The organism is Neochlamydia sp. AcF84 (assembly GCF_011087585.1).
Taxonomy (GTDB): domain Bacteria; phylum Chlamydiota; class Chlamydiia; order Chlamydiales; family Parachlamydiaceae; genus Neochlamydia.
On record NZ_VJOT01000043.1, the window covers coordinates 57,672 to 107,561 of the forward strand.

36 protein-coding genes and 1 tRNA gene (1 of these 37 cut by a window edge) are annotated in these 49,890 nt (G+C 36.5%); 17 read left to right on the top strand and 20 right to left on the bottom strand.

The genetic code is table 11. From position 1 onward, the window contains the following. Window positions 1-354, top strand: partial view of a hypothetical protein gene (locus NEOC84_RS04385; RefSeq protein WP_166155721.1) — the 3' portion only. Its footprint begins 201 nt before the window's first position; the window shows 354 of its 555 coding nt (coding positions 202-555); its start codon lies beyond the left edge, outside the window; the stop codon is at window positions 352-354. A gap of 72 nt (window positions 355-426) precedes the next feature. After that, window positions 427-933 (top strand): hypothetical protein, encoded by a 507-nt coding sequence (locus tag NEOC84_RS04390; protein ID WP_166155724.1) that lies wholly within the window; start codon window positions 427-429, stop codon window positions 931-933. Window positions 934-1,243: 310 nt separating this feature from the next. Here NEOC84_RS04390 and queC read toward each other — a convergent pair whose 3' ends face one another. The 6 genes from queC to tyrS all read right to left on the bottom strand — a co-directional run bounded on the left by queC (window position 1,244) and on the right by tyrS (window position 8,285). After that, the gene (gene queC / locus NEOC84_RS04395) at window positions 1,244-1,933 is read right to left on the bottom strand and encodes a 7-cyano-7-deazaguanine synthase QueC (RefSeq protein WP_166155726.1); all 690 of its coding nucleotides are present in this window, start codon (window positions 1,931-1,933) and stop codon (window positions 1,244-1,246) included. A 7-nt stretch (window positions 1,934-1,940) separates the two neighbouring features. After that, complete coding sequence (locus NEOC84_RS04400) at window positions 1,941-3,860, bottom strand: ABC transporter transmembrane domain-containing protein (protein ID WP_166155729.1); 1,920 nt, start codon at window positions 3,858-3,860, stop codon at window positions 1,941-1,943. Between the two features lie 189 nt (window positions 3,861-4,049). Next, window positions 4,050-5,009, bottom strand: a complete 960-nt coding sequence (locus NEOC84_RS04405) for an acetyl-CoA carboxylase carboxyltransferase subunit alpha (protein ID WP_166155732.1) — start codon at window positions 5,007-5,009, stop codon at window positions 4,050-4,052. Between the two features lie 76 nt (window positions 5,010-5,085). After that, a complete protein-coding gene (locus NEOC84_RS04410; protein WP_166155735.1) occupies window positions 5,086-6,171 on the bottom strand; it encodes a L,D-transpeptidase in 1,086 nt (361 codons plus the stop codon). A 289-nt stretch (window positions 6,172-6,460) separates the two neighbouring features. Further along, window positions 6,461-6,778, bottom strand: coding sequence for an HU family DNA-binding protein (locus NEOC84_RS04415; protein WP_197725083.1), 318 nt, complete (start codon window positions 6,776-6,778; stop codon window positions 6,461-6,463). 232 nt (window positions 6,779-7,010) lie between these two features. Then, the gene (gene tyrS, locus NEOC84_RS04420) at window positions 7,011-8,285 is read right to left on the bottom strand and encodes a tyrosine--tRNA ligase (RefSeq protein ID WP_166155738.1); all 1,275 of its coding nucleotides are present in this window, start codon (window positions 8,283-8,285) and stop codon (window positions 7,011-7,013) included. A 105-nt stretch (window positions 8,286-8,390) separates the two neighbouring features. Here tyrS and NEOC84_RS04425 point away from each other — a divergent pair, with 105 nt between their 5' ends. After that, window positions 8,391-8,603 carry a hypothetical protein gene (locus tag NEOC84_RS04425; protein ID WP_166155741.1) on the top strand — a complete coding sequence of 71 codons (213 nt, stop codon included), beginning with the start codon at window positions 8,391-8,393 and terminating at the stop codon, window positions 8,601-8,603. Between the two features lie 271 nt (window positions 8,604-8,874). On the opposite strand, the gene NEOC84_RS04430 is transcribed toward NEOC84_RS04425, so the two are convergent. Continuing rightward, window positions 8,875-9,630, bottom strand: coding sequence for a Nif3-like dinuclear metal center hexameric protein (locus NEOC84_RS04430; RefSeq protein WP_166155744.1), 756 nt, complete (start codon window positions 9,628-9,630; stop codon window positions 8,875-8,877). 41 nt (window positions 9,631-9,671) lie between these two features. On the opposite strand from NEOC84_RS04430, the gene rpiA reads away from it, so the two are divergent. Continuing rightward, on the top strand, window positions 9,672-10,379 hold the full coding sequence (rpiA, locus tag NEOC84_RS04435; RefSeq protein ID WP_166155747.1) for a ribose 5-phosphate isomerase A: 708 nt from the start codon (window positions 9,672-9,674) through the stop codon (window positions 10,377-10,379). Between the two features lie 224 nt (window positions 10,380-10,603). Further along, the gene (locus tag NEOC84_RS04440; protein WP_166155750.1) at window positions 10,604-11,020 is read left to right on the top strand and encodes a bifunctional nuclease domain-containing protein; all 417 of its coding nucleotides are present in this window, start codon (window positions 10,604-10,606) and stop codon (window positions 11,018-11,020) included. Window positions 11,021-11,032: 12 nt separating this feature from the next. Here NEOC84_RS04440 and NEOC84_RS04445 read toward each other — a convergent pair whose 3' ends face one another. Next, entirely contained in the window at window positions 11,033-11,326 is a 294-nt protein-coding gene (locus NEOC84_RS04445; protein ID WP_166155753.1) for an HPr family phosphocarrier protein, read from the bottom strand. Between the two features lie 410 nt (window positions 11,327-11,736). Here NEOC84_RS04445 and NEOC84_RS04450 point away from each other — a divergent pair, with 410 nt between their 5' ends. The 7 genes from NEOC84_RS04450 to NEOC84_RS04480 all read left to right on the top strand — a co-directional run bounded on the left by NEOC84_RS04450 (window position 11,737) and on the right by NEOC84_RS04480 (window position 21,088). Next, window positions 11,737-11,979, top strand: coding sequence for a hypothetical protein (locus NEOC84_RS04450; protein WP_166155756.1), 243 nt, complete (start codon window positions 11,737-11,739; stop codon window positions 11,977-11,979). Between the two features lie 112 nt (window positions 11,980-12,091). After that, entirely contained in the window at window positions 12,092-13,696 is a 1,605-nt protein-coding gene (locus NEOC84_RS04455) for a hypothetical protein (protein WP_166155759.1), read from the top strand. Window positions 13,697-14,269: 573 nt separating this feature from the next. Next, window positions 14,270-15,919, top strand: coding sequence for a hypothetical protein (locus tag NEOC84_RS04460; protein WP_166155762.1), 1,650 nt, complete (start codon window positions 14,270-14,272; stop codon window positions 15,917-15,919). 1,074 nt (window positions 15,920-16,993) lie between these two features. Beyond that, window positions 16,994-18,838, top strand: a complete 1,845-nt coding sequence (gene pepF, locus NEOC84_RS04465; RefSeq protein WP_166155765.1) for an oligoendopeptidase F — start codon at window positions 16,994-16,996, stop codon at window positions 18,836-18,838. 124 nt (window positions 18,839-18,962) lie between these two features. Then, window positions 18,963-19,289 (top strand): co-chaperone GroES, encoded by a 327-nt coding sequence (locus NEOC84_RS04470; RefSeq protein ID WP_166155768.1) that lies wholly within the window; start codon window positions 18,963-18,965, stop codon window positions 19,287-19,289. A 24-nt stretch (window positions 19,290-19,313) separates the two neighbouring features. Continuing rightward, window positions 19,314-20,939, top strand: coding sequence for a chaperonin GroEL (gene groL, locus NEOC84_RS04475; protein ID WP_166155771.1), 1,626 nt, complete (start codon window positions 19,314-19,316; stop codon window positions 20,937-20,939). Between the two features lie 77 nt (window positions 20,940-21,016). Beyond that, a tRNA-Asn gene (locus tag NEOC84_RS04480) sits at window positions 21,017-21,088 on the top strand. Window positions 21,089-21,575: 487 nt separating this feature from the next. On the opposite strand, the gene NEOC84_RS04485 is transcribed toward NEOC84_RS04480, so the two are convergent. The 4 genes from NEOC84_RS04485 to NEOC84_RS04500 form a co-directional block, all read right to left on the bottom strand. Continuing rightward, window positions 21,576-21,932, bottom strand: coding sequence for a hypothetical protein (locus NEOC84_RS04485; protein WP_166155774.1), 357 nt, complete (start codon window positions 21,930-21,932; stop codon window positions 21,576-21,578). Between the two features lie 431 nt (window positions 21,933-22,363). Continuing rightward, on the bottom strand, window positions 22,364-22,558 hold the full coding sequence (locus tag NEOC84_RS04490) for a hypothetical protein (protein ID WP_242678193.1): 195 nt from the start codon (window positions 22,556-22,558) through the stop codon (window positions 22,364-22,366). Window positions 22,559-22,569: 11 nt separating this feature from the next. Beyond that, complete coding sequence (locus NEOC84_RS04495) at window positions 22,570-22,836, bottom strand: transcriptional regulator (protein WP_166155777.1); 267 nt, start codon at window positions 22,834-22,836, stop codon at window positions 22,570-22,572. Then, entirely contained in the window at window positions 22,829-23,131 is a 303-nt protein-coding gene (locus NEOC84_RS04500; RefSeq protein WP_166155780.1) for a type II toxin-antitoxin system RelE/ParE family toxin, read from the bottom strand. The genes NEOC84_RS04495 and NEOC84_RS04500 overlap by 8 nt, the downstream gene beginning before the upstream one ends. Before the next feature lie 1,680 nt (window positions 23,132-24,811). Between NEOC84_RS04500 and NEOC84_RS04505 the strand changes: the two genes are divergently transcribed. Both NEOC84_RS04505 and NEOC84_RS04510 read left to right on the top strand, forming a co-directional pair. Beyond that, window positions 24,812-25,552 carry a hypothetical protein gene (locus tag NEOC84_RS04505; RefSeq protein WP_166155783.1) on the top strand — a complete coding sequence of 247 codons (741 nt, stop codon included), beginning with the start codon at window positions 24,812-24,814 and terminating at the stop codon, window positions 25,550-25,552. A gap of 458 nt (window positions 25,553-26,010) precedes the next feature. Continuing rightward, window positions 26,011-27,597 (top strand): gamma-glutamyl-gamma-aminobutyrate hydrolase family protein, encoded by a 1,587-nt coding sequence (locus tag NEOC84_RS04510; RefSeq protein ID WP_166155786.1) that lies wholly within the window; start codon window positions 26,011-26,013, stop codon window positions 27,595-27,597. Window positions 27,598-27,784: 187 nt separating this feature from the next. On the opposite strand, the gene NEOC84_RS04515 is transcribed toward NEOC84_RS04510, so the two are convergent. Continuing rightward, the gene (locus NEOC84_RS04515) at window positions 27,785-28,312 is read right to left on the bottom strand and encodes an NADH-quinone oxidoreductase subunit C (protein ID WP_166155789.1); all 528 of its coding nucleotides are present in this window, start codon (window positions 28,310-28,312) and stop codon (window positions 27,785-27,787) included. Between the two features lie 1,371 nt (window positions 28,313-29,683). Between NEOC84_RS04515 and NEOC84_RS04520 the strand changes: the two genes are divergently transcribed. After that, the gene (locus tag NEOC84_RS04520; protein WP_166155792.1) at window positions 29,684-30,160 is read left to right on the top strand and encodes a hypothetical protein; all 477 of its coding nucleotides are present in this window, start codon (window positions 29,684-29,686) and stop codon (window positions 30,158-30,160) included. 62 nt (window positions 30,161-30,222) lie between these two features. Here the strand turns inward: NEOC84_RS04520 and NEOC84_RS04525 are convergent, their stop codons facing one another. The 5 genes from NEOC84_RS04525 to rnr form a co-directional block, all read right to left on the bottom strand. Beyond that, on the bottom strand, window positions 30,223-30,651 hold the full coding sequence (locus tag NEOC84_RS04525) for a DNA polymerase III subunit chi (protein ID WP_166155795.1): 429 nt from the start codon (window positions 30,649-30,651) through the stop codon (window positions 30,223-30,225). Beyond that, a complete protein-coding gene (locus NEOC84_RS04530; RefSeq protein WP_166155798.1) occupies window positions 30,638-31,297 on the bottom strand; it encodes a DUF502 domain-containing protein in 660 nt (219 codons plus the stop codon). The genes NEOC84_RS04525 and NEOC84_RS04530 overlap by 14 nt, the downstream gene beginning before the upstream one ends. Then, entirely contained in the window at window positions 31,294-31,965 is a 672-nt protein-coding gene (locus tag NEOC84_RS04535) for a DUF502 domain-containing protein (RefSeq protein WP_166155801.1), read from the bottom strand. The genes NEOC84_RS04530 and NEOC84_RS04535 overlap by 4 nt, the downstream gene beginning before the upstream one ends. Before the next feature lie 110 nt (window positions 31,966-32,075). Continuing rightward, the gene (locus NEOC84_RS04540) at window positions 32,076-32,660 is read right to left on the bottom strand and encodes a DNA-3-methyladenine glycosylase (protein ID WP_166155804.1); all 585 of its coding nucleotides are present in this window, start codon (window positions 32,658-32,660) and stop codon (window positions 32,076-32,078) included. Continuing rightward, a complete protein-coding gene (gene rnr / locus NEOC84_RS04545; RefSeq protein WP_166155807.1) occupies window positions 32,660-34,972 on the bottom strand; it encodes a ribonuclease R in 2,313 nt (770 codons plus the stop codon). The genes NEOC84_RS04540 and rnr overlap by 1 nt, the downstream gene beginning before the upstream one ends. Window positions 34,973-35,028: 56 nt before the next feature. Here rnr and leuS point away from each other — a divergent pair, with 56 nt between their 5' ends. Continuing rightward, window positions 35,029-37,545 carry a leucine--tRNA ligase gene (gene leuS / locus NEOC84_RS04550; protein WP_166155810.1) on the top strand — a complete coding sequence of 839 codons (2,517 nt, stop codon included), beginning with the start codon at window positions 35,029-35,031 and terminating at the stop codon, window positions 37,543-37,545. Between the two features lie 652 nt (window positions 37,546-38,197). Here leuS and NEOC84_RS04555 read toward each other — a convergent pair. Further along, window positions 38,198-40,960, bottom strand: a complete 2,763-nt coding sequence (locus tag NEOC84_RS04555) for a hypothetical protein (RefSeq protein WP_166155813.1) — start codon at window positions 40,958-40,960, stop codon at window positions 38,198-38,200. Between the two features lie 745 nt (window positions 40,961-41,705). Here NEOC84_RS04555 and NEOC84_RS04560 point away from each other — a divergent pair. After that, window positions 41,706-47,420 (top strand): hypothetical protein, encoded by a 5,715-nt coding sequence (locus tag NEOC84_RS04560; RefSeq protein WP_166155816.1) that lies wholly within the window; start codon window positions 41,706-41,708, stop codon window positions 47,418-47,420. 1,201 nt (window positions 47,421-48,621) lie between these two features. Here NEOC84_RS04560 and NEOC84_RS04570 read toward each other — a convergent pair. Further along, window positions 48,622-49,890, bottom strand: a 1,269-nt coding sequence (locus tag NEOC84_RS04570; RefSeq protein WP_207391799.1) for a leucine-rich repeat domain-containing protein, incomplete at its 5' end; no start/stop codon positions are given.

Sequence of the window (49,890 nt, forward strand, 5' to 3'; positions counted from 1 at the left end):
GCAGGTACTTATGCTCATCAAATTTTTATTCGCTTACTTATCGATTTTTCCTATAACTCCTCCAGGTTGGAAGGTAACACCTATTCCTTGCTGGATACTCAACGCCTAGTCCTGGAAGGGACGAGCGTGGAAGGCAAGCTGGATGAAGAAAAAATTATGATCCTTAATCATAAAGAAGCTATCCGTTATATGGTAGACAATGCTCCCAGGTTAGAGGCGACGGAGCAGACTATCTGTACTTTGCATTACCTTCTTTCAGACGGATTAGTAGAGGCCCGGTATGCCGGAAAAATCAGAGATCATGGAGTTCGCCTAGGTGGGTCCACCTATATTCCTTTTGAAGATAAAAAGTAGCTGCACGTACGCCTTAATCGCCTTATTGAAAAAGCAGCGGTAATTATAAATCCTTTTGAGCAAAGCCTATTTTTGCTGGTTCATCTAACCTATTTGCAAGGATTTTCTGATGTAAATAAACGCACGGCGCGGCTTAGCGCAAATATTCCGTTAATCAAAAGTAATTTTGTTCCTTTATCCTTTAATGATGTAGGAAGAGAGGATTATCCCTCCGCGGTAATTGCGATCTACGAACTACAAGATATTCGTCCGCTCCTGGATTTATATATGTTCTCATATATGCGAACCTGCTCCATGTATGATTCAACGGTGAAAGCCTTAGGATTTGATGAAATACGGGTACGTTATCGACAGCAAAGACGTGCTCTTATCCGCGCTGTTATCCTTAATCAACTCACCAACGAAGAGTTGCAAAAATACATTTTTTCTCAATCTTTAAAATTGCTCAATAAAGAAGAGCAAGCTTTTTTCATAGAAGATGTGATGGAAGATCTTAAAGAAATAGATCAAAGCCGGCTTGCAGGGCTTGGAATCACACCAGAGCAGCTAAAGGCTTGGCAGAATTTATCTAAATCTTGAAAATTACGCCAATGTTATAAAGATAAAAGCTCATATCTTCTCAACGGATATGAATCTTATTAAGTGTAAGCCTAGCCCTTGGAAGATCTCTTTAGCGCTAATCTTGCTGATCTATATAGTCCTCATAAGAAAATGCTCATTCAATTGATAAAGGTTATGCTGTTTAAAGGAAAAAATTTCACGCTTTGGAGGAGGAAAGAATAAAGCGTTAACTTAAAGGAGCCTACTTAGTGAAGCTGAAGTAAAGCACAAAGTCCCTGATTGAGGTTAAGCAGCCTCCTCCCATTAAAATTTTTTAATTGGCTGTGATTTAAGATTTAACATTTAATAAAACACTCGGATTAGCTTCTTTAAACTCTTGCAGGCCTTGATTACGGAGCCTACAAGCAGGGCATTGTTGGCAGCCTGCTTTGGAAATCCCTTCATAGCAGGTAATCGTGGTATTTAAGAGGTATTCAAGGATACCTAATCGATAAGCTATTTCCAAGGTTTCCTTTTTAGTCATAGATACTAAAGGAGTTAAAATTTTAAAGTGCGGATTGGCTAGGTCTATACGCAAAATTTTCTGCTTAAGGTCAAAATATTCTCGAGAACAATCTCGATAGCCTGAATAGTTACCTTCCACGCCGATCACCCCTAAATAGATAGAGGAAGCTCCAAGATAATCCGCATAAATGGCTCCCAGGCGTGCCATTAATCCATTTCGGCCTACTACTAACGTATTGGGAGTAGTTGGCGGATCTTTTTCGATGGCTATCGCTTGGTTAATTAGCGCATTGGCGGTAATTTGACTTAAGCAGCTTAAGTTAAGAGTGGCATGCTCGACATTCCAATCTTTGCAAATTTTTTCGGCTTGTATAATTTCAGAAGCATGCCGTTGGCCGTAGCAAAAAGAGAGGCTAGTCACTGCGTCTTTTCCAAGCTCTTGTATGGCAAGCGCTAAACAGATAGAAGAATCCATACCCCCTGAATGAATAACAACTGCCTTCTTTTTTCTCATTTCCCCCTTAGGATGTTTGGTTGGCATGATACATATGCTCCCACATTTTTTTAAAGCCAGGGCAATTTTGTAGCAATTCCTCTTTAGTACCTTCGGCTAGTTTTTCTCCTTTTTCTAGATAGATAATCTTATCAGCGTCTTCAATGGTAGAGAGACGATGAGCAATAATGATTTGAGTGACTTGCCCTCGTAGTTGATGAATTGCATTTTTAATATGTATTTCACTAATAGCATCTAAAGCGGAGGTGGCCTCGTCCATAATAAGGATAGGAGCATTTTTAGCTAAAGCCCGCGCTATAGCTAGGCGTTGTTGCTGGCCGCCTGATAAATTTTTTCCTGTTTCAGCTAATTCTGTGTCATACCCATTAGGTAATTGAAGGATAAATTCTTCAGCGTAAGCTTTTTTAGCGGCATTTTCAATTTGCTGGATAGATAAGTTTTTTCCATAAGAAATATTTTCAGCTACTGTATCAAGGAAAAGAAAGGGTTTTTGAGGAACGAAAGCAATCTGTTCTCTTAGGGATTTCTGAGTAAAAGTTGTGATTGGCTTATTGTTAATACGTATTGTTCCTTGCTGAATGTTATACAAACGAGGAAGAAGATGAACAATAGTAGATTTACCTGCTCCGGTAGGCCCTACAATGGCTACTGTGGTGCCTTTTTCTACTTTGAAACTTAATCCTTTTAAAACCCAATCCTGATCATAGCGAAACCACACATTGTCAAATTCAATAGAATCTTCAAATGTAGCCATCGTTTCTGCCCCATCGACATCCCGGATGCAGGGAACTAGCTCTAGCACTTCGCACATCCGTTCAGCAGCGGCGATTCCGCGTTGAATATGGCTGTTTTCTTCAGCAAATTTTTTAATGGGCTCATAAAATATATATAACAAGCCACAATAAAATAGCACTTCAGGTATGCTCATATGGAGCACATACAAACCATACATAAGAGCAGTCGCTAAGAAAAACATTCCGATGGTATGGATAATTGGGCGAGAAGCAAGATCATAACATGCACTTTTTTTTTCAAGTGCAGCCATTTTTTGATTTTGATCTTTGTATTTTTTTAAGGAAAATTCCTCCATTCCAAACAGCTTTACAGTTTGAATACCAGCTAGAAAATCAATTATAACGGAAGCAAAGCGTTCTTGATTTTGTTGGATTTGCCTTGAAATGCGTTTAACACGTTTGGCTAGAAAAATAATAGGAAATACAATCAGAGGAAAGCCAATGAATATAATCAAAGATAGTTTCCAGGAGGTGAGAAAGCACATAAAGAGGGTAGTTAATACAGTAAAAGGCGTTTGAAGGTAGTTAACAAGGCAAGCATTGATAGCTTCAGCGATGGTTGAGGAATCACTCACTACACGTGCGGACAAGCTGCCAATATGATGATCATGGTAAAATTTTAATGGTAGAGTTTGAATATGTTCAAAATATTGCTGGCGCAATTTACTACTAACCCGAATAGCTAAGACTCGTGTCGAGAAGCGATGAGCAAACAGTGTAAGGGCTTTAAAAAAAGCAACAAATACTAAAAATAAAGCAAGGCTAGATAGATTTTCTTTAATAGGCAATATACGATTGATGCGGCGGGTAGCTTCTTCCAGAAGATTTTTATTTTTAAGCTTAGCCATAAAATGGTCGATCTCAGCAGAGGTAATATAGCCTTTATGATTGCTATCTAGCTGAGCGAAGCGTTGATGCAGCTCTACCGCGCTTATTTTATCAACTTTTTGCAAAGAACCCTCTTTTAAGGGAGCAAAAAGCTCAAATACGTCTGGCCCTTTCTTAGTGATTATTCCTAAAGCTAATATTTCTAATTGCGAGGCCACCGTGAGTAATAACATAGCTAATATAATAAATACTATGAGGGTAGCATGCACATATTTATCAAAAGAAATTTTAAAAATTTTTATCATGTTAATATTAAACCTAAAATCCAAGTTGTTATATTAGGGCTACATGCGATATAAAGTGAAAAACGAGAAGAGATTAAAGGTTATAAATTAAGGAGTCTTTTCTTATTGTTAAATAATGAGCCCATAAAAATAATTCTCTTTCTTTCCTATGATTCTATCTTTTTATCAGAGGTGTAGGTTGAGGCTAGTTTAGCTGTTAGCATGGCTAGTGAACTGGCCCATTTTGCGAAATTTAAGATAACGCTGTTCAAGCAAAATGTCTTTGGGAATGTGACGAAGTGTTTGCCATTGCTCTAGAATGAATTGCTGCATATTCATATAAGCTTTTTGCGGATCGTGATGCGCTCCTCCTAAAGGCTCATTGATGATGGCATCAATAATATTTAAAGGCAGCATATCTTCAGCATTCAATTTAAGAATGCTAGCAGCTTCTGTATTTTTCTTGGCATCTTTCCATAAAATGGAAGCACACGCTTCTGGAGAAATTACCGAATAATAAGCATGTTCCATCATGCCTACTACGTCGCCTACTCCCATGCCTAATGCGCCTCCTGAACAACCTTCGCCTATGATAGTGACAATGATAGGCGTATTTATACGTGCCATGGTGCGTATATTTAAAGCGATTGCCCATCCTTGTCCTCTTTCCTCCGCTTCTAAGCCAGCATAAGCGCCAGGTGTGTCTAAAAATGTTACGATAGGAAGGTTAAATTTTTCAGCTAGTTGCATAAGCCTTAAAGCTTTTCTAAAGCCCTCGGGGTTTAACATCCCAAAATTCCTGCGGACTCTACTTTCCGTATCGCAGCCTTTTTCCTGGCCCATCACCATACATTTCATCGGGCCGATTTTAGCTAATCCCCCTATAATCGAGGGATCATCTCCGTAGGTGCGGTCTCCACAAAGTTCATAAAAATTCTGACAAATATTTTTAATATAGTCGCTAGATTGAGGGCGGGAAGGGTGGCGGCAGATCTGAACGCGCTGCCAGGGAGTTAGCTCGGAATATATTTTTTCTTTAAGCTTTTCTAGTTTCTGCTCAAGTTTTTTAATTTCTGTATTAAAGATTGGATTATCATTATTTTGCTTTTTAAGATGCTCTATAGTTTTAACATATTCTTGAATTTGTCTTTCGTGGGGTAAAATGTCCAAACAGTCGCTCCCTAGTTAAAGGATTTTTTTCAAATTTATTCGAACAAAGTATAGAAAAAAGAAACTTAATTTGACACTACTTGTTGGCAATCTCAATGATCGTTTCAATGCTATTTTCGGCCTTAAAAAAATCCTTTGTAAGTTCAAGAGTGGTAGGACGAGAAATAATGATAGAATAAAGTTCTTCTATATCTTCAGCAGCCATACGGATACAGCCATCGCTTTCATATTTACTTAGACTATTTGTATCTTCCATCAGTGTGCCATTTTTTACTAGCCATGGCATGCCATGGATGCCCAAGCCTTTAGCTGGTGCTGTTGTTCCGTGAAGTTCTTTTTCAAAAGGAATCCAGCGTGTCCCAAATATGCGTATCATTTCTACTTTGGCGCCTTGATGGATTCCCATTATCTTAGGGCTATAGACTGCTACTCGCGAACCTAAAGAATATATTCCGAGAGGAGTCAATAAACCGGAACGTGTGGAAGGATCCAAACGTCCTAATCCTACTTTATAGGTTTTCACTAATACTTTTTCCTTAGCATTTATATCATAATAGTAGAACCACATCTGGCAGCGCGATAAGTCAATCAAAAGATGGAAATGAATCATTTTGTGAGGGTGTAAAATGTTGAAGCGTGCACCTTCATTTACATCTTGCTTAAGATAATCAGGCTTTCCATTGAGACTACGAGCGATAAAATGACGCGAGGTTTTATAGTGATTTGCATAATCTGATAGCCAAGCAGGTCTGCCTTTTTGCCAATTGACGCGGCTCTTATAAGTGATGGTCTCTACAATAGGAAATTTTGGACTAGTGGTATTAAAAAATTCCATCACCCTGTTTTCTTCAGGAAGCTGGGCTTTAAATTCTAATACCTTTTCAGGAGAGTTAAACGGGTCATTAGAATCTTTATCAGAAAATTCTCCATCCTTAGCTTTTAGAGAGGGGGCTGGAAGAGGAGAGGATGATGTTTGAGAAAGAGAGGAAAGGGCAGAGCTGGAAAAAGAATCACTATTTATCTCAATTTCAATGGGAGGAGGAGAAGAGACGGGCTCACTAATAAAGTCTGAGTGAGGAGGCTTATTTTTGAATAAAGCTGCCACACCAATGATGCTAAATAAAATAATTGCCGAAATGATTAATAATTTGGGTAAGGTCATGATAATGACTGCCTTTGCTTAATTGTAGGTAGATTATAATATAGCAAAGCGCAATTTGGCCACTAAAACTTCTTAAGGTAGCTAAAAAGATAAACTCTATATTCCAAAAGATTATTTCATCTGCTAGATAAAGCAATGAAAGTCTTAGGATTTTTATACACTGACAAAGAAGCTGGAAAACAGATGCTTAGCTATTTATATTCTAAAAGCTTACAATAAGTGGATAAGGATGGAATTAAGGATGTACAATCCTCTATTCCTTATCCTATATCCTTAAACGATTGGATGATTAGATAGAACGAGGCCGTTCAATTAGCTTACGCATTTTCTTACCGGGAGTAAACTTAACGGCATTGCGTGCAGGAATAACGATAGGTTCCTCAGCTTTTTTAGGATTACGACCAATTTTTTGTTTCCGTTCGACCACTTCAAAGACACCAAAATCACGGAATTCAAGGCGATCCCCATCCGAGAGGCATTCAGTCATTTTATCTAGAAAAGATTGTATGACATGGCGTACATCATTAGGATGAATCCCTTTGTCTTGCGAAATCGAATTGATCAATTTCTTTTTTGTCATAGTACTTTTCTTGGTCATAGTTGTCATAATTTTAGAACTCCTTAATTGAATATGCGATGAGTTTATGGGCTAATTTTTTGTATTTACTTTATTACTAGCAAGCTTTTTTATTTTTTCTAGCCTTGCTTTCTTGGAAAAATTGTAGAACGCAGCTAAAAATATTTAAACCTTATGATAATCAATCAACTTTTCGTTTCAAGAAGATTCTTTACTTTAGGCATTATATTTTTGGGAATAGGGCTATTCGTCTAGAAAAATGTTAATTTTCAATACTTATTAATATCTTATTCTTTTTACCAACGGCTAACAACAGCAGGCGATTTGCTATTAAATCATCAGGTCGTATAATGTAGTGCTCATCTTCCACTTTATTGTTATTTAAATATATTCCTCCATTTCGAGCCAAGCGTCTTGCTTCACTTTTACTAGGCAGGAGTCCTACTTGGCATATCAGTTCAAGCAATTTAGCATTGACGACCGTATTATTTTTAAGGATACGGGACGGCATATTTTGCGCCATTAATTCAAGTGCTGGAGCATCCAAATTAGCTTTGGCTCCCGGAGCTGCTGCTTCGGTAACTCCTAAAGCTATTTTAAAGTTTTCCTCTCCATGCACGATACGCGTTACTTCTTTAGCTAGGCGTTTTTGAGCCGTATTGGGTACGTAATCGGGTTGCTGCATTTGCTCTTGATATTTTCTGATTTCATCCATATCCATAAAGGTCAGCATGCGCATCATTTTAATGACATCGGCATCAGAAACACGTACTAAATATTGATAAAACTCATAAGGAGAAAGCTTATCCGCTGAAAGCCATATAGCTCCCTTTTCAGATTTTCCAAATTTTTGTCCATCACTGCGGGTTAATAGAGGAAAGGTTAAACCATAAGAGGATTGACCAACTGCCTTTCGAATGAGCTCTGTTCCTGCTGTAATATTGCCCCATTGGTCACTTCCACCTATTTGAACTTTTACCCCATAATTCTGAAATAAATGAAGAAAATCATAGCCTTGCAAGACTTGATAGGCAAATTCTGTAAAGCTCATGCCTTCTTCGGAAGTCATACGTCCTTTAACAGAATCTTTAGAAAGCATAGGACCCATTCTAAAATACTTGCCAACCTGGCGCAAGAAACTTACAAGCGAAAAATTTTTGAACCAATCATAATTGTTTAAAAAAACCGTTGCATTAGGACGACCATGCGCCTCAAGGATTTTTTCAAAATTTTTATGAATGCCAATAAGGTTTTTTAGTAATGTCTCTTCATCTAAGATTTGCCGCTCAGAAATTTTACCTGAAGGATCGCCAATCATGCCTGTTGCCCCTCCTAATATAACGAAAGGAGTGTGCCCAAAACGTTGAAACCAGGCAAGCCCCATCATGCAGATCAGGTGGCCCAAATGCAAGCTATCGGCAGTAGGATCAAATCCACAATAAACTTTTGTAGGCTGTGCTAATATATCTTTCAGCTCATCACTTGTGCAAGCTTCAATAAAGCCACGTTCGGCTAGAGTTTCTATTAAGCTGGGCATGTAAGTCCTTAAAAAGGGTAAGAATGGATGCTATTTTGAATTTTAAGTATTTTTCTGTCAATGAACTAGATGAGTGTATGAAAAAATTTATTCTTGCATGGCAAGATGATTTATAATGAGCGCTATTTTTCTTACATCGCTACTCCCCATTATGTAAAGCTAAATAAATCAGGGGAAGGTGGGTTATTTAGCTTAAAAAGAGGATGGATAGCGAGCAAAGAGCTAGCCACTATTGATGAAAGGGTAGAGGAGAGATACCTACAAAGCAGATTAAGAAGAAAAGAGAGCAAGCTTAATAGAAATGATAAAAAAGCTTGAAATTCCCTATCATGCGCTTAAATAGCTGTAAAAAGAAATAAGTGATAAGAGAAAATAATTTCATTAGCTAGAAGCAAATTCAGGATCTCTTCCTCCTCTCATAACGGTGGTGGTAGCTACCTTAAACTCCATAAAAGGAGGCCTAATCTCAAAAAGCCATTAAAAAATTTAAAGAATAAAGATGAAAACAAATAGGATCTTTAAAGCAGGAAAAGGACGCTTGTAAATCTCACTAAGCAAAGACAAAATAATTTTATATAACCCGGTTTCCTTAAAATGGATTATATATGTCTAGAAACTTGCAATCAATCTGAAACTTTTCGTGTAAATGGGTAGCTAAAGCTCTAGGTCCAATTTTTTCAGTCGCAGAATGTCCCATAGCAAAGAAATTAATCTTTTCCTCATAGGCTTGGCTCCAGGCAGGTTCATCAAAATTGCCTGAGATAAAGCAATCTAATTTTTCATCCGCAGCGTAGGATAGGAATTTATAACCGCCTCCTGCTATTAGGCCTACAGTTTCAATTTCTTCTTTCCCTCCTAGAGCTAGATGAGCAACATGGTCATAATAATCTTCTAGCTTTTTTCGAAAATCTAGACGGCTCATTTTTTTCAAACGGCCCTTAACTCCTAAACATAGACCGTTAGCTAAACCAAAGGGTTGAAGATTATCCCATCCCATTTCTGTGGCAGCTCTCCAATTATTGCCCCATTTACAATGGATGTCTAAGGGAAGGTGATAGGCGATTAGAGAAAGATTATGCTGGCATAGCAAAGCTATTTTATTTTTTTTTATTCCTCGGATTTGATAGCTATCCTGATTCCAAAATAGGCCATGGTGGACTAATAAAGCATCTGCTTTCCAGTGAACAGCAGCTTGAAGGGTTTCCAAATTTGCCGATACAGCGGTAGCTAATTTTAAAATTTCTTTTTTTCCTTCGACCTGTAAGCCATTTAAACCATAATCCTTGATGGAGCTAGGCTCTAAAAGTTTATCTAAGTAAACACAAAGTTCTTGTAATGTAATCATAGGCCTACTAATAATGCGAATAAACTTTAAAAGAGATTATAATGTCAGATAATAATTTTATCGGCCAGCAAATTGCGAAAAAATCGGCCGGCTTTGCGGCGGCAAATTTGGTAGAAAACGGAATGACAGTAGGATTAGGTACTGGTTCTACCACAGCTTTTTTCATTGAAAAGCTTGCTCAGCGATGTGAGGAGGGCCTTAAAATTCAAGCGGTGGCTACTTCCTCTCAATCTCAAAAGTTAGCATTAGAAAAAGGCATTCCTTTAATTGATATCAATACTCTTTTTTCTATCGATCTAACGGTGGATGGAGCTGATGAAATTGATGCTAACAAAACAATGATTAAAGGTGGGGGTGGCGCGCTACTAAGAGAAAAAATTGTGGCTAGCATGAGTAAGGAAATGGTCATTATTGTGGATCAAGCTAAACTTGTTAAAAAGCTTGGACAAGTTCCTTTGCCCGTTGAAATTGTTCCCTTCGCTTATCCGGCAACTATTTATCGCCTTGAACAGCTAGGTTATCAAGGTAAAATAAGGACGCATGATGAAAAAAAGCTGTATTGCACCGATAATGGAAATTATATTTACGATATTTATTTCAAAGAAAAGTTAGAAAAAGCTGAGCAAGTGCACCAACGACTGAGCGAAATTGTAGGTGTGGTAGAATCTGGCCTTTTCATTGGTCTAGCGGGAAGAATTATTGTGGGCTATAATGATGGAAAAGTGAAAATTTTTACGGAATTAAAATAATCGATATTTTAGGATTTTACCCTCTTTAGTGAAGATGAAGGCTTTTTGCATCGGTTAGCCATATGGGAGGAAGGGATAGCAAGCCTTTTTCCAGAAGAAAAGAAAGACAGATAAAAGAGAAAATCTTTAGAATACCAACTTAATAGATTTACAGCTTAAGGTTAATAACGGTTAGTTTTTAGATCAACGAGGGAATCTCCTCTTTTACTCAGGATTTATTATTTATGCTTTCTGAACTTATTCAACTTTCCTTTGATAAAATCATGCAAACTCGCTCTTATACGGTAGTAATCTTGAAAGGGCAGGGAAAAAAATTTGCTATCTATACTGATCCTGCTATTGGCCGTAATCTTCAAATTTTTTTAACAGGCGCGGAGAAAGCTAGACCCCTTACTCATGATCTTATTAGTTATATTTTCCGAGGGTATGAAATTAGAATTAAACAAGTCGTTATCAATGACATCCAGGATACCACATATTTTGCACGCCTATTTTTAGAACAAGATGCAGGGGTAAGACGCCATATTGTAGAAATTGATGCTAGGCCTAGCGATTGCATAACTCTTGCATTAATGAATAATGCTCCTGTTTTTTGCACACGCGAAGTTTTGGAAAAGACCTTGGCAATTGAGGAAGAATGAACGTTTAATCAATCAATATTTAATATTAAAATTGTTTTTAGCTAAAGCAATTAGGCTAGCAACAGCCTCTTGGGCATCTTCACCCTCGGCTTCTATTTGAATTTTAGAGCCTTTAGTAGCGGCCAGCATCAGAATACCTAGTAAAGACTTAGCATTCACATAACTTTTTTGGTAAATGAGATGGACTTCCGATCTAAAACTTGTAGCGCATTTGACAATTTCTGTTGAAGGCCGTGTATGCAAGCCTCGATCATTTTGCACGACAAAAATTCCTGTATATCTCTTATTATTCGTAAGTTTGGCCATATTCATTAACCTTGTTTTACAATTAGCTTGATTGTCATGCCATCACCTTAAGCTTTTCAAGCTGCCCTTAATTTAATTAAAAATATTCCTGCCTCCCAAAAATGGATACGCCCTAATTAAATATTCTGCAAATAAAATTTTTTTCTCAAGGGCTTGCTTTAATATAAGCGTTTATTGATTAATAACTTAGAGGGAAAAAAATATCGTCTTTTTTTTGTCATCACATTCTAAAGAGAAAGACAATTAAAAGTTTTAAGAACCTTCATAAAAAAATTAAAAAATATTTTAGTATATTCGTTTAGCCATGAATATTTTATGTTTAAAAAGAATTTTTAAATAAATTTTTAATAGTATTTTTAGTTGTTAGCCATTAAAAAAGAGATTGAGAACAAGTTTAAAGGAGTAAGGTTATGCTAAAGCCTATATGTTTTTTTCTCGGAGTAGCTTGCTTAAGTCTAACGCCCATGTTGGGTGCAGGATTAAAGATTAGCCATCGCTTACATGCCATCCATTTTGGCCCTGGGCCCACAGGCGATCAAGGGCAAGAGGTAGAGGAGGAGAAGCGGCAAAATCTTTATGCCATTAATTTTGGCCCGGGGCCTGATGGAGACCAAGAGGTAGAGGAGGATAAAAATGCGGATGAGATTATTTAAGGAATAGCTTTATTATTTTTCTACAGATCAATACTAGAATTGAGAAGATAAGAACTTTACTTTGCATCCATTAAAAATAATTATAACAAATAAAAATTAGGTTGATAGATTGATGGGCATTATTTCACGGATGGGCAATTATTGTAGTGAGCGATCTTTCGCACGTATAAATGATGATCTTTCATTCGAAGAGGGTAGCGACGAGGATAGTGCCCAACCGTACAGAAGGATAGAGGCTGGAAGCTTAAATCAGGCTCTTGGCAATCCCTACTATCCAATTTCTAATGAAGAAAATGAGAGTGAATCTGAAAGGGCAAATAATGGTATTGCTCCTTTAAGAGAGAATGATTATGCAAACAGCTGTAAATCGGCCTGGACAACAGTTTTACCTTTACTGTATGGATTGTCTGCCGGCATTATAGGTGCAAATGCAGCAAAATGGGATAATCGGCAAGTTGAAATGCTGAGTGCTGCCGGATTAGGAGCTACTTTACGTATTTATTCACACTATTGCTCTTCTGGAAAGATTGCACGATGGGCCCCTCCTTTTTTCGCCAGTGTAGCGGCAGAAGGCTTATTTGCGCTGACCAATTTCTATCTTAATTTGGATGATATAAGCCAAGAGGGAAGATTATTGTCCGGCTATGAAGAGGCTCTTAAAACTCTTGTTCGATCGATCACCTATGCTTCCACTGCTTTTTTTGTCACTCATAATATTTTAGCAAAACCTAAAGAATTACCTTCCCCGGATTCTGATCTACGTACTAGGCTTCTTATTTTAGGAAGATCAGCTAATAAAGTGGCTTTGGCTGTTCATTATTTAGCTTTGTTTTCCTTGGGGGCAGCTCTCATAGTGACTAGCCAACAAATGCCAGAAAATTCTAGAAAAATTCTTCATTTAGATTTTGATGCAGGCATTTTAACTTTAAGTTATACGGCAGCTAATTTCATTTTCAGGTGTGGCTTAAAGGCTCATGATTGGTCGTTAGAAAATAATAGTTCCTACCGAGGATATTTTCAAGGCCTTGACAGAGAACCCACAGCACTTAAGAATAGGATTTTGATCCTTGCCAGAAGAACTCTTGAAACTTTTAGCGGAGTTTTGCCAGGATTTTTATTTCCCTTGAATGCCTCTCTTTCTTATGGTGCTCTTGGATGTCTAGGAGCTGCTACACGTGTTCTTCAAGAGAGAAGCTATGAAAGGTTGCATAGCTACACGAGAGTTACACCTTTAGAAATCACAGCTAGAAAGGCTGAATATGTTAAGACGGGCGTTTTGTCTATCGCGCTTTTAGCTTTTACAATCGCATGCATGATGACCAATGATTGGCATACGGGTTCAGCAATGCTTACGCTTGGTTTAACTTCTGTAGGAGGATACTTATCAAGTAAGGCTGTGGAACTTTTGATTAGCCAGCGAAATTTAGACAATCGAGTGATCAATCAACTTGATTTTGAATTAAACGTCAATAGCTACGGGATCTTGTTCTTATATCTTTTTCTCCATACCAAGTTTATGCTTCTAAATTCTGATGTGGATGTATCTAGTGGTTTTAAATATGCTCTATTACTTTCTATGTATGGATTGCTAGGATTCAACCTAGGAAATAATCGTGCAAGATTTGGTAGTGTGCACAATTTAAATCCCGAAAATGCTTCAAGCTTTGCGCTAGCGCAGGCCGCTAATAATTGCATGGAATATAGAAATTCTCATTGAGAAAATGTTTTTTCGTCAGAGCTTACAAAAGTTTGCCACTCTTTTTCTTCGTTTAACCCTAAATAAAAAACAAAATCTTTTACTTATCTAATCAATAAATAGATAAGTAAAAGATTTTTTTTTACATATTGGTTTAAATCTGAGCTTTTTATATTTAACTATAGGATAACATAACTTTTTTTACTTGTAATTTTTATTTTAAAGCTTTAAGAATACCTGGAGGAATAAGCTTTAGAGCGAGATGGTCGGATGGTATTTTAAGTTTGTAAGTTTTTTTGCCTGATCTATTTAAAGTTTTTAAGAAGTTTAAACATCTATACCTCGCTTCCGGCGATGTGTTGTTTGTTTCTATGCTTTGCAAAGAGGGAAATAGGAATCAAAGCATGTAATAGAGCCAAATTTTTCTCTCTTTCCTGAAGTTCATAAAAAGGGGTGAGAGCAAAAAGCTAGATGTTATAACAAACTTGACTAAAGGTTTTTTAAGGTTAAAAGGTAAAGACATTCTGCTAATTATAATCTCTTCTGACAACAGGGATAATTTCAATAATATTTAAAAATTAGGTTTTTATATTTATGAGCATCAGTTCATTTATTAATCGTTATAGGCAAAGGCCCCTTGAAAATCATTTTGATTCTGACTTGGAGAGCAGTGATGCCGAAAGGGCTGCTTTTCCTTATACTTCATTGGAAGGAGGGAGTGAGACAGAAGATTTTTTGTCTCCCCATCCTCCTGCCATCAATAGTGACATAGAACGTTTTTCTTCTTCGGATGAAGAAATTTCTGTAGGGCGTGCTGCTTCTCGTTCGATAAAGAAAAAAGCCATTAAGCGGTCTAAAGTGACTAAGCTATCTAGTATGTGTAAATTAACATGGCAGACGACTCTCCCTTTTCTGCTTATCAGTTCCACCACATTGACTGCATTAAATGCTACAACCTGGGGCAACTCCCCTGTAGAAGTCTTAAGTGCTGCTGGATTGGGAGCTACCGTACGTCTTTATTCACATTATTGTACGCCCAAGAAAGTCGCTCAATGGGTAAATCCTTTTTTTGCCAGTCTTGCAGCGGAAGGCTTATTTGCCTTTACCAATCTCTACCTTAATTTGGACGACATTTGTGAAGCTTTAAATATTTCTTCCAAGGATGCCTACCACATGAAAACGAGTATACGTGTGATCACCTACGCTTCCATGGCTTTCTTTGTGGCTCATAATATTTTAAACAAACCCAGAAAGCTTCCTAAAAATGAATACCCTTGGGCAAGAGAAAATCGTAAAAGGCAGCTTATGTTGGGAGGAAAAGCCAATAAATGGGCTTTAACCGTCCACTATTTAGCTCTAGCTTCTTTTGGATCGGCACTTATCATTGCTAGCCAACAAATGCCAGAAAATTCTAAAAAGATTCTTCACGTGGATTTTCATGCAGGAATTTTAACTTTAAGCTATACAGTAGCTAATTTCATTTGTAGATATGGCTTAAAGGCTCACGATTGGATGATGGAAAACCGCTATAAATATAAAGAGTATTTACGCGAAATAGAGGATCATCCCAAGACACTCAAAAATAGACTTCTGAGTGTTGGAAGAAGGACGCTTGATACAGTAGGTAAAGTTTTACCAGGTATTCTATTTCCCTTTAACGCTACTCTTTCCTATAGTACTTTAGGTTGTTTAGGAGCTGTTACCCGCGTTTTGCAAGAAAGAGATTATGAAAGATTAGATAGCCAAACAGGTGCAAGTCGTTTAGAAATTACTGCTCGAAAAACAGAGTATGTTAAAACAGGTGTTTTATCGCTGGCACTTTTAGCTTTTACAATTGCTTGCATCATGACAAATGATTGGCATACAGGTTCAGCCATGCTTACACTTGGTTTAACTTCTGCAGGTGGATATGTAACAAGCAAAGCTGTCGAGCTCTTAATTAGCCAGCTAAAGTGGGATAATCGACTAATCAATCAACTTGATTTTGAATTAAACGTCAATAGTTATGGAATTTTATTCTTGTATCTCTTTCTTCATACAAAATTTATGCTTTTGAATTCTGATGTTGCTGTTTCAAGTGGGTTTGAATATATGCTATTGCTTTCTATGTATGGGCTACTAGGATTTAATCTAGGAAATAATCGTGCTAGATTTGACAGCATACGGAATCTTAATCCAGAAAATGCTTCACCTTTTGCCTTAACGCAATTAGCTAATAATAGCATGGAATATGCTCTTAAATAAAGCGTTTAAGCTGAGAAGTGAAAGAAATGCTTTTTAAAGTCTTATTCCCTTTGAAAGCATAAGGGTTGAGGAACACTTTGCCATTTAAATAGATATCTTTTTAAGTGGCAAAGTGACTGATAATTTTTTTAATAACACCTTTTAAAGCAACTACGTCTGTTTAGCCAAAAAAAATTAACCTTTTTCTAAGCTGACTCTTCCCGTAAAAACAAGTTTTTTATCAAGTGTATGACTACATAAAAAGTTGCTCAGAAGCGTATAAACAAAGTTTTGCTTGAATAGCAGGTGGAATGCTCTCTAATATTTTCATTCCTATGCACTTGCAGATTTTATCTAAGTAGCTTCACATCCGAGATAAATATCTATAAAGTTTAACGGTGATAACTTTTTCTGGGGAAAAAAGGATCTGAGGATAGGGGTGGTTAAAATTGGGAGAGCTTAGCAGCAAGCTTAAATATAGATAAAGTGCAACGTAAAGCGTTAGTATGGCGCCAAAATTTCAACAGCCGTTTTTTTAATTTATAAAATATATTTTAGAACATTAAACAATCATGCCTTATCGAAAAATTAATGGTTTTTGAGGGAAGGTATCTTTTAAATAAGGATTTTCAAAGAGTTGGAAAAAGCCAATTTTCAATCGGTAAATTGCATTTTGCTAGCCTCCCTCAAATTATAGAGGCCTAAAAATTTTTCCTTCTATCGTTAATAAATAGCATCGAAAATTTAAATTGCTTGGACTCTTAAGAGAATGCAAGAATTAGCGCCTTCTTACCAAAATAGGAATAGACTTTGATCAATTTATTTAGCTAATAATGATGGCCGATGAATACTTTCAGCCAGCATTTTGAAAAAAAACCCCACAGTTTTTTTTTCTAAAAAGATTGACTTAATCCTCAAAGTTATCAACAAATGATAAGAGTAGCTTTAAACCCAATTAAGTTAGTTAAAGCTGAGGCCGATTTCGTTATTTCATTCTTATGTCTACTTTCATCCTATTTATAATCGCTTCCCATCATGCTGTACATACAATTCGCGAATATGTATATTCAAACCTTTCATTACAAAAGGTACAATATGCTAAAAAAACGTTCACAAGTAGCTAAGAAGGACTGTTGGAATGTAGAATCTCTTTATTATTCTTTAGCCGATTGGCAAAAAGATTTCAGCTCAGTAGCTGAAATAGATAAATCTCCGCATTGGCCTCAATTGGCTCGCTTTAAAGGTAAGCTAGGAAAAGGTGCGCAAACTCTTAAAAAAGCTTTGGAAGTGCTTTTTGATATTTCTAGAAAGCTTTCTAAGCTATATACCTATGCACACTTGCGTCATGATGAAGATATTACTAATGATGAATATAAAGCAGCTTTGGCTAAAATCATTCACTTACACCATGCTTTTAACCAGGAAAGCGCCTGGTTTGAGCCAGAACTTCTTGCTTTGCCGGGTATAGAGTTAAAAAAGTTAATGACAGCCGAGTTTTTGAAAAGCTATCGTTTTTACCTAGAGAAAATAGTTCGGCTAAAAAAATATACCTTATCGGCAGAAAAAGAAGAGCTTGTCGCTTTATCGGGGGAGGCAATGTCTACAGGAGTTAAAGCTTTTTCTGCGATCAATGATGCGGATTTTAAATTCGAAAAAGTGAGCGATAGTAAAAGAAAAAAGCATGAATTGACGCAATCTTCCTACGGAGTATTCATACGAAATTCAGATCGCACTTTGCGGAAAAATGCTTTTGAGCAGATGCATAATAAATATATGCAGCATGAAAATACCATGTGTGAATTATTAAATGGAAATGTGCAAGCTCATATTTTTAATGCTCGGGCCCATAATTTCCAATCATGCTTAGAGGCTTCACTTTTGCCAAAAAACATCGACGTAAAGGTTTATCATTCCTTGATCGCTGCCGTAAATGCAAATATAGGTGTTCTCCATCAATATATTCGTTTGCGAGAAGAAGTTTTAAATTTAGGACCTCTTCATTTGTATGATATGTATGTTCCTTTAGCTAGTCACCTAGATATAAAAATGAGTTATGAAGAAGCAGAAGAGGCTGTAATAGAATCGGTTGCACCTTTAGGTACAGAGTATCAGAATATTTTAAAAAGGGGGCTTTTAGAAGAACGATGGGTAGATCGATATGAAAATATAAATAAGCGCTCTGGAGCCTACTCAAGTGGTTGCTACGATAGTATGCCTTATATTTTGATGAATTATAAAGGACTTATAAGGGATGTTTTCACGCTTGCTCATGAAGCAGGTCATAGTATGCATAGCTACCTAAGTCGTAAAAATCAACCTTATCAATATGCCGATTATCCTATTTTTTTAGCAGAGGTAGCTTCTACATTTAATGAGGACTTATTAATGCGTTATCTGCTCAAAAAAGCTCAATCTAAGGAAGAGAAAATATTTTTGCTTAATCAGCAAATTGAAGATATTCGTGCTACTTTATTCCGTCAAACCATGTTTGCGGAATTTGAGCTTTTTATTCATGAAAAAGCCGAAAAGAACATTCCCCTTACCCCACAAATGCTTAAAGAGCAATTCTTCAAACTTAATGCTCATTATTTTGGCCCTGCAGTAATCGATCGTTTAATAGAGTACGAGTGGGCAAGGATTCCCCATTTTTACTACAATTTTTATGTCTATCAATATGCTACAGGCATCAGTGCCGCTCTGGCCCTTTCAGAAAAAGTATCCCACGGGGGTAAAAAAGAACGAGAGGCTTATCTATCTTTTTTGAAAAGCGGCTCTAGTCAGTATCCGATCGAGTTGTTAATAAAAGCTGGAGTGGATATGCGCTCGTCTGCACCTGTTGAAGCAGCCATTCATAAATTTCAAGAGCTGGTACAAGAATTAGCTTTTTTACTAGGCAAAAAAAAGAGCGTAGCCAAAAAAACTGCCAGAAATAAAAATTAGAGATTTTTAGCACTTTCTATTGATGATTGCTAAATTTAGCTTGCGAAAATTTAATCTCTTAAAATATAGTGAGGCTTCTATCCTCTGGAACATGTATTTAAATCTTGCAAAGTAGGGAGTTTTTATGGAACAGACACAAACAAAAGAACAACAAAACTTGAACGTCAAATTTAAGCCTCTAGGTAACAGAGTGCTTGTTCGTCGTCTTGAGCAGGAAGAAAAGTTGAAAGGTGGCATCATTTTGCCGGACAGCGCAAAGAAAAAGCAGGAGCAAGCCAAAGTTGTAGCGATTGGTACTGGTAGAAAAGACAAAAAGGGACAGTTGATCCCTATCCCTGTAAATATAGGCGATATCATTATTATGGAGAAATATTCAGGCCAAGATATCAAACTAGAAGATGAAGAGTATGTCATCTTAAAAGCAGATGATATTATTGGTATTGTAGAATAACATAGGTTCAAGGAGAAACAGATTATGACTGCGAAAGATATTAAATTTAAAGAAGATGCTCGTCAAAAAATTCTTAAAGGTGTACGCATTCTTGCTGATGCCGTAAAAGTCACACTAGGTCCCAAAGGACGCAATGTGATTATTGATAAAGCCTATGGAACACCTCACATTACCAAAGATGGTGTGACTGTAGCTAAAGAAATTGAGTTGGAAGACAAGCATGAGAATATGGGCGCTCAAATGGTGAAAGAAGTAGCTAGTAAGACAGCTGATAAAGCTGGAGATGGTACAACTACAGCTACAGTGCTCGCTGAATTCATTTATGCCGAAGGTCTTCGTAATGTGGCCGCTGGAGCAAATCCGCTTAGTTTACGCCGTGGTATTGAAAAAGCTGTCAAAGCAGTCGTTAAAGAATTACAATCCCGCAGCAAAAAAGTTCAAGATTCTAAAGAGATTGTTCAAATAGCCACTATATCTGCCAATAATGATCAACAGATTGGAGAAATCATAGCTAAAGCCATGGAAAGGGTGGGGAAAGATGGAACCATCACGGTCGAAGAAGCTAAAGGTTTTGAGATGACGCTTGATGTAGTCGAAGGAATGAATTTTGATCGAGGCTATCTTTCTGCTTATTTTATGACCAATCCGGAAACCCAAGAGTGTATATTAGAAGATGCTTTTGTGTTAGTCTATGAAAAAAAGATTTCCGTTTTAAAAGAATTCATTCCTATCCTGCAAGCTTGCGCTGAAAGTGGAAAGCCATTGCTTGTTATTGCTGAGGATGTGGAAGGAGAGGCATTGGCTACCTTAGTAGTAAATCGTCTGCGCACGGGCCTAAAGTTTTGTGCAGTAAAAGCTCCAGGATTTGGCGATCGCCGTAAGGCTATGTTAGAAGATATTGCGATTTTAACAGGGGCTCAAGTGATCAGCGAAGAACTTGGAATGAAGCTCGAAAGTACAACACTAGAGATGCTAGGACGTGCTAAGAAAATTATTGTTAATAAAGACGAAACAACGATCGTTGAAGGCATGGGTGATAAGAAAAAGATAGAGGAACGTGCATCGCTTATTAAACGTCAAATTGAAGAAACGGATTCTGATTACGATCGTGAAAAGCTACAAGAACGATTAGCTAAGATATCTGGTGGCGTTGCTGTCATCCGTGTGGGTGCGGCTACTGAAGTGGAAATGAAAGAAATGAAAGATCGTGTCGATGATGCTCATCATGCCACTGCAGCTGCAGTAGCGGAAGGTTACTTGCCTGGTGGAGGTGTAGCTTACATACGCTGCGTACCTTCAGTGCTAAGCTTAGCAGAAAGTTTAGAGGGTGACGAAAAAACTGGCGCTAAAATTATTGCCAAAGCATTAAGTGCGCCACTTCGCCAGCTAGCAGAGAATGCAGGCCAAGAGGGTCCTATCATTCTTCAACAAGTAGAAAAATTATCGGATACCCAAGGATATAACGCTTTAACGGGCGAATTTACCGATATGATCAAAGCGGGAATTTTAGATCCTACCAAAGTTGCTCGATGCGCATTAGAGAATGCAGCCTCAGTAGCTGGCTTGTTAATTACTACAGAAGCTCTCATTGCCGATGTTGTAGATGAAAAAGCTGCTCCTGCCATGCCTCCTGGAGGGATGGACTACTAAAAAATAAAAGCGGCAAAATAAATTGCCGCTTTTTCTTGCCAAATATTAAGCTTATTATGTAATATACCGCTTTCTGATCCGGAATAGCTCAGCGGTAGAGCAGTGGACTGTTAATCCATTGGTCGTAGGTTCGAATCCTACTTCCGGAGATTCTTTGGTTGAAGTGATGTTGCCAGGAGCAGCAAAAACGGCTCACGCAGCGTCACAAGCAATCTTTTTTCTTTCAATTTCAAGTTCGAAAAAACTAAATTTAACAATTGTTGTTTTTGTTCATCTTCCACCTCCTGAAGAGGTTCTTTGCTCGTTTTGCCAAATCCAACTCTATTCTCGCCGTGATTAGACATCTTCTATGGGTATTGGCATGTACTTTCATCTTTGAAATTATCTCGCACTTTTGTCTCTTATATTCTTCGAGCTTGGAATGATAGGTGTCAGAATCAAGCGCTCTATCCAGATGCATATCAATGAGCTTAGACGGCTTTGAATATGATCTAGCTCTTTGCAAAGTGTGTCTTAGAAATGCTTAAAAAATTCTTGTTCATGCGCATAAGATTTTTTAAGATAGGTTACAATCTCTTCAATTGCTACATCGGGTAGCTGAAGCTGGTCAAGATATTCCATTAGAGGAGTTAAAGCTTACTCCTCTCTAACCCAAATCTTTTGGCATGTTCGCTTGGAGTTATTGCAGCTATAGTAAATATATTTTTGCTTTTTAATATCTCCAGTGGCAGCGCATCCACTAGGCTCGCACGTAATCAATTCCCTAAAAAGAATGGGATGACCTGCATAGTGAATAGGAGCTTTATTGTGACCTGCCATAATATCCTGTACTTGGCCAAGTAGGCCTTCAGATATTAAAAGCGGGTATCGATGCGGATATAGCTCTCCTTTTATGCGCATAACACCAAAGTAAAAAGGATTCTTAAGAGTGATTTTAATTCGGCTAGATCCTAACAGATTTCCTTGAGCGTTTGGCAATCCTAGCTTATTCATTTCATCAGCAATTGTTTAAAACGAGTGAATGTGAGTGGCATAAAGTTCAAAAATTTTAATAACGAAAGTAGTATTCTGAGGATCAACCTCGATCATCTTCTTGCCGGTAGGTAGAGTAACGTTCTTGTACCCAAAAGTTGCCTTTGTGATCCATTCACCCTTTCGTACGCTTTGAACCTCTATGTCTAGAATGGATAAGTAAAAAAGGAATATTCAAAAAAGAATATAAAGTTACTGAGAAAAAGAGGATTAAAGAAATAGGAAATGCTTTCTCAAAGTGGTATACTTGCTTGATGAGCAAAATCTAACTGAAGTTTCAGCTATCCAAAAAAAGATCTTATCTATTGAAAGCATGCTCGAAGCCGCCTTACTATGCCATTGAGTGGTTACTTGTGCTTGAAAGGGTTTTATAAAAACTTTCGCGCCCTACTTTAAGCCTTTTTAGCGAGAGCACCAATACCACCTTGAGCTTCTGCGACATTGCGGAGAGCAATAAGAAAGAGTTGCTGGGACTCTTCATCGCCTTTAAGGCTCTCTTCCAAAGCATTGTTTAGATACGCAACGGCTTCCTCATGATCTTTGAGCTTTTCAAGAAGCCAATCTTGATATTTCGTATTTCTTCTCATAAAATGCTCTTTTAAAGGGTTGCATTTACCAGTTTAGCCAGTGTGTGAAGGGTAGGATTTTTGCTTTTAAAGGCATGATAGAGGGTCGTTCTAGGTAAACCATGCTCTTTAGCAAGCTGGCTTTTATTCTTGGCACTGATATGAGCTTCCAGAATTTCAATCACACCATCAGGATCATTTTCTTTTAAGCACTCCCAAACAGCTTTTGCAATAAGCTCTTCATCTAAAAGATCTTTCATTGGATTGTATTCCCGAGGCGTTTTCTTAAATTTAGTCATAAACCCACTCTTTGTAAATTTTTTCTGCCTGTTTGATGTCTTTAGTTTGGCCATTTTTATTTCCTCCTAACAGTAGTAATACCTGGCTTACTGGGATCAAACAGTAATAGATTCTTCGTCCATTATCCCATCGAAGTTCCCAAACATGGTCTCTTACTTGTTTGTGATCTCCAAAATGCCCTTCTTCTTTGATATTATCGATTCGTTTAGCAATTTGAACTCGAGATTTTGCGGGTTCACCCTTAAGCCATTCTTCAAACTCATCTGTTACGAGTATTTTGTATTTTCTCTTCATTGTACCATATATTGAACAATTAATCTACCAAGAAAAGTTACTTCCAACTCTCTCCATTTTCTGAATAAAAAAATATCCTTTAAGATACCTTTGTTTTCAAGCAAATCCTAAGCTTCTACAAATGAATAAGAGATAAGGTTTTTTAAGAGCAATCCAGTCAAAAGTTCGAAGTGTACCCACTACCTGGAGATTTGTTAATGTATATAAACTGCAAGTGACTTAAAAAAACGGCTCAAGCAGTCTTACAAGCATCTTGCTTTCATCCAATTTTAAATTCAAAAAGTCAAAATTTAAGGTCTACCTTTTTTAGGTAATGCCAAGCAAGAAAGTCATTAAATAATTAAGAATGACTTGGCAAGATTGTATTTTTTGCTTGAAATGCGAAGCCTACTTAAAAATCTAGCTTATCATTACGTCTTCTTTTCTGTTAAAATTTTGCAAGGAGTAATATTTGTCATGTTGCCTCGCTGCGAAATAGTCTACAATAGATTGAAGATCCTGCATCGCCAATTTCTCAAACGAGCTACTAACGAGAGAGCGAAGAAATTTGGAGAAATTAAGGTATTCAACCTATCTTGCATTAAGCTCAACTTTCATGAACAATCTGTAGGGCTGAGAGCTTTACGTTCCTTATTTCATTTTCAATTTTTTAAAAATTAAATTATCCGCACTAAGCAAAGCTTTTGATGGAATGAGGGTGTCTTACACAGCGCCGTATGAGAGTGCTCAGTCTTAACAGAATAGTCTTAAAGTAGGTTGCTTACTGAAGAAAGAGAATTGAAATAGGTATGAATCAAGGGCTCGGTAACCTTTCACCATTGTATATTTAGTTTCCCCTAAATGATAAAAAGTTGATTCGGAGATATGGAATGGTTTTAAAAAGGAGGGAGAGATATTTATACTATGAAAATTTTTCTATGTTATCCATAGAATGAGGGCAACTATTCAAAGACTTTCGCTTGGCTGACTAAAGACCTCCAGATATCAGTATTAAAGCCTTTTGCCGGTGTTATCTTGGCAAATATTCATAGATTAAGAATTTAAAAAGAAATTTCTTAAAAACGAATTAAATTATAAAGTACCCATGGAATAAGAAACGCCAGCCTATTCCTTAAGGTCGATGCCAACCTTAAGGAAATGACTTAAAACAGCTATATTTCTTCATTTCAAAGTTTTAATGATTGAAATCAATTTACTGAAGGAGGATGTATCTTAAATTATCAGGAGGGAGAGTCTGTTAAAAAAGCGAAAGATAGGGCACTGAGGATTTGAAATATCGGCATTCAAATTAGGCTAGAATACTTGGGAAGGACATAATTTTTTGATAATGCTAAGTCATTCTGAGTAAATCCGATAAGCCGGCTTACATTTACAAACCGCGAGAAGTAAAACTAGTGAAATTCTAAAAAAAGTTGTTGGTTTCTTTTTTTCCTCTGTAAGGAGGGGCTATTGAGGAGTAAATATGCCTATTAATAGAGATTTAAGCTTTTGTTTTGAACTAGCGCAGACTATACTAGGTAAGCTGTCTATTTGCTAAATAGGCTTTCTTTTAAGGCCTGCTGGTAAGATTCTCGCTTACACCTTAAGCGTTTTACTTCCCAAATAGCAAATAATCTTATGAGTAATTATCTTGTTTAGATAAGAAATATCCAAATAAACACCCCCTTTAAGGAGGATAAAATGTCGCCTTTTCAAAAAGTGTTGCGTTTTAGATTTTCTAATTTTATTAAACTTTCTCTATCTTCTCTTTTTACTATAGGAGGAGTATGGTGTCTTTTTATCGCGCTCGCTTATACCGGCTTTCCTTTTGCCGACATAAAAGTAGAGAAGTTTTTTGATCTTGGCTTTTTTTCAGTCTCGATTTTCGGCCTTATCATATTTTTAACCATGATTCCCTTTCAAGCAGTACAGGAAAGACTATCACCTGGTTTTTTCTCACGCATCTCCAGTAATCCGAGAGCCCATTTTGGCTTATATATCTTGATCACTTCAGCTATTATTTGTTTTCTTGTAATAGCTCTTCAGCAAATACCCGTTATAGAAAAGTATTTAAGTGAATTGTTTTTGGCGCTGACCGTGTCCATTATTTTTGCTATTATATTTCACCATTGTTGGGTAATTCGACATCTTTACCAACCTTACGTCGTTTATAATCATATTAAGGAGCTTAAAGGAGAGGAATCGACAGAAGAAACCTGGCTAGAGCTCTTTGAATGTGTATATAAGGCAATCAAACAAGGGCGAGTCAGTGATGCGAGAAATATTATCAATGTAATTACTCATAATTTTACTCAAGATGTTACTAAAAAAGAAAATAGGATGCTTTATGAGGATCTGACCAACTTGTATACCATAGCTCGTGATTGTCGGCCGATTGCACGTTTAATGGAAAAGAAATGGCCTTTTCTACTTAATAAATAAAGGTCTCGGGGAAAGGGGTGTGGAAAAAGCCCTCTATAAAAGGAAGAAATTTTAAAGAATGAATGTCTTTTGAACCTGTTATAAAGTAGAATTTATAATGAATATTTTTATTTAATCCTTACGATATTAAATAATTTTTATTTAATTAATCATCAAGATTAACTCTATAGATTGTTAACTGGCTTGCTATCCTAAAAATTTTGAGAGGGAGGAGAAAATCTCCTAAAAGTAAGCGTGCATGGTTGATTAAATTGCTGAGGCTGAGGGGATGATAGGGATCTAAAAGCACAGCAAATAGAAATAAAAGCTATTTACACCTGCTTTTGGCTTTGCAGATGCCCACATAATTGCACTTAAATTTCGGTATCTTTCGTGAACGCTTAAGCTTTAAGAAGGCTAAAGAGTACTCATTAATAATATTTTTAGATATTACAGCTTAACTAATGTAGGGAGATAGAATGAGTAATATCAATAGAGAGGATATTAATAAAAATCAGTATTTACAGCTCTTAAGAGAAATAAAAGATAGAAGAAAAAATGATCCGGCCTGCTCAATCAATTTTACGGATTATTTAAAGAAAGGAAATTTTTCTTTAGAAGTGGCCTCTCTTGACTTAAAAGAAATTGGAATAACTGTAAATCCTATAGAAGGAATGGGATTAAAACCTTATTGGGGCACTGATATTTTAACACACGTAGATTTTAACAGGATTACCTTCAAAAATTGTAACTTTGAATACATAAATTTAACAGGTTCTTTATTTAAAGATTGTTGCTTCATAAATTGCAATCTCCATCATGCAGGGGGACTTAAAATTAAAATGATAAACACATCTTTCGAGGACTGTACAATGAGGGAGATGTGTTTGGATGGTAGTAGCTTAAACAACATAAAATTTAGTAATTGTGATTTAAAATATGCAGATTTTTATGAAAGCAATCTCAAATCGGTGGATTTTAATTCTTCTATCTTGATCGGTAGCAATTTCCTAGAAGTTGAAATTGACGAGAGTCGCAGCTGTAATTTTATAAATTGCGAGCTAACGGACTGCTTACTATTTGATGCTAAACACAAATTTAATAGGATAGGAGGAAAAAAATATGAGGTTACTAAACCTATCATTCTCCTGCCGTGGAATTTTTATCAGCCTGGGTTGACCGCTACTAAAGTAAACTTAGCTATAAAAAAGGTAGATGGTATCCCTATAAAGTATAATTATTTGATGAATAATGTTAATCTTCTCCTCTTAGATCGGCAGGTAAAAAATCAAATTAGATTAATTCAGAAAAATGCCTCTCTCTGCACAAGCATCCCAGAACAAATTTTGAATGAGATAAGAGATGATCAACTAAAGCAAATAGAAAATTCGGAAATTTACAAGATCTACTTGATGGCTGTTAAGCTTTCTTCTTATGTCGATGCTATCATTTTACCTGGAGGAGCTGATCTAGAACCAGAATTTTATGGAGATAAAAAAGGCCCTCACACCCATACGGACTCTGATTATAGACGAAGCTTATTAGAGTTTGCATTGGTCCAACAAGCCATAATAAAAGATATTCCATTAATGGGCATTTGTAGAGGCGCGCATGTAGGCAATGTTTTTTATGGAGGCACCCTAAAACAGCATATTGAAGGGCAAGTAAGCCGCCAAATATACCACACGGAAGAACTTTCTGTGGATCAATCTCACAGCCTATTAAGAAAAGTGGTCAATTGCAAATTTAGTAGTATTTCTGCCCATCATCAAGCTTTAGATAGGATCGGTGATAACTTAAAAGAAATCATTGTTTATCCAAACGAAAAAGAGGAAATTCCTAAAGCTTTAGAGAATGATGGGGGAGGAAGTCCTAAAATTTTTCTTCAATTTCATCCTGAATATTTTGTGGATGCTGAAAGAAAAGTAGAGGCTGCTGCTAAAGTAAAAATATCCAAAGAAAACAAAAAAATATTTAAATCCTTCCTAGAAACTGTAAAACTAATCAAGAAGAGAAAAAAGAGGGTGGAATGTATTAAGGAAATTGTAAAGGAGCAGTTGATATAAAATAGAATTATATCAAGGTTAGCATTATCTTTTAAGGCTTGCATAGATAAATATAAAAATCAAAAACTTAATAAAAATATTTTTATCGATAACCTCGCCTAGATCATGTAAGAGAAGCTGCTCGTCAATAAGCCGTTACCTCTACCCACTTAAAGTTTATAAATCTTATCCTATTATTTAAAATTCTTCAATTTACAGGAGGATTAGCATGGACACAAGGGATGATTACAGAAGGATTCTGGTTGCTAAGGAGAGTTTTAAATTCCATAAACTCTTCAGGTTGTACATATCCTTGCGATGAAGGAGGCTTTTCCCGTTCCTTGGCTACCAAAATTCTGTTAGGCGTGTAATGCTCCGTAAATCGAACTTTAAATAAATTAAAAAGCTGGCACTCATACCCCTTTGCCTCTTCCCATATATCGGTTACTGAAGGAAGTAGCATGTCACCTTCGGTATAGCTGATTATTCGCATACGCTCACAATGAATAGGGTTATATAGCCAGTAAGCAATTTTTATTCTTTTTGTGGGCACTAGATAGTGGGCTGCTGTGAGATCTATCAAGACCTCGTAACCTACCTGCTTTAAGAATGAAAGAGTTTTTTTTATATCTTCTTTGCTTACTTCTATGATTGCTTCTCCAAGGAAATAAGTTTTATTAATAATTCCCTTTCCTAGCTGAACTTTTAAATTTTCCAATGTTTCAGAAATATTCATAGGGCTACTCTCCTGTTAAAATGGACTTTTTGGCTAATGGGTGCGCCTATCTTTCCTATCACGCCAAGCTTATCTTAAATAAGGCAATTAGATTTGTTGGGTAAAAACTATCTTAAAGAAAAAAAAGCTTTTTGTCTTAAGCACAGGCCGGGTAAAACTCTTAAATTGCTCAACATTATTCTCATAGGCTGCTATTCTACTTAAGGTTTGTAAATTGACCCATTACTGCTTGATCAGCTTTTTTTTTAAGATCTTGCCAGGTGAAGCAAGACTTACTGAAGGGAAAACTAAAAAGCCAGCCACCATATGAAAAGCTACGCAGTCCTGCGGTTTTGCAATACATAATTGATTTAGTTAAAAATTTGATCAATGACCAAGATTATTGCTAGGACACGTTACTTGATAAAAAAGCATCCATTAAAAAAATGGCCTTTACCTTTAGGCCTTTTCGGTCAAATATTTAAGTTGAAAAATTTTTTATAGAAATCCTTCAACCTTTAGATGCTGTTTTGCAGCCAACGAAAAGAGCATGACTCTAAAAAGCCTAGAAACCTCATAAACGCTTTAACCTCACCTGAAAATTTTCATATCAACACTCCCGGCATTTTGTCAATGTTTTCGATTGTGGAGGAGTGCTAGGCATTATTCGAGAGCTAAAATAAGGATCTAAATAATTTAATTATTAAATAACAATTTTTAATATCCAAGGAAACTCGAATATTTATTGAAAAAAAATCCCGTGCTAATAATTATGATAAGAAAAAGGGAGAAATTATAAAAAATTTTTATATATTAAATAAAATTTTAAGCTAAGATGAAGAAGTGTGAAAATTATTTTGAAAAACTTTAAAAAGAAACAGTGTGAAAAATAAGATAAAAATGCAAATTATTAGTGACATGATAAAGCAAGCAATTTTTTAATTTAAAGCAATAAACTTTTTAAACAATATTAGCTTCATCCTAATGGATAAAAGTTTAAAACGGAAACAAGCTAAAGTTTTAAGTTTGCTTATTTGTATAAACTAGAAAATTTTAGACCTTATTTTTTTATCGCTTAGCTGTCGCCCTATGTTAGCTCTTTATGCTCTAGGTTTTTTCTTCATAAAAGATGCTTTATAAACGTTTAAAGATCATGGTATCTTGAAAGGAATAGAGTATGGAAACTTAAGAGAATATAGGCATAGGCTATTTTAGTTAATATGCAAAGCTGCTAGATAAGATCTATACGAGAGCTTTTCCATCTTAATTTTTAAATTTCCCCCTCTTCATTGATAAAAGAAAGCATCTATTAATTTTTGCTTTGATTAATGCATGATTAATTCTTTGATATATTTGCTCTTGATGACTTGATAATTTATTCTGAGGTTTTTTATGCAATATGCATATGTGTATAGCCAATCCAGGGCTAATTTTGAAATATTTGGGTATAAATTTCGTTTAAATCTGATAGATACCCTTCAAGAGAAGCTTAAAATTGTGGTAGATCGACCGGTAACGAAATCTCTTGCAGTAAGAACATTAAAGAATATTGAAAGAGAGTCAAATATCAAAGCTTTTCTTACTAAACGAGTAGTAGTAATCACCACAACGAGTGTTATAGTGGCAAGTGGTCTTTTTCTACCTAATGCTGCCGCTTCCCTCACTTTGCTTACTTCTACCTATCTTAGGAGCGTGATAGTTGCTGTAGGTACTATTTTCATCGCTTATGTTATGGCTAATAATAATCTTCCTAAATTATCACAGGCTTATCAAGACCAAGCTAGGCAAGCGCGCTATTTAATGGAAGAAATTAGAAACAAAGAAGATAATGTGGCTTTCATTTTCCCTAATAGTGAAAGAATTTCTTAATAAAACTGTTTGACTCACTTCTTAGCAAAAACACTCTTTAATTTCTTCTTTTTATCTACCCTTTACTCCAAAGCTGCCGATTGGGCGATAGTAAACTGCTTGGAAGTGTAAATCTGCTGACGGCGTTGCGATTGCGCTAGCTTTTCAGGGTGAGTTTGATCATACAGCTCATAAACAACATTAAATTGATCTGCAATAGGGCTTACTTCGGCGCATAGATTTATCAAAACAAGCGCCTGATTTAAATTTTGAGCAGCAGAAGTGATAACCACTTTCTCTGCTGAAGGAGTATTCGAAGCTATATGAGGAAGAAAGCTCTCTGGGAAAAATTTCCACAGCAATTCATCGAGATAACGTGTAGCTTGTTCATTGGGAGCGACGATTAAAATGTTATCTCCTAATTCAAAATGATGCTGGATATAATGACAAATAGCTCTTAGTTTTTGCTGGTTAGAGCCTACAGGAATGAAAATGATATTAGGTTTTTGCATGATCAGAAACCCCTGGCATGGAAGGAAGCATAATACCGCAAGACACTAAAAGCTTGAAAGCGTCCTCAACTTTCATGTCAATTAACCTGACTTTATCGGGAGGAAACATCAGAATGAACCCGAAAGTAGGATTAGGGGTCCCTGGTACAAAAATTGCTATTTTACCTTTTAATTTGCTCTCAGAGGTCTCCTTAAGGGTATTTGAAGTTAAAAAGCCAATAGACAAAGAGTTTTCATGAGGATAAGGGACAAGCACAACTTGCTTAAAAGATGAGCTGGTAGAAGAAAAAAGAGGATGAATAACATCTTGGAGAGACTTATACACTTTATTGATAATTGGAATATGACGAATCAAATTATCAGTAAAGCTAAGGAGAGAATACATAAAAAATGTACGAGTTAAAAATCCTATAAAAATAATAAATATAACGACCATGATCAAAATAAATAGACGAATAATGATGAGCAGTCCTAGCGTTTTGTCTAAATTCCACAGATAATCATCCGCAGGTTGATAGTAATGAAAAACTTCTTTAAGGAGATGAATAAAGGGATCGGTCAATAGATTTACTATAAAAGCTACGATAGCTAATGTAAAGATAACAGGCAAAAGGAGTGCCAATCCCGTTAAAAAATATTTTTTCATAAGGGTACGCTCGGGGATGTAGATAAAATATCTGCAGGGGGTAATAAAGGATGAAATGGGACAGAAATTACTCCGCAAGAAATGATATATTTAAAAGCTTCTTCCACACTCATATCCAAATAAATAAGTTCATTTTTTTTAAACATCATTAAAAAACCAGAAGTCGGATTGGGAGTGCAGGGAACAAAAATAGCCATTAGCTCTTCATCTGAATGGCTGCCTAAACCTACCATATTCTCTCGGGTAATCAGACCTATACAATAAGTGGTCGCATTTGGATAGGGCACCATGACAACTTGCTTAAAAGATTTGCCTTCTGAAATAAATAATGTTTTGATTACATCTTTACAAGTATTGTAAACGGAGCGAATAAAAGGAATGCGTCGTAAAATTTTTTCTGTAAATCGGAGAATATATCTCACTATAAGCCAACGTCCAATCATTCCCACGAAGACAGTAGAGAAAAAGATAAAGACCAAAATAATAACTTGGCTGATTAAATGTTGCAGTTGAGGTGGAGTTTTTTCAAGAAAATGATTTTGCCGAAGGATTTCTTTAGTGATGCCTGCAAAAGGGTCAGTGAGCTTATTAAAAACAAAAACTACGATAACGATAGTCAAAGTTAAAGGCAAAAGAACGGCAAGACCTGTAATGAAATGTTTTTTCATAAAGCCACTATAACAGAAGAGAATTAATTATTCAAAAGATGTGATGATAAAGCGCTCTTGTAAATAGAGAAAGAGGGTTTAAAGCTCAAATATTAAAATTTTTAATTCAGTTACATTTCTAATGCATAGATGAAACGCCAAGGGAGGTGAGCATGTTCACCTGCATAGTCGATGCCTACACGTGGTCCTATTATTAAATTCTTTTTTTCGCAACAAATATGATGATCCTCTAGCCAGATAAGAGGCCCTGTCAATAGTAAACCATTATGGATAGTATCGATGCCTAAAGCTTGCGTTAATGTTCCTGGCCCGCCCGCAAGGCTAGCTTTATTTTTAGTTTTATAGCGCCGTTTAATCATTTGCTCAACGCCAATAGTAGGTTTAATAGCGCGAATCAAAATAGCATGGGGAATTTCAATACTGTTAGTAACAATATTAAACATGGCATGAATTCCATAGATGCGATACACATAAGCATGCCCACCAGCATGATACATCACTTCATTACGTTTGGTACGGCGGCCGCCATATGCGTGAGAAGCTCGATCTTCGGGACCTCTGTAAGCTTCCGTTTCAGTGATAATTCCTCCCGTATAAACACCATTGATACAGGTCATCAATACTTTGCCTAATAGCTCTTGGCTAATCTGCAAAACATCGTCTCTTAAATAAAAATCTAAAGGAAGTTTTTCCATTATTTTTTTGATTTTTTCTTGCGTGGGAATTTTTTTGAGCTTTTTCTTTTTGCGGCAGTATATAGAAAATCTTTTAACCTGGGTTTAGAAACAGGACGAGAGGGTAAAGGTTTCCTCATTTTATTTGACTTTAGCAGCGTAGATTTTACTTCAGGTATAAGTGTCCAGGAGCATTCCAAGGTAATAAAATCAACTTTTTTTAGCATGATAGTAATTTTGTCTCCTGCTACAAAAGTTTTATGAGTATGGCGTCCTTTTAAAGCCAAATTGCCTTCATCATATATATAGTAATCCCCATCTAGCTCCGATACATGTAAATAGCTTTCAAGCATTACATCTAAAACCTCAAAGATTATTCCAAAATTTTTTATACGGGTGACCACAGCTTCATACTGTTGGTAGGGCTCTATTTGCTGGCGGGAATATAGCAAGCGCAATTTCTTGAGAGTTTTTACACTAGCTTCTGCTCGAGCACTTTGTCTTTCTTTTTCTGAGCAATTATTAGCTACAATTTCTAAAGCTTCATAAGCTTCTTCTTCATGGAAAAGCGAGCGATGAATCACTAAGTCAATATAACGGCGTATAGGGCTTGTAAAATGACAATAATGAGTTAAGCCTAAACCAAAGTGACCTATATTGTTCGGTGAATAAATAGCTAAACGCATGCGGCGTATATAACTTGTAGCTAGATACTGTCCATAGGAAGAATTCATAGCTTCTTCAAAAAGCTTTTGAATTTCTGCATTACTAGGCGTATCAGATAAATTATAGCCAAAAGCTCTAGCTAACGCGGCAAATTCTTTCATACTTTCTTCAGCAGGCTCATCGTGAACGCGGTAGGTCAAATTTTTACCTATCGCTGTCAAATGCCTGGCGACTGTTTCATTGGCTTTCAGCATAAATTCTTCCACCAATTGATGGGTTATATCATAGGTAATATAATCTGTACCCTGAGGCATACCTTTTTCATCCACTAAAATGACCAGCTCTGGCAAAGCAAATTCAATACTTCCTCTCTCAAAGCGTTTTTTCTTCAATAAGCTGCATAACTCCACCATAAGATGGAGAGTAGGAGCGTGGGGAGAAAGCTTTTTACCTTCTAAAATTTGCTTAGCTTCTTTGTAGGTAAAACGTTTCTTGCTTTTGATTACACTGCGGGTAATGCGATAGTCAATTTCGTTCCCATTACGATCAAAAGTAATTAAAACAGAAACGGTCAGTCTATTTACTTGAGGTTTAAGGCTGCATAAATTATCAGATAAGATGGAAGGAAGCATGGGAAGACAGGTTCCGGGAAAATAAGTAGAGTTGCACCGCATAGCAGCCTCTCTATCTAAAGCTGTCCCAGGCGTCACGTAATAAGATACATCTGCAATATGAACTCCTAGATGATAATGCCCCTGCTGATCTTTGGAAAGGTGGATGGCATCATCAAAATCTTTAGCCGTATCGGGGTCAATAGTAAAGCATTCAATCTTACGAAAATCCTCTCTTCCTTGAAGATCTTTGGCAGAAACTCGCGTCCCTATTTTTTTCGCCTCATCTATAGTCTGTGCAGAAAAATCAGAGCGTAAGCCGAACTCTTCGATTGCTGCTTTAACATCACAAGAAGGATCAGAGATATGTCCAAGGTAGTGAGAATATTTACAATATGTTTCCGTATCTTTGCTGCCCCAGTCTGTGACTTGCATAACTATTCTATCGCCTTCCTGAAGGCTCCTTTCTTTTGAAGGCTCAACAATCACTCTTTGAGAGAGGCCTAGTAGAGGAACATAAGCTAGAATTTCACCATACCGATCTACTTTTCTTATTATTCCGGCTACATGAGTGCGTGCTCGTTCTAGAATGGCTATAACTTTACCTTCAGGTCCTTTTTCTTTAAAAGGGGGATCTTCCACACGTACTTCAACTATATCTCCATCTACCGCATTCTGAATTAAATGCTTGGGAATAAAGATGTCCTCCGAATAAATGGATGGATTTTCAACTTTTAGAAATCCAAATCCTCTTGGATGGACGCTTAAAGTGCCTTTAACAATTTCGGTTGTCGAGCTTTTCAGGGCGTAACGTTTATGCTCTAGGCTAGCTAAGCCTGATTGATGCAAATGGGTGAGGACTCTGCCGAAAATTTCGCGATACTGCTCGGGCAGATGCAACCGTTCAAAAAGCTCGGATTCATTCATAGCTAAGTACCCTTTACCAGCCATAAATTCTTGAGTAATTTTTAGCAAGTTTTCATACAGACGATCTTCTTTACTTCTTTGGATGGAGCCGAGCTCCTTTTTTTTTGACTTTTTGTTGTTCTTTCGCATAAAGTTCTAACGGTTCTTTCTCATAAATTTATACGTATACTACTTTGGATAAAAGAATGAAATATGATCATAAAAAAATTGAAGCAAAATGGCAAAAATTTTGGTCTGATAATAAAACTTTTAAAGCAGAAATTGATCCCTCTAAGCCTAAGTATTATATTTTAGACATGTTTCCTTATCCTTCGGGAGCAGGTTTACATGTAGGACATCTTATAGGATACACAGCTACAGATATTTTGGCACGCTATAAAAGGCAAAAGGGCTATAATGTACTACACCCTATGGGGTGGGACAGTTTTGGATTGCCTGCAGAGCAATATGCTATACGTACTGGCACACATCCAGCCGAAACCACAAAATATAATGTGCTTAATTTTAAGCGCCAGCTTTCGCGTGTAGGTTATTCCTACGATTGGGATCGGGAAATTTCTACTAGCGATCCATCTTATTTTAAATGGACGCAATGGATTTTCACCCTTTTATATGAAAGAGGATTAGCTTACGAAGCAGAGATGATGGTGAACTATTGCCCTGCCTTAGGAACAGTGCTAGCAAATGAAGAGATTGAAAATGGCTTTAGTAAAGAAGGAGGTCATCCTGTTGAGCGCAGGCCCTTACGCCAATGGATACTAAAAATCACTGCCTATGCTGAACGCTTAATTAAAGACTTAGAATTAGTGGATTGGCCAGAAAGCTTAAAAAAATTACAAATTAATTGGATCGGAAAAAGTGAGGGGGCTTCTATACGCTTTCCGATAAAAAATAGCGATTGTTGCCTAGAAGTTTATACTACACGTCCTGAGACACTTTTTGGCGTAACTTATCTGGTTTTAGCTCCTGAGCATCCTTTGGTTTCAAAGATTACTTCAAAAACTCAGCAAGCTTGCACAGCAGAGTATCAAAAAACAGCAGCTTCTAAAACAGATTTGGAAAGAACAGATCTAAATAAGAATAAAAGTGGCGTTTTTACAGGTGCTTATGCCATTAACCCTGCCAATGGCAAAGACATTCCGGTATGGATTTCGGATTATGTTATCCCGGGGTATGGTACCGGCGCTATTATGTCTGTTCCTGCCCATGACGAGCGCGATTTTGAATTTGCTAAAAAATTTGATCTTCCACTGGTATATGTCTACAACGTTCATCCAGAAGATTCGATGGCCTATCAAGCTGTAACGGAGGAGAGCGTATGTATTCATAGTGAAAATGAGGAAATTTCCTTAAATGGCTTGAAGCAAGCTGAGGCCACAAAAAAGATCATGGAGTGGCTAGAAAGAAAAGGGATAGGTAAAAGTACGGTTACTTATAAATTGCGCGACTGGCTATTTTCGCGCCAAAGGTATTGGGGCGAACCTTTTCCTATTTTGCATTTTGAAGATGGGACAAAGCGTGTCCTGGAAATAGACGAGCTTCCTTTAACGTTGCCAGCCGTGTCTAACTATAAACCCTTAGGCGATGGCCAAAGCCCCTTAGGTAAAGTAGAAGACTGGATAAATATCCATGATAATAAAACAGGTAAAAAGGCTCGACGAGAGACAAATACAATGCCTAATTGGGCAGGATCTTGTTGGTATTATCTACGATTTTGTGATCCGCATAATGATCAACAAGCCTGGGGCCAAGAAGCAGAAAAATATTGGGGTCCTGTGGATATGTATGTAGGAGGAGTAGAGCATGCTGTCTTGCATCTTTTGTATGCTCGTTTTTGGCATAAAGTACTTTTCGATTGCGGATATGTCAGCTTTTGTGAGCCTTTTAAGGCTTTGCGCAATCAAGGTTTAATGGTAGCACGTTCCTATCAAAATAGTTTAGGAACTTATGTCGCACCTGAAGAGGTGATCGAAAGAGAAGGCCATTACTTTCATCGGCAATCAGGGGAAGAGCTTAAAAGCCAGATTGATAAGATGTCTAAATCTAAGCTTAATGGTGTCTCACCGGATGACGTGATTGAGGAATATGGTACCGATGCATTGCGATTATATGAAATGTTTTTAGGGCCCTTAGATAAAGAGAAGGTATGGAGTTCAGAAGCGGTGAGCGGTTGCCGACGTTTTCTTGTTCGTTTTTATGAAATGGCTACCTCAGATAAGCTAGCCTATGAAGATTCCGAAGAAGCTTTTAAATTAGGCCATCGCCTAGTGCATGGAGTAGAAAAGGATATTGAAGCTTTACAATTCAATACCGCTATTGCCAAAATGATGGAATTTATAAATGACTTTACAAAATTGCCTTTATATCCTCGCTCAGTCGTTAAGATGGCCACGCAAGCTTTAATGCCGTTTGCTCCTCATCTTGCAGAGGAAATTTGGGAGTTACTAGATTGTAAAGAAGCTCTATCTTTTGCCCCGTTTCCCCAAATTAATGAAAATTATTTAGTGGATTCGCATGTTACTTACATCGTTCAAATTAATGGTAAGCTTAGGGCTAGATTAACGCTACCTATTGATATATCCCAAGAAGCAATCCTTGAGGCCGCGGAAAAAAATCCTTTGGTTACTAAATATTTAGAAGGTCAAACTGTACAAAAGATTGTTTTTGTGCCTAATAAATTGTTAAACATTGTGATAGGTTGAAAATTTAAAGGCTTATTGGGTGTCTATCTAAATAGGTGAGTTTAAAAAAGTTAAGTTTTCTTGTATATAAAATAGCTATCTTTCATGGATAGGTAAATAGGGGAGGATTTAAAATTAAAGAGTTTCGACCATGGCCTAAGCCTTTAAGAGGGTAGGAGATGTGTAAGCATTCCGCCTATCTTATAGGCTAGGCTTATTTTTTTGATTTTAAAGGCAAAGCCTTAAATCTGTTAAGTTTTTATTAAAAGCATTGTTTCATTTTTTATTTGATATCTTTTATTTCAATTATTTTATTGGCCATATTATTATAATTTTATCGTTGTAATGCAGGTCCTATATTTTGCAGCAGCTCTTTAATCCCTGCTATATTTAATAACAGCGATCTTTTTAAGAAGCAAGCTAGCTTCCCATGAATGAAACCTTTTTTAGATGATATATTTATAATTTTTAAGAAAGTAATACGCTTTGAAAAAACCAAGTCTGCATACCTAATCCTTTAAAAATTGCCTCTTTATTTACTGAATGCAATTTTATAAAGCATGAGATTACATAAAAAGTAGCTTGAGAAGTAGTTTGAAAGTATATAATTAAATTTTTACAAATACCTTTTCTTCTCATTCTCAGTTTAGTTAAATCACTTTTAGGGGTTTAGCTAATCTTCCCTTTTCTCATGTGGCAGAGTTTCAATTTGCCATTCCTCTTTCTTGTAAATAAAAGGAAACTCAGCACTCTTAACACCTATTAGCTCTTTTGCATGGCGAAGTCTTTCTCTAACTCCTGGCTTATCGAATATTTCGAATGCTTGCATTAAGCCTAAAATATTTTTATGAAGCTGGCGTGGAGCTGTTACCAGGGTAGAAGCCTCAAAAATTGCCAGCACTTCTTTCCATAAAGGAGATTCTTTCTCTTCTTGATAAATCGGTTTTTCTTCTAGATCACACATGATTAATACCATTTTAAGCAAGAGGCTCACTACAATATCTGTTCGATCTGTCGCATCAGAAGAGAAGCAAGCAAAAGCATCGGCTTTCATAAAGGGTAGAAGGGCTAATATAAGGCGAGCATTAAACAATTTAATAAAAATATGTCGATGGCTTTGCATCAAGGGATCTACATCTTTAAAAAAAATTTCCTTTACTTCATACATACATTTAGTGGCCAATTCCTTGAATTCCAGGCTGATCTTCCACGCTTTGGGAAATACATAGTCAGCCCGATTACTTGATTCTTCTGCTATTCCTGGAGAAATAATTTTCTCCATCAGGGCAGCCATAAAGGCTTGCGTTGTTTTATAACGAGGAATGTGAGGGGCCGGATCCATGTATTCTTCCTTAGGATAGAATAGGGCCGAATGGTTTAAGGGGAAAATAGCCACAAAAGTTGATAGCCATTTTTCACGGTTAAGGCTTATCAATGCATCAGTTTTAGCTCTTTCTGATTCATGTTTATTAAAAGTTTTGCTTTGCAAATTGATTAATAATAAGCGGCGCGAACCTGCTGAAAAAGTATCAAATTCAGGGTTTAAGCCTGTTTTCGAAGTAGGTCTAGCAAAGCGATGAAAATTTACTATTTTTTCTGAGCCATCTTTTTGGCTAACTTTGAGGTTTAAAATCTTGTAGGGAATCTTACACTGCTGATGATGATCTTTATATTTCAGGGTTTTCCATCCTAACAAATCGAGCAATGGAAGCTTATAGTGGGGGGGTAAAGCTACTATAGCGGCGTGTTGGACTTCTATAGGTAACAATAAAAGATTGCTTTGCCTATAAACTATAAAGCGCGTCTCTTTTTTAATTAACTCTTCCAATCCTATAGGCATTATTTCTTTCAAGGCCTTTCTCATTAATGCCACGCCATTAATCTCTGTAAACATGTGATCACACAGCTGCTTTAGCACCAAGGCATAACCACTAGCTGATTCTTCACCTAGCGATTTGTATAATTCAAAATCATCTTTAGCGTCTTTCAATATCTCTCGCAATTTGGATAGGCAAGCTATATGAGATTCTTTCCTCATCTGATTATAGACAGGGGATTTACAAATCTTAGATCCAATATCGTTCGAAAGCGGCAGCCGCAAATCCGTTAAAAGTTTTATCAATTCTTCTACTTTTTCTTGGATAAGAGGGGAGTGATTAGGCCTATTAGAGAGCTTGTCATGGATGAAAGCTTCGTTATTTACTACCCATTCATGCATAGATTTTAAAAGAGTAAAAATCTTTTCGTCCCTCCAAATGACTTTTCCCTCGTCTTTTTCCTCTTTCCAATAGCTTGCTAAAAAATTAGGAATATGCCAAAAAGTAGATAGCCATGAGTCTGAAGGGGTCTTCCACGTTCTTAAAAATACTTCAATTAATTCTTGCTTTTGTCCTAGCGGTAATAAGCTTTCCTGAACTATTTTTTCGCATAACAAATCCCATTTGGCTTTTTCTAAAGTTCCTTGAGCATAGCAACTAGAAAGATCTTCAAGAGTAAAAAGTAGGGTCTCAAATTTTTCTTTTCTAAAGCATTTACCATTAGAATAAGCGTTATATTGCCACAGATAGCGTTGATACCTTATTTCGGCAACACTCATCTTCAATTGCTCGGAGATAAATTCCCATAGTTCTTTTTCATCCGAATATTTAAGAGGAACTTTACAGATTTCGCTACAAAATAAGTCCCATTCCTCATCCCTTAAACTTTTTTGCTTATATTTTAAGATTAGCTGTTGGCAAGTAAGGATAATCTTATCATAGAGCGTCTTATAAGTGTGAGTTTCTTCACTTTTTTGTTCTTCAATAGATAAAGAAGATAAGGTATTGACATAACTTTCAAGGGCTGCCATTTGAATGCGTAATTGGTATATTAGTGGGGGATCTCCTTCTCTGTTAGACCAGATATTAAAGATAAGCCTTAGCAGCTCTTTTTGATGTTCGTGGCTGCAATGAATTGTAGTGATCCGTTGATATAACCATTCGGTATTGAAGGGGTGTTCCTGCTCTTTAGGCGAAGAGTAGTAATGGGTAAAAAATTTTAACCTTTTGAAAGCTATTTTAAAGCTGTTTTCAGCACTATGCGGTTTAAACCTAAATTTCCATTCCAAATCTGAGAAATGTACTTCTAAACGCTCTTTTCTTAATTCCAACTCAGCGTGTAATGACAACTTTTCTTTAAACAATTCGTAAATTTTATTTTCATTTTTAACCGATAAATTTAAACGAATGATCTGTCCGCGGATGGCATCCCATGCTTCCACTACATCCAAATCCAAATTATTAAATCTCTCAATAATAGCAGCAAGCTCTTCCATTTTTCTTAAAAAAATCCGTTGATATTGAAGAGGAGTTTTATCAGCATCTTGTAAGTCTTCAAAGCTAATGTAAGAAGAGGCAAGGGCTCCTTCCTGTGCTGCTTTAAAATGGGTAGTTAACATATAGGATGGCCTTATAAATTAAATTTTATAGTAATTTTTCCTTATATAGATTCGCCCGACGCAAATAAAGAAAATATTACAGGCAATAGACTAGTTTTAAGATAACAAGATAGAAAAACAAGGACTTAAGAGTGATATTTTTATGCTTGATGCCTTAAAGGTCGATTTAGTAGTTTACAGATTTTTTTAATTTTTCTTCGATCAGTAAGGGTAGCGATTTTTAAGTTTTAATGAATATAGTTATAAATATTTTTTAATTGTTAATTTTTTCTATTGCTAAAAAGGAAATTATAGAAATAAGCTTTTGATATTTTGCAATTGGAAGAAAGGCTTTAATAGGAGGATGTACGCAAGTAAGCTGCCACAGAAAAATGCTAACCTGTAGAGGGAGGATTCTATAGGCCTGCAGCTAGCCAAACACGCTTGCACCCAACTCATTTTACTGTAATATTTTTGTTTGCATTACCTGTTTGGCAGTAATGATTTAAGTAGGGCAATGCTCCTGGTCACCTCCCCATTTAGAACGGTTCTATAAATTAAACGAATGTTCAGAAAAAAATTCTACGGATTTGTCAATCCTCACCCCCGCCCTAAAAATAAAAAAGTCTAAAAAATATTAAAAAATGCTTAGTTGGCATTTAATCGGGCATAAATTTATAAGAACTTAATCTACTGTTAATTTACTTTAAAGGTTAAATCTAATATACTACAATGGTAAAACTATAATTTAAATTTAAGTGAATTTATGCATCCTCTCCCTTCTATCAAGCCTGCTAAGCTAGCTGTACCTGCGCCAAGTTCTAATCCTCAAAAAGATCGCCTTCACCCTTCTTTTTCTCAGGGGATTGCTAGAGTATGGCGCCACACTACGCGCTTTTTAAGCTGTGGAAAATTATATAACGTTCCTTTAACTAAAAGAGATTTAAGGATAATTGAGAAATTTAAACACACTCAACTTTATAAATTTCCCCATAAGCTTGAAGTTGTTGCTTGTTCTAATAAAGAAGCTCCCTCACATTTTAATGAGTCATTGGAGGGTATGAGGGATTTTTCCCGCCAACTCGCTCAACTAGCGATGGAATGCATCCATGAACAGTACATCGCTTCCCCTGTAAAATGGGTAAATGAGAAATCGGAAGAAGTACCTCGTATTGTCAGCGATCTAGCCCAACAAGCTATTAAGATTGGCAGTCTTTCCGTAAAGCCTATTTTTGAATTAATTCAAAAATTTGAAGTTAATCAAAAGGCTATAGAGCAAATTGATAAATTGCTGGGCTGGGCAGTGCAGGATGTTCAACCTCTAGATTTTAAGGAGCGTAAAGAGTTTCATCTGGCCTTCGAGGCAGAATTGTTAAATAAGATGGATAGTAAAGTTGATTTTGTGCTTCCACCTGCTTCTGAAAGTTTACCTCAAAAAAATATTAAAGAACACTTAGAGGTTTGCAGTGCTAAAATTGTAGATTGGCTTTTTGAATCTAATCATACACAATCACTTCTTAGCTTGTTTAATGATGAGCCTTACAAGCCTTCAGAAGAGATGATTAATTATGTTTTCCAACAAGCTTTACATTTGCTAGTGGAAAAGAAAATTATTTTTTACAAAAATAAAGCCAATCACATTCTCCAAAACAGGCTCCCTCTCATTGTTGAAGCTTCCCTAAAAGAGAATGCTAGAAATATAACTGATTTGGTCTCTGGGCGCCTAGCTGAAATTTTAGACAATATGGGCGATGAGCAATTTACTGTGCTATTCGATAAGATAGTCGAGGTCATAAGCAATCACCTTACAAATGTGGCTGATAGCTATGAAGAAGCAGAAAAAGCTGCTAGCGAGCATGCAAAACTTGAAAAGTATGCTCAACGGGTTATTACATGCAAGCCTGAAACTCAAAAAGAGATTAGAGACTATAATCTTTGTAAAAAATATTTACAAAAACTTCACGAAATGGGGGGAGTACCTGCAATTGAGGAAGATGTTTTATTTAAAACCTTCCTCGCGCTTAATGGCAGCAAAGAATTTGTAATAGAAAATAATACGACAGAAGAAATTTCTAAGCTTTTTTTAAATACTCTTTTACCTGATGTTATCGAAAATGGTAAGCATGTCAAGGGCTTAGAAAACCTATTATCTACCATAAAACTTCCTGAAGAATTTACTGAGCTGTTCAATGAAGCTAAAGAGATAGCTCAAATGGTTTTAACTCCTGAACAATACACTGAATTGGTTGACTTAGGTAAAAACGCTAGTGATTTTAAAGAGCTAGCTTTGGATGGGTGCTCTGAATTAATCAAAATAGGCTTTAACGAAGCATTAGAGCTCCTTATTAAACAAACGTCGAATCCTGAAGAGCTTAATCTTGTAATGACAAGCAGCATATTACCGGCTACGGTAGACATGATGGTGCAATCTTTTGCAGATGATCTCATTTACCATAATCTTAATAAGCTTGCTCCTTATTTTTACAAGCTTCCCCATGCAGCAGCGGAGAAAAAACTTTTGCAGCTTTTGTTTCAATTGGCTAACGAAGAAGGAAAACTTTACGGATTTTCTAAAGAAAAAGAAGAGGCCTTTTTTAATATTGTTAAAATACGTCTAGATGAAATCGTCAAACTGATCCAAAAAGTAAAGAAAAGAGATCCTAAGAAAGATGGAATAAGATCAGTTGTTGCAATTATCAAAGCCTATTACAAAGAAGAAAATGCAAAAGGCAATAACCCTCATTTTGCCAATTTTATTGACGTAGGTTTGCGTGTAGGCCAATTTGGCAATTTTCTTCCGCGTTTGTTTAACCTAAAAACCATACGCAATATGTCCAGTAAGCTGATTACTAGCTCTTTGCATAATCTTCGTCAATCCTACAGGCCTGGTCTTAATCGCCTAATTCCTTTGATGGAAGATAAATATCTTGATCGAGAGGTTATGAAGAAATTGATCAAGCAATATCCTTCCTTGGAAGAGCTTGAATTAGATATACAGGCTATAGAAGAACGAATAAAGCAAGTAGAAGAAAAAGTTGGCTTTAATAGCAATGATGACAGATTGCTTAATCAGTTGCTAAGCATGAAAAAACTTTTACAACATAACTTGAAGTTAAAAGAGGAAATATTAGCAGAAGATAATAAGCATCAAAAAGAAGTAATCCAAGCTCAGAAAAATCTTTCTGTAGAAGTAGATAAAGTCGCAAGACTGGGTTACGACATGATGCTTTACAAAGCAAAGAAAAAAATGCCTCTAATTGGCAAATTTATTTTTCGTTACCTGGTAGGAAATACTGCTGATAAGATTGGACAAACAGCTCTCAGAGTCATTGCTAAGACTATTGGCCGCCAGTCATTTAATGAGCATTTGCTCAATAAAATTCTTTTAACCTCATTATCAGCTATCCATATGACCACGGCGCTCAACCGCGAAGTAAAGCCTTTATTGCATCCCAACAATCAGCTGAAAATTGATCATATCACTGTGCCTGTGACCGCACAATCTCGCCAAACTCCACCCCTAAAGATTGAAATTCCCCTGACAGGGGAAAGATTATCTACATGGGGAAAAATTCGCCGTTTTATAGTTGGAATATTTGCCCGTTTATTTAACTTATTTAGAACAAAGAAAATAAGCTTAAGCGGTAAACAAATTAAACTGATGGAATACATAAATAAGGACAAAGAAGCAACTCCTGCCCCCGCTCTAACTGTTCCCTCTACGCCTTCGGTAGAAGCAGTCAGTGCCATCCAAGAGATAAAAATAGTGGAGAATGAACCAGAGACGGGACAACTAAACTACAACTTCTTTTTTAAGGAAGACATTCATGATTTAAATCCTTCTTTACAAAAAGTAGGCAAGTTTGTTGATGATTTCATGTCACGAATTAGCCAAGAAATCTTTCAGGAGAAAATACGACCCCTTACCCATACCGTAGAAAGGAATGCTCAAAATCTTCCGCAGAGCATCCCTCAAGTATTAGATTGGATAACCAAAATCATTTCTCCGTGGGTCAATACTATTCTTAAAAAAGTTATAAAGCACGGTTATAAGTTTGAGCTTGATACCTCCACCAAAAGCTTTTTTAATATTTTACTTAAAGAGCTAAAAGATAAAGATGGGGCCCTCAAAGAAGGCGTGTTCGATAAGATGGAAGCTTATGTGCGAAAAATGAATCTCGTAACAACGAATGATGATTTACAGCTTTATTTGGAGCCCATTCGCCAATGGGCAAGCCAAAAGTATAACCATTCGGAAGAAATTCATTCTTTAGCAGAATATACCGGTCCTCGTGATGTAAAATATGATATTATGGTTTCTAAATTTTATGTTGCGGCCGTTCAGTGGCTTATTAGATATAAATTGGAAAGTCACATAGATGAATTTCAATACTTTTTAGAAAATAAGCTCTCTGGTATGGTAGAGCGCCATTTAACTAATAATATGCAGCGCTTATCTTCGCTGCTTTTTAATCGTATAGCTACTTTAATTAATCTTATTACTGACGAAGACTATAAAAACCTTTTTGATAATTCAGCGCAAATGATTAATAACCAGTTAGTTAATTTAATTAAAGCAGAAAAAATTGTTGGCGCCAGCTTATCCCTAGTTAAAGGAAAAGAAAATGAAGCTGTTTGGCGCAAGCATATAGCGAGAGAGCTAATAGCTAAGGATACGACGGGAGAGCCTCGATACAATCTACCTGCTTTAGCACGCGTTTTAATTGATATTCCTTCTCATATAAAAAAAGAAGATATAGAAGGGTATAAGGCTGTAGAAGAAAATAAATTTTTCTTACCCCTTGTTGAAAAGCTTCTTAATTATGCTTTACCAACAGGCCATCAAGAACTTGTGGAAGGGAAGGTTATAGTACTAGATGCTTTTGAAGAGCTACTAGACAACATCATTATCGAGCCTGAAATTCAAAATATGGGGAAAGAGCTTCACCAATTTCTTAAATCTTTGCTTCCACCAAAATTTGCTAGCAAAATTGATACCATAAACACCACGGTTGTTAAGATTAGCAAAAAATTTATTCTTAATGTAGTTAGACAAAATGCCACCAAAGTCTTAGCTCAGCAATTGAAAGGAATTTTTACAATTTTATCCGAAGAAAAAAAACGGATGGAGTTCCTGGCAGAAACTTTTTCTCTTATTCATAAAGAAATAATAAGATCTTTTGTTTCTTATACTATGACTATCAATGAACAACACTCCACCTACTTTTTCGCCATGATGCTTGAGAGTCATTTGCAGCCCCGGCTTAAAGGAAGGCTTGTTGAGGAATTATGGGAGTCTTGTTCAAGTAGACTTAAATGTTCGTGGAAGGCGCTTAAAATTAGCGAGGTGGATTTTCTAGAAAACCATCTACCTAATATTTTAATTGATTTTACCCTAGCATTTTTAGCAAAGTATCATATTGGAGACATTTCTCACTCCCAACTAAGGCTCTTAATTGAGGATCCAACTAGCGGAGCAGCTGTAAAAAGGATTGCTGAGATCCTGCTGCAGAAAATCTACGAAAAACATCCTGAAATGGAATTAGACCCTGCAAGCCATGAATACTTTCTCATTTATCTTAATCCCCTATTAGAAAAAATAGTTACAGAACTTAGAGAAAAGCAAAAAGTGCTGCGTAAAATCTCTCCTGATGCGACCTTGGAAGCTGTGGATATTGATACTACTTTAAACAACTTCTTCATAGGAGCCAACGATAAACAAACGGTTTACGTAGACATGATTGCTAATATTATCAAAATGGGTAAGCTAGGAGGCGATCCCACCGCATCTAAGATTACGTTCCTAGAGACGTTTATACAGCACATTACACAGACTTCTCGAGTTAGAAATGCGTTAACAGCTGTTTTAGTACCAGCCATGCATCCTGTTCGAGCTTCTATTTTAGGAATTACTGATTTAATGGCTCAAGCTCTTAATAAAAATTATCTAAATGATCAATTTATAAAAAATTTATTAAATCCTGAAACTTTGAATACCTTAAAGGTTAAAAAACAACAATTAAAGCGTCAGATTGAAGATAAAAGAAATCTACTGAAGGCGGCAGAGGATAATCATAAAGCTGAGCAGCACAACAAAAAAATTATAAGACTGAAAGAGGAATTAGAAGAAATTCGGCGAGCGGTAAAGTTTAAAAAAATGGGCACCTCCGCAGAAAAAATAAAAGAGAATGAAGCTAAGATGGAAGGAAAATTTCAGCAGGGTTTATCACTGACTGCCACCATCTTGTACGATTTAATTAATTTCTTTGTTAATGAAAATCAAAGCTTTTGGGCTAATCAATTGGGTAAATGGGGTTTGTGGATGGCAAGCGTGGATGAAATTCATCTCCAAGAAGTATTAAGAACTTTTTACGATAAATTTTTTCATAATGATGATTTAAATGAGGGATTATTTTTAGAAATTATGCAAATGCTTCTAAAACGGATAGAAGAAAAAAGCGCCCTTGCGCTAGAAAGGTAATTCCTACTAAAGGAAAAATAAACCTGTATCCCTTGGATGAGAAAGTAATAAGATTCTATTCCAATAATCTTGCTCATGAAAATACTAGAGAAAGAAATAGAAAAAAAGCTTTAGAGGGTAAAATTTTTTCATTTAGGGCAATTAATTTTGATCATTTTTATTTTTAATAGAAGTAAGAATAAGCTAGACTGTATTCGTACAAGCTTTAGAAGCTTTCCTTCTTTTTTTAACTTTTTCATCCCTTTAAATTAGCCCTCAGTTGTTTGATTTTTGTATTTGCATCTACTACCTACTCCACCTGCTAAAAACGTCGAAAAGAAATTTTTGGTAAGTTAACACGAGTTATCGAATAAGGAAATAGTTGGAAAAAAGGCCTTCACAGGTTTTAAAAGTATTTTGCACTTAAAAAACTTAAAGCTAGAAGGTCGAAATGTTTGAAAAAGATGTCCATTGATTAATCTCCATTTTTTGCGATAAGGATGATTTTTGTAAGCAATCAGAGGTTAATGGCACACAATATGGTTTGAAAGCTATTTAAGAATCGCTAGTGGGAAAAACAATAAAAGAAATAGAGGGCCAAAATTATCATTAAGCGAGGCGATGAGTAGTGTTATCGTTTCATAAAAGTGGCTATAGAACATTTAAAGATTACCATAGGCGATAAGTCATTCCGTCGCTGAAAAAATATCTTCCTCTTGTTCTTTCCTATCATAAGTTTATCACTTTAAAGAAGACATGCTTGTTTTCTCTTTTTATTTATTCACAAGCTTGTTTAAAGGAGTGTACAGGCATTTAATTTATCACTTCTACTCTATTGGCAGTATGTCATACCCGTCGTATCCACTCCCTTCCTAGTTTTTAAAAAAAATAGCAAAAAGGAAAAAAAATTCTATAGGGCACTTCTATGGATTTAAATTACACTTAGCTATTAATGATAGAGGGGAAATGTTTGGTTTATATGTTAACACCATGAAATGTGGAGACCCAAGTCCCTGTGTCTGATCTGTCGGCAGACATTTTTGGCAAAATGTTTGCCGACAAGGGAGAGATATCCCACCAATTGGATAGCTGCCCGATTTCTGCTGTCAGACTGGTGAACTGGTTTTGATTTAAGTTTGGATGGCTTGTTTAAAGATAAGATGGCTAAAAATTTTTTATTTCATTTTAGCCCTCCCCAAATTAAAAAGTACTTACAACCATTCTACAATGGAAAACGCTGCCTTATTTTTTCTGCAATATCTTTCAAAGGATTTTCCGCTAATTCAAGTTTGGTAAGCTGAGACAGCTGCCCGATTTCTGCTGGCAGACTGGTGAGCTGGTTTTGATTTAAGTCAAGGCATTCCAGCTCAGACAACTGCCCAATTTCTCCAGGCAGGCTGGTAAGCTGGTTTTGAGTTAAATCAAGCCATTGCAGCTGAGACAGCTGCCCGATTTCTGCAGGCAGACTGGTGAGCTGGTTTTGAGTTAAATCAAGCCATTGCAGCTGAGACAGCCGCCCGATTTCTCCAGGAAGGCTGGTGAGCTGGTTTTGAGTTAAGTAAAGCGCTTGTAATCGAGACAGCTGCCCGATTTCTCCAGGAAGGTTGGTGAGCTGATTTTGATTTAAGTAAAGCCAGTGCAGCTGAGATAGCCGCCCGATTTCTGCAGGAAAGCTGGTGAGTTGGTTTTGATTTAATTGAAGCCCTTTCAGCTGAGACAGCTGCCCTATTTCTGCAGGAAGGTTGGTGAGCTGGTTTTGATTTAAGTAAAGCCAGTGCAGCTGAGATAGCTGCCCTATTTCTGCAGGAAAGCTGGAGAGCTGGTTTTGATTTAAGGCCAGCGTTTGCAGCTGAGACAGCTGCCCAATTTCTGCAGGCAGACTGGTGAGCTGGTTTTGAGTTAAGTAAAGCGCTTGTAATCGAGACAGCTGCCCGATTTCTGTAGGCAGACTAGTGAGCTGGTTATGATCTAACATAAGCCATTGCAGATTAGGCAATTGGCCTATCTCCGGGGGTAAATAAGTCAAGCCTACTCTAGATAAATCTAAAGCTGTGGTATTTTTACAATTTTCTTCAATCCAACCTCTAAAAAGCTCCCCTTGTTTTTCTAAAGGTAAATACTTGATTTTTTCTTGACTTAAATATTCTTCCCCACCAGGAAGTTTTTTCCAAAGTAAAAGGCGATTAATATTTACAAGATAAGATGAGTAGTTAGCTAAAGTAAAATAATTTTTTTCAGTCTTTCCTTTAAATTCTAGAGGAGAAAGAGAACTAGCTAAAGTAAAGATTTGCCTAAAGATTGCATTTACCTTTGCTGTTTCAGAAAGCCTAATTTCTAGCTTATAAATCCTACCTAAGATAAAAGCCTGCTTGTTAATATCCTCTTGGGAAACATGTACTTTACCTATTTGTTTATAAAGAGAAGGCATCACTTCAGAAGCCAGCAGATGATGCCATCTTTTACAGACGCTAAATAAGGAAGGAGCTGCGCA

What these genes read in the sequence shown, in the direction of transcription:
- tyrS (WP_166155738.1), bottom strand. Translation starts at nt 8,285, where the DNA reads ATGCCCAGCTTAATAGAAACTCTAGCCGAACGTGGCTTTATTGAAGCT.
- NEOC84_RS04455 (WP_166155759.1), top strand. Translation starts at nt 12,092, where the DNA reads ATGGGCATTATTTCACGGATGGGCAATTATTGTAGTGAGCGATCTTTC.
- NEOC84_RS04450 (WP_166155756.1), top strand. Translation starts at nt 11,737, where the DNA reads ATGCTAAAGCCTATATGTTTTTTTCTCGGAGTAGCTTGCTTAAGTCTA.
- NEOC84_RS04535 (WP_166155801.1), bottom strand. Translation starts at nt 31,965, where the DNA reads ATGAAAAAACATTTCATTACAGGTCTTGCCGTTCTTTTGCCTTTAACT.
- NEOC84_RS04500 (WP_166155780.1), bottom strand. Translation starts at nt 23,131, where the DNA reads ATGAAGAGAAAATACAAAATACTCGTAACAGATGAGTTTGAAGAATGG.
- pepF (WP_166155765.1), top strand. Translation starts at nt 16,994, where the DNA reads ATGCTAAAAAAACGTTCACAAGTAGCTAAGAAGGACTGTTGGAATGTA.
- NEOC84_RS04525 (WP_166155795.1), bottom strand. Translation starts at nt 30,651, where the DNA reads ATGCAAAAACCTAATATCATTTTCATTCCTGTAGGCTCTAACCAGCAA.
- NEOC84_RS04490 (WP_242678193.1), bottom strand. Translation starts at nt 22,558, where the DNA reads ATGAGAAGAAATACGAAATATCAAGATTGGCTTCTTGAAAAGCTCAAA.
- NEOC84_RS04510 (WP_166155786.1), top strand. Translation starts at nt 26,011, where the DNA reads ATGAGTAATATCAATAGAGAGGATATTAATAAAAATCAGTATTTACAG.
- NEOC84_RS04445 (WP_166155753.1), bottom strand. Translation starts at nt 11,326, where the DNA reads ATGGCCAAACTTACGAATAATAAGAGATATACAGGAATTTTTGTCGTG.
- NEOC84_RS04470 (WP_166155768.1), top strand. Translation starts at nt 18,963, where the DNA reads ATGGAACAGACACAAACAAAAGAACAACAAAACTTGAACGTCAAATTT.
- NEOC84_RS04520 (WP_166155792.1), top strand. Translation starts at nt 29,684, where the DNA reads ATGCAATATGCATATGTGTATAGCCAATCCAGGGCTAATTTTGAAATA.
- NEOC84_RS04410 (WP_166155735.1), bottom strand. Translation starts at nt 6,171, where the DNA reads ATGACCTTACCCAAATTATTAATCATTTCGGCAATTATTTTATTTAGC.
- NEOC84_RS04440 (WP_166155750.1), top strand. Translation starts at nt 10,604, where the DNA reads ATGCTTTCTGAACTTATTCAACTTTCCTTTGATAAAATCATGCAAACT.
- NEOC84_RS04540 (WP_166155804.1), bottom strand. Translation starts at nt 32,660, where the DNA reads ATGGAAAAACTTCCTTTAGATTTTTATTTAAGAGACGATGTTTTGCAG.
- NEOC84_RS04515 (WP_166155789.1), bottom strand. Translation starts at nt 28,312, where the DNA reads ATGAATATTTCTGAAACATTGGAAAATTTAAAAGTTCAGCTAGGAAAG.
- leuS (WP_166155810.1), top strand. Translation starts at nt 35,029, where the DNA reads ATGAAATATGATCATAAAAAAATTGAAGCAAAATGGCAAAAATTTTGG.
- NEOC84_RS04560 (WP_166155816.1), top strand. Translation starts at nt 41,706, where the DNA reads ATGCATCCTCTCCCTTCTATCAAGCCTGCTAAGCTAGCTGTACCTGCG.
- NEOC84_RS04430 (WP_166155744.1), bottom strand. Translation starts at nt 9,630, where the DNA reads ATGATTACATTACAAGAACTTTGTGTTTACTTAGATAAACTTTTAGAG.
- NEOC84_RS04400 (WP_166155729.1), bottom strand. Translation starts at nt 3,860, where the DNA reads ATGATAAAAATTTTTAAAATTTCTTTTGATAAATATGTGCATGCTACC.
- NEOC84_RS04530 (WP_166155798.1), bottom strand. Translation starts at nt 31,297, where the DNA reads ATGAAAAAATATTTTTTAACGGGATTGGCACTCCTTTTGCCTGTTATC.
- rnr (WP_166155807.1), bottom strand. Translation starts at nt 34,972, where the DNA reads ATGCGAAAGAACAACAAAAAGTCAAAAAAAAAGGAGCTCGGCTCCATC.
- NEOC84_RS04485 (WP_166155774.1), bottom strand. Translation starts at nt 21,932, where the DNA reads ATGAATAAGCTAGGATTGCCAAACGCTCAAGGAAATCTGTTAGGATCT.
- queC (WP_166155726.1), bottom strand. Translation starts at nt 1,933, where the DNA reads ATGAGAAAAAAGAAGGCAGTTGTTATTCATTCAGGGGGTATGGATTCT.
- NEOC84_RS04495 (WP_166155777.1), bottom strand. Translation starts at nt 22,836, where the DNA reads ATGACTAAATTTAAGAAAACGCCTCGGGAATACAATCCAATGAAAGAT.
- NEOC84_RS04425 (WP_166155741.1), top strand. Translation starts at nt 8,391, where the DNA reads ATGATTTATAATGAGCGCTATTTTTCTTACATCGCTACTCCCCATTAT.
- NEOC84_RS04505 (WP_166155783.1), top strand. Translation starts at nt 24,812, where the DNA reads ATGTCGCCTTTTCAAAAAGTGTTGCGTTTTAGATTTTCTAATTTTATT.
- NEOC84_RS04460 (WP_166155762.1), top strand. Translation starts at nt 14,270, where the DNA reads ATGAGCATCAGTTCATTTATTAATCGTTATAGGCAAAGGCCCCTTGAA.
- rpiA (WP_166155747.1), top strand. Translation starts at nt 9,672, where the DNA reads ATGTCAGATAATAATTTTATCGGCCAGCAAATTGCGAAAAAATCGGCC.
- NEOC84_RS04555 (WP_166155813.1), bottom strand. Translation starts at nt 40,960, where the DNA reads ATGTTAACTACCCATTTTAAAGCAGCACAGGAAGGAGCCCTTGCCTCT.
- groL (WP_166155771.1), top strand. Translation starts at nt 19,314, where the DNA reads ATGACTGCGAAAGATATTAAATTTAAAGAAGATGCTCGTCAAAAAATT.
- NEOC84_RS04415 (WP_197725083.1), bottom strand. Translation starts at nt 6,778, where the DNA reads ATGACAACTATGACCAAGAAAAGTACTATGACAAAAAAGAAATTGATC.